The sequence below is a fragment of the Enterobacter sp. GER_MD16_1505_Eko_090 genome, assembly GCF_003331015.1.
In the GTDB taxonomy this organism is placed as follows: domain Bacteria; phylum Pseudomonadota; class Gammaproteobacteria; order Enterobacterales; family Enterobacteriaceae; genus Enterobacter; species Enterobacter roggenkampii.
The window spans coordinates 1-53,318 of sequence record NZ_PUQF01000028.1; the positions used below are offsets into that span (position 1 = coordinate 1).

Here is a 53,318-nt window from a genome sequence, read left to right on the forward strand (position 1 = left end):
GGAAGGTGCGAACAAGTTCCTGATATGAGATCATCATATTCATCCGGAGCGCATCCCAGAGGGACATCATGAGCCATCAACTCACCTTCGCCGATAGTGAATTCAGCACTAAGCGCCGTCAGACCCGAAAATAGATTTTCCTCTCCCGCATGGAGCAGATTCTGCCATGGCAGAATATGACCGCTGTCATCGAGCCGTTTTACCCCAAGGCTGGTAATGGCCGGCGACCTTATCCGCTGGAAACCATGCTACGCATTCACTGCATGCAGCATTGGTACAACCTGAGCGATGGCGCGATGGAAGATGCTCTGTACGAAATCGCCTCCATGCGTCTGTTTGCCCGGTTATCCCTGGATAGCGCCTTGCCGGACCGCACCACCATCATGAATTTCCGCCACCTGCTGGAGCAGCATCAACTGGCCCGCCAATTGTTCAAGACCATCAATCGCTGGCTGGCCGAAGCAGGCGTCATGATGACTCAAGGCACCTTGGTCGATGCCACCATCATTGAGGCACCCAGCTCGACCAAGAACAAAGAGCAGCAACGCGATCCGGAGATGCATCAGACCAAGAAAGGCAATCAGTGGCACTTTGGCATGAAGGCCCACATTGGTGTCGATGCCAAGAGTGGCCTGACCCACAGCCTAGTCACCACCGCGGCCAACGAGCATGACCTCAATCAGCTGGGTAATCTGCTGCATGGAGAGGAGCAATTTGTCTCAGCCGATGCCGGCTACCAAGGGGCGCCACAGCGCGAGGAGCTGGCCGAGGTGGATGTGGACTGGCTGATCGCCGAGCGCCCCGGCAAGGTAAGAACCTTGAAACAGCATCCACGCAAGAACAAAACGGCCATCAACATCGAATACATGAAAGCCAGCATCCGGGCCAAGGTGGAGCACCCATTTCGCATCATCAAGCGACAGTTCGGCTTCGTGAAAGCCAGATACAAGGGGTTGCTGAAAAACGATAACCAACTGGCGATGTTATTCACGCTGGCCAACCTGTTTCGGGCGGACCAAATGATACGTCAGTGGGAGAGATCTCACTAAAAACTGGGGATAACGCCTTAAATGGCGAAGAAACGGTCTAAATAGGCTGATTCAAGGCATTTACGGGAGAAAAAATCGGCTCAAACATGAAGAAATGAAATGACTGAGTCAGCCGAGAAGAATTTCCCCGCTTATTCGCACCTTCCCTAACAGAATGGGTTTTATGAATTATAAACGAACAATAAATAACTCAGTATAGAACCTATTTACATTTCCGCATGATGTGGAGCCTCAATAAAAAAATCAGGGGCCATATGCCCCTGAGACTGATGACAAACTTATTTGCCGATATTGACCGGTGATAATGGAATGGAAGAGTAAAGCGTACGCGCCAAGGATGGCGCGTGTTGAGCGTACACGGACGTACTTGCAGCGTCTTTACGAGCCATCCATTATCGCCGCGCGCTGCACCTTGTCAGCAACCTCAGGGGCAAAATGCCCCTGTTGCAACCATCATCTCACACTAATCGACGTTATGGCGGCAGATTACACAATCGCCTCACCTTCATACGCCTGACGATAGAGTTCGATAACCTGCTCTTTCGTCGCTTTTCGTGGATTCGTCAGTTGGCACACATCTTTCTTCGCATTTTCAGCCATCACAGCAAAGTCTTCCGGTTTAACGCCCAGGCTCTTGAGATCTTTCGGGATCCCGACTTGTTTACCCAAACGCTGGATAGCGCTAATCGCTTTGAGCGCCGCTTCATCTGTCGATAGACCCGCGACATTTTCCCCCATTGCTTCAGCGATATCCCTGAACCGATTTAAGTTGCCAATTAAATTAAATGATTCTACATACGGCAGCAGAATGGCATTACATACGCCATGCGGTAAATTATAAAAGCCGCCTAATTGGTGCGCCATCGCGTGCACATAACCTAACGACGCATTATTGAAGGCAATACCGGCCAGATATTGCGCATAGGCCATATTATCTCTGGCCTTCATATATTCACCGTTAGCAACTGCTTTCGGCAAATATTGCGTGATCATTTTAATGGCTTTTAATGCCGCCGCATCTGTCAACGGATTCGCCATGGTGGAAACATAGGCTTCTATCGCATGGGTTAATGCATCCATACCTGTCGCCGCAGTAAGCGACGGCGGCATACCCACCATCAACTCGGGGTCATTAATGGAGATTTGTGGCGTCACGCGCCAATCAACAATCGCCATTTTCACCTTGCGTTCGGTATCGGTAATAATACAGAAGCGCGTAATTTCAGACGCGGTGCCTGCGGTGGTATTAATGGCCATCAGTGGGATCATGTTGTTGATTGATTTATCAATACCTTCAAAATCACGGATACTCCCTCCGTTGGCAGCGATCAAACCAATCCCTTTCGCACAGTCATGAGAAGAACCACCGCCGAGAGACACAATGGCATTACACTCATTCTCACGATAGGATTTAATCCCCTCTTCCACATTTCTATCGGTTGGGTTAGGTTCTGCGCCGCCAAATATATGTACCCCAATGCCTACCTGCTGATAAATCGCCGCCACTTTATCTGCCATACCACTTTTGGCGAGAAATGCATCCGTCACAATCAGTATTTTTTTGACATTTAATGTTTTCGCAAGAACACCGGCTTCTTGCACACTTCCCTCACCAAAGACATTCCGTGTGGGCAAAAAATAATATGTTGACATCGTTTTCCCCTATTTCGTCATAATGGCTATAAGAATGTCCATTTAGGCTCCTGAATCCTGGTCATGGAAACAGCTTCATCACAGCAAAATAGAATGATGCCATGGCGAAAATAGCAAAAGCGCAGGCTGAACATCTGCTGGCAGTGTAAGGGATACCTCATAAAGAACCGTGATCAACCACACAAAAAGAATGATCTTTTTTAACAATAAGTGACATTGCATTCACAACTAGGCTGCGTTGCATTCGCAATCACGTTGCTTTTGGTGAGTGGAGTACGTGAGTTAAATAAAAAGCTACAACGTATTGAAATGGAGAGGCCGTTACTGCATATGCGCATCGCCAAGGCGGTATGGCATCCTGCCTACAACACCGCCTGTTACGCTACAGATGAGAAAACTGTCTTATCCGTTAACGACCCGGATCACATACCGTTAGTCCCACTCCCACACAAAACAACAGCGATTTTCTCATCGGGGTTTGTGACGAAGCATCTTCTTGTTACGGCCGCAACAGCCGTAGCCGCGCCCAATTCAATTGCCAGCCCTGTCGACGCCCATACTTCCCGTGCTGACGCTTCTACCTGGTCTTCAGGGACGAGGACAATCTCGTCTACATACTGCTCCGTCAATGCAAAATTAATCGCTTCTGTTGAACGTGCCGCAAGGATGGGAACAATCGTTTTTACATTCTCCAGTTTTACGATTTTTTGCTGCTGACGGCTGGTCCACATCATCGGGCATCCCGCTGCTTCAACACCAATGATACGAATGTCAGGTTTAAGCAGCTTGGCTGCCTGTGCCACCCCAGCGATAAGTCCGCCACCGCCGATTGAAACGACCAGTGTGTCAACCTCTGGCCATTGCTCCAGAATTTCCAGCACGATGGTTCCCTGACCAATGACGACATCTCTGTCAGCATAGGGGTGAAGTAATGCGCCCCCCGTTTCCTTTACTCGAACGCCGGCAGCATCCCAGCTTTGATCCCAGAAGTCGCCTTCAACAGTCAGTTTTGCTCCGTAACTTTCAATACGCTTTCGCGTCAGATCCGTGCTGGTATTCATCACAAAGACATCTGCGGGTATGCTGAGTTGCTGCCCTACGTAAGCGACTGCCGCACCGAAATTTCCCCCTGACGCAGTGGCTAACCCCTGCTGACGAACTGAGAGTGGGAGATTGAGGACACGGTTAAATGCACCTCGGGCTTTAAACGAGCCGGTTACCTGACAACATTCAGCTTTCAGTCTGAGCTCAATTCCCGGCACGGGCTGCCAGGGTGCCGTTTCAACAAGCGGCGTTTTGCGCACCCACGGTCGTACTCGATCCAGAGAAGCCTGATAGTCCGACAGGGTGATATCCTGATTCATGAGCGTTCCTTATTCGACAGGTTTTGTACCAAAACCGCAAGACTGTTGCCCTGAGACGTAGCACCAAAAGTGCGCTGAGAATAGACCCGTCCCTTGACCTTAAAATGTATAGCCTGCGGTATGGCTTCTGGTTCTGAGAGGCGGTGAAGCCATCCAGCCAGATCACCTGCTTGTACTTCATCACCGATTTCCACCACGGGTTCAAACCATCCATCGCCGGGCGAAAGAAGATTGCCACCGGCAGGAATGAAGACCTGTAATGAAGGATCGGCAGGCTGTGACGCGGTATTGATTAAGGAAGGTGCGAACAAGTTCCTGATATGAGATCATCATATTCATCCGGAGCGCATCCCAGAGGGACATCATGAGCCATCAACTCACCTTCGCCGATAGTGAATTCAGCACTAAGCGCCGTCAGACCCGAAAATAGATTTTCCTCTCCCGCATGGAGCAGATTCTGCCATGGCAGAATATGACCGCTGTCATCGAGCCGTTTTATCCCAAGGCGGGCAATGGCCGACGGCCCTATCCGCTGGAGACCATGCTGCGTATTCACTGCATGCAGCATTGGTACAACCTGAGCGACGGTGCCATGGAAGATGCCCTGTACGAAATCGCCTCCATGCGCCTGTTTGCCCGATTATCCCTGGATAGCGCCCTGCCGGATCGCACCACCATCATGAATTTCCGCCACCTGCTCGAGCAGCATCAACTGGCCCGTCAATTGTTCAAGACCATCAATCGCTGGCTGGCCGAAGCAGGCGTCATGATGACCCAAGGCACTTTGGTGGATGCCACCATCATTGAGGCACCCAGCTCGACCAAGAACAAAGAGCAGCAACGCGATCCGGAGATGCATCAGACCAAGAAAGGCAATCAGTGGCACTTTGGCATGAAGGCCCACATTGGTGTCGATGCCAAGAGTGGCCTGACCCACAGCCTGGTCACCACCGCGGCCAACGAGCATGACCTCAATCAGCTGGGTAATCTGCTTCATGGAGAGGAGCAATTTGTCTCAGCCGATGCCGGCTACCAAGGAGCGCCACAGCGCGAGGAGCTGGCCGAGGTGGATGTGGACTGGCTGATCGCCGAGCGTCCCGGCAAGGTAAAAACCTTGAAGCAGCATCCGCGCAAGAACAAAACGGCCATCAACATCGAATACATGAAAGCCAGCATCCGTGCCAGGGTGGAGCACCCGTTTCGCATCATCAAGCGGCAGTTCGGCTTCGTGAAAGCCAGATACAAGGGGCTGCTGAAAAACGATAACCAACTGGCGATGTTATTCACCCTGGCCAACCTGTTTCGGGTGGACCAAATGATACGTCAGTGGGAGAGATCTCAGTAAAAACCGGAAATAACGCCAGAAATGGTGGAAAAAATAGCCTAAATAGGCTGATTCGATGTGTTTGCGGGAAAAAAATCGGCCCAGATCCGCGAAATTTTAATCAGCGAGTCAGCTTGGGAAGAAATGACCTGCTTATTCGCACCTTCCCTACGTGAACCTGCGGGAGAAAGATGCTGGCGGCGAAATTGCAAATTGAGTTGAAACAGGTCTTCGATTTTAATTTAAAGATAATAAAACCGTCCTAATGGGCGGTTTTATTATTTGTAGTGCTCATGATATTGGTAGCGGTTAAGAGAGATTATTGTTGAATATTTCTGATTACCTGAGATAAATATGATGCTGCGCATTCCATTTGATGGGCGATAGAGTCTCGATGTTTTAAATCTGAAACTGTCAAGAAGGTTTCGTCTCCATCTAAAGCCCCTGTGTTATAGTGGTTGTAAGCAATTTTTCTAAACTCTTCAAGTGCATAGAAAAATGCCTGACTTACAGGCCATGTTGCGTAAAAATTAATTCTGCTTGCATTGTTAAGATACGCACGTAGCACTTTGGGATTATTAGTTCTCATCGCCACTTCAATCATAGTCCAGTCGAGATAGGCCATGTTGAAAACGTCATAATCCCTGGAATAAATTTTATAACTTCTGAAGTTCCAGGTTTCCAGCCATTTAATGTTTTCTTCACTGAACGTGTTTCTTATTAACCTTTTAAGTTTATCGAGCTTGTCCAGCATCACATCTGGACTGAGTGTAGAGCTGTTGTTGGTGCTTTTTTCGCTCTCAGTATCGAACAATGTTTTGGCTTCAGGGAATAGGTTGTATTTAACTTCTTTAGGTAAAAAATCCACGTTAATTCTATCTGACCAATAGTAAACATCAACATAGAAGAACGATCCACCCTGTCTTGTATGAGAGATTCGCTCATAGCTACTTGCATTCTGGATGGAAGTGCATTTCTCTGCGGTTGTAAGCAGATAGTAGTTAGTAATTGGCCCTGGGTAATTATCTGTCTTGTCCAATTCAGCGTTAAGATCTTTCAGGGTGAATGAGCCCTGGATAAATTTACTTTGGCCAACAATACCGCAGCCAGGTAATACAGGTTTTATATCAACCCCATGTTGTTTTTGCCCCGGCCTGCCATAGGTTTGATAATTTGTATCAACTCTATGGCCCCACCAGGCAATCTCTTTCATCCAGTATATACAAAGTGTTTCCCAGTCTTCCCAGGTTTTGACGCGAAGATTGAACATTCTGAACCCCGTGGTGTATCAATCTATGAATGTTATACCCTAATTACCCCATTTGACATCCTCTCCGCCCTAAAGTGCGGAGATTCCTACCCTGCGCGACCGCACGCCTCACTTCCGGGTAGGGCAGTTCCCCTCCGGTGAGCGGGGGAAGGGGGACGCGCCTCCGGCACTGCCCCTCAGCGCCCCCGGAAGGTTCTTTCTCCATTATCTTCTTCCTGCCACCCCGTCCTGAACAATCTGCTGCTGTATTACTTTCTATCTCTACGGGAAATACTCATGGCATCATTAAATGTCATTATTAAAGTTCAGTCAGGTAATATTAATTTAATCAGCACAGCATTTATTTTGATATACTGATGGTCTGTTTTTCTATTAATCAGTAACGCTGATACTTTCCAATACCAATGACCTTTCTGAAACGGATGATAAAGATGAAAAACACCTCGCGCAAAATCAAAATCACCTATGATGACCTGATGAACATCACAGCAATGAGTATAGAAACCATCACAGGAATTCAGGGCAGGGTCCAGCTCAGCGAAAATGAGCTGGGCATACTCAGGGGAATTATCCTCCACTGGAGAGCACTTGCATCCCAGTTCGGCATATCAACTGAAAACCTGGACAGGGATATGGACTGGCTGTGTGAACTGGCCGGAATACCGGTTAACTGACAGGCAGGGAGGTCAATGTCAGATAACATATAATTACTTATGAAATAAAATTTAACAAAGAACAACGCACCTTAATCTGAATATATTGCGTCTGCTGCCGATAATAATATTATTGTAATGAGGGTGGTATGTACGATTTTCATATTTTAAGTCTTTGTATTCAGAATAAGGATGTGGCAGGCGCCATGCGCGTTCTGCGCGATAAATCAGAGTTTGCCGCGCGTAAGATTCTGGAAAAAATAAAGGTCACGGTGACATCGCTGACGGGCAGGGCGTTCTGGCATGATGTCCAGCGCTGGCTGTTGAATGCGTGCCGCCAGGAGAGTATACCGAATGAATCAGTCCGTTCCCGGCCTTCTTCACCCCCTTCAGACACCCGGCCAGCTCAGTCCGGCCGCCCTGGATATGGTCAAGCTTCTGGCGCTCCTGGCCATGCTGATCGACCACATCAATACGGTGTTTATGACCCCAGCTCAGCCGGTGATGTATGCGCTTGGCCGGATGGCATTCCCCCTGTTCACGCTTATCTGGGCGATGAACGTGCGGCGCGCACCAGAACGTCTTCAGGTGAGAGCAAACCGTCAGTGGATATGGGCCATCATCACCCAGCCCGTCTTCAGCCTGGTCTTTGCCGGCCATCAGCCGTGGTGGGCTCTGAACATTCTCTTCGTGTTCGCCGGCGTCACGCAGCTGCTCGCCCTGCAGTACCGGTTCGGCAGAAAGGGAAGTCTTGCCGGTGCTCTGCTGCTGGCCATCATGATCTGGCCGCTGAGTCCGGCCAGTTACGGTCTGACGGGTGTTGCGCTGGCCATCGGCATGGTAATCACCACCGGCGGACAAAAACCTGGCGTGCAGCTCACGGGAATTATCGTGTCCGTCCTGGCGCTGTGTTGCCTGAACGGATTATCGCACCTGCTGAGTCTGCCGGCAGACACGCTGTTGTTCGCCACTCTTCCCACACTCGTATTTCCCCTGATGGCCCTGTCCCTGAGCATTCATCTGTGTCCGGAAGGCTGCCCGCGCTTCATGCCACGACATTTCTTCTACATTGCCTATATCGGCCATCTTCTGGTGCTCCTCCTCCTGTTGCACCTCTGGTGAGAGAGCCACAGTTTCGGGGCGTCAGCGCACCCCGGGAACCCCTCGCCCCCGCTCCAGTAAATCAATGGCCAGCTGAAGATAAAGGACCTGGTCCGGCTCCCATTTCCCGTTACTTTCGGCCAGCTCATTGCGCAGCACGGTGATGATATTTTTGCTTGTGGAGTCGTGTCCGGCCTCCACGAGCGAAAAAACGATACTGCCCACGACCTGGCACATTTCTTCATGCTGGCGCAGGAACGCTTCTGAATAGTCCATCCTGATTTCTCCACTGCGAATCTGTTCAATATTACGGCGGATGGTCATTATGCCGTGCAGCGGCATGGAGACGCCAGCTGAAGTCACGCGGAACGCAGCCGGTGAGGGGCGTCGTGACCGGCTTCAGCCGTTACGGATTGATAGTTTCTGCCTTGCCCATCCCATTCCCTGCAAAGCCAAATCCCCTGAAAGCCACTCTGGTTGCCGGTTTGCGCCGTCGGAGTGGTCACGACAAGGCGTAGCCGTAGTCGGGGCGTATCTCCGCGTTAGCGGGCCGTGAGGGCCGCTTACGGGCGTGTACTCAAAAGCCTCAGCGACTTACTGACAGCGATTCAGAATTCTAGTTACAACATCCCTCTTAAAGCGAGGGTGTTCCGGCCCTTCGGGCCGGGGCGGCGTCGGTTTAGCAGGGGTCAGGCCAGGAGAGGGGGGCAGGTTTTGGCCTGAACGGGGCCCGTCGTATGCGACGGGAGGTACTTTTGATTTTTTTCTGAGCGCGTGGCCGTGAGGCCGCTGCATGCGAAGGCCTTTTTAATTATCCACAGTGTGGCGGAAGACAAAGATTCACTCTGGAATGAAATGAACAGAGCGATAAAAAGGGGGGTTAGATTAAATTGCGGGTTCTGTTTTTTTCCTTTACGGAAAAGATGACTTATTCGTTTGCGGATTTCTGTGGATAAAAGAAAATGACCGGCGTTCTGAGTCATCAGAACGGTTTTACAGGGTCTGAAACCGTGGGGGACAGGGAGGGAAGGGCAAAAAATGCGCGGATTTTCCGGAAAAAACCAGCACCAGAAGCCCCGGTCAGGGGCATGTGAAAAGAGGGTCAGTGAGTGCGGTACGCCGGTCTATTCCGGCGGTGAAAGTGCCAGGTCCAGCTGGTACAGGTTCTGAATCGCCAGTTGTGTCAGTCGTTCAGGTGTACACCAGTATGCCTCATCATGAGAAAGGGTTTTGAACACCCACTTTTCCATGGCATAAAGACGTTCATCCACCGGCAGCTTTATCAGATTATTGGCACGTTTACGCTCAGCGCCTTTTTTACGACGGTAAATCAGTGCTTCACGGCGCTTACGGGCAGACCAGCATTTACGCGCAGAGTGGGGCTGAACATCATCATGTTCGTTAATTACCCCGTCCCGGATCAGCTGCTCGCGCTCGGCGCTCTGACGGAGCTTCTTATCCTGCTCCTTAAACAGCTTGTCCATATTGACGCCCAGCATCTGGAATCCCAGATGGGTGATATAGACATAGGTCGGCAGCCAGGAGCGGGATTCCCGATCCCAGGTGCGCTCTTCCGCCAGCCCAAGCACACCAAAGCGTACCTGCTCTTCAATCAGGCGGGATAAGCGTGACACTGTCACCTCCGTTTCCGGGATGACATTTCCTTTAGCGTCCTTCGGGCTTAACTCTCTGGCCAGCCTGGAGATACATATGCCGACGGTATGCTTGCCGCCATCACAGAAACTGATGAGCAGGGGCCAGAGGGAGTCGATCAGGCTCCGCCGTTCCGGCCGGAAACCATATCTGCGTCCTGCCTTACGGCGACCCGTGACAAAAAGGGGATGACGGGAAACGTGAACACGCAGTCTGGGGCGGCCGGTCCGCTTGTCGAACATCACGAGACGGTTGTAGGCATGCCCCAGTTCCCCGGAGAGCTTTTTATAATGCTCAGGACGGAACCAGGACGGGTTTTCACATTTGGCTTTTGTGGAGTGTTCACCGCGCTTACGGCGGGTCCGCTTTTTGACCGGCTCAGTAAGAAAATTATCCTGTGTGCCGGCATCGACGTCCTGCCAGAAACGGATTAACTCTTCGGCCGGAAGCTCAGACCAGTGAACAGAAATCTGCTTGTCATTCACGGCGGCCTGTTCTTATGGCGGCCGGGTGTTGTTTTCTATGGTGCATGCGTTATAATCCTTCACAGGCAACGCGCCTGCTTTTGGACCCCCTGATATCTGACGTTCCGCCAAGTTCGTAGCAGATATCGGGGGGTTTGTGCATTCAGGCTCCGGGAAATCCCGTCACCTGCTCCTGAACGTTTTACTGGACACGTCCTGTCCCTGTTTGTTTCCGGAAGTCCGCATTTCTTCCGTAAAACCATCTTCTGCCACCCGCCTGCCTCACCACAAAGCAGTCAAACCGTCAGTTTGAGTTAGGTCACAAAAGTAATCTGAATCAACAATCTGTCCCACCACAAGACGATCGCTGACGATCCGAATACTACCTTCTCGCTGGCAATATTTCCAGATGTCAGGCCAGATTAGCGTTCATTGTTTGCGTGCTAATTGTCCTAAAGGGACTATAACCGGCAGCGCTCGCCGCAGCATCAGGCCGGCAGGCCTGATCGAGGAAGCGCAGGAGAACGGAACGGGAAGATGGCATTTACGCGCGGAACCTGAAAAACAGTCTCTGGCGGGAGACAATCTACAGGACCTGGGTCACTGTGCGCGTGAGGCTTTCAGGATTGCTGCCTGGAGTCTTTCAGCGGTAACGGCTTCCGGGAAAACCGTGATGGTGTCGGGTGTGGCACCACTGACCGGCATCACGATAATCCCGGGTGTTCCGGTGAGGCCCAGCGATTCAGCCAGGCTGCTGTTTTTCTCAAGGGATGCGGTATTTTCGTCCTTCGCTGGCGTTGCCAGTCCGGCTTTTGACGCCGCCGCCCTGATATCGCTCTCTGTGAGGGCGCCCTCGTTGTGCCCAGTGGCGTAAAGGGCGTTATGGTAGGTCACATACGCCTGTGCTCCTTTTTGTTTCCAGACCGACAGACCCTGCTGTGCGGCCTGAAGAGATTCTGGCCAGCGGTTGCCAAAGATAGGCCACTCCTTAAAGACATAGCGGACGTCCGGCTGTGCTTTCATGACTTTTTCCAGCTCCGGCGCGAAGCGACTGCAGAACACGCACTGGTAATCAAAAAACTCGATGACTGCCACTTTCGCCTTTTCCGGGCCGAAGGCCGGGGTGTCAGGATCCTGCAACAGAGCGGTCTGATTATCCATCACGCTGAGTGCAAACATATTTTGCTTACGCGTCTGCTGCTGCTCCAGCAGCTTACTGCTGACCGTGACCAGGATTTCCGGGTGTGCCACCAGGTAGTCTGCGGCAATTTCGCCGATTCGTGCTTCCTGCTCCGGGCTGAATACCGGCTGAGGTGCTGAGGCGTGGGCAGTAAAACCAAAGCCAATGTATGTTGTAACTATTAATGCGGCTATTGTGTTTGCTTTCATTACTGAACTCTCATTTTTAAAGGGGGATTAACGTTCTTTCTGAATGGTTCGGGTGAGGGTGTGTTCGCCATGTTCTGGCATACGCCCACGTTCGCCGGCGTCCGGCTGACGAACAATATCCCGTTCACTGTTGGCAAGCTGATTAACAATCAGTGATGCTGCATGTTGTTCTTTGCCTGAACGGGCAGTTTCAGGCAGCCTCTCGTCACGAAGTTCCCTTCCTGCCTCACTGGCGGCGTTACTGTCACTGGCAGCAATTTGTTTCAATACCCGACTGTCAGGTTTTACGGATTCAGTACCATCACTGTCCGTGAGCATATCAGGCCGAATGTGAATAACATCCGGATCTGTATACATGAATTTCTCCTCCACATCTTTTGTCGCATTCTCCTGTAACAGTGCCTTACTGATAAGAGGCTCCTGTTGCTGGCGTCTTGCTTCTTCCTGAGCCAGGGCAGCTTTAAGATCCACTGTTTCTGATGCGGTTTCATTACGTTCAGCTTTTGCCGAAAGCAGGATGTCACTCTCTTTGGCGTTGATACGCTGAGCAAGTCCTTCCTCCTCGCGCCTGAGACTTCCACCACTGACTTTCAGAAGGTAGGCTGAAGGCGGTTCATCGCTGGTCTGCCAGACCACACCATCCTTTGGATGGTTGCGGACAGCATCGAGCGCGGCAGTCAGGTCGCTGGCCACAATCGTGTTTCCGGACTGACTCCGCTGCAGTACCGCACCACGGGCACGTTCTGTCATGACCATCCGGGTCTCCCCCTGTGTCATCCGCCCTTCCGGGCTGGCAACCAGGGAAACCAGGGCCAGGCCCGCACTCCGGCCGTTGTTGTCATACACTGGCAGCGCCAGCGCCGGTTCGGGAAAGCGCCGGGTGGCCGGAATGATTTTTGCCGTCAGTGACGCGTCCTGCATACCCTGATGGCGCACCCAGGCGCGGCCAATGGCCGTTTTATTCACCGGCTGTCCCATTGCCCAGATGGCTTTCGCCTGTTTACGCTGCGTTTCTGGTGCGAGCGCATCGTGCGCCGTTTTGATATCCCGCTCCGGCGTTTTTACCGCCTTAACCCAGTCCGCCTTCCCGTCGGTGTATATCTGGACGTGCTCTTTCACGCGCGAGGCCGAGATGTAGAAGGCGCGACGGGAGGCAAGTGCCTTACGCCCGCCTTCCGTGCCCTCAAGCGCAATGACATAATCGCTACTGGCCCCCTGAGCACCGTAGCCGGTGACGGCCCAGCCGTAATCAATATGCTGCTGCGCCCTGACGGCCTGAGGATTGATGGTAATGCGGCCGTTTTCCCCCTTCAGACGAATATTGCCCGTTTCGCTGACCGACTCTACCGTATAGCGCTGGCTGGCCATCTGTCCCTGCTCCTTGTCTGTCGCCGTGAACTTCAGCAGATCGCCGGCACGGACTTCCCTCTCGCTGCGGCGAAACAGTTGCACGTCGCCGGTGATGAGTTGCTTCGGGGAATACAGCCCAATTTTGCCTTCCTCATCTCGCACCGTCACCGTACTGCCGTTGCGGTCAACGGCCAGCACGTCTTGGTAGCGATCGCCGCGTTTAACCACCATCCCGGCTTCCCATGCATCGGTTTTATTGAACTCATGACGGGTGTGGGTGATTTTATCGAGCACCGGCACCGTAATGGCCTTCTCCCCCAGCTCTCCCCGGGCAGCCAGCACAGCATGAATGCCGGCATTTACCGCACGACGGTCGGCGTTCAGCTGGGTGATAATGAGGGTACGGGACCGCGCCTCCGGCGTCCGGTCCGTCCAGTCGGCCACGATGTCGCTAACAGGCGTCTCCGTTTCCTGAATAGCACTTTCCGGAAGCGCGGCTGAAGCGCTACGCGCCACACGGTCAGCCGGCTGGGTTTCAATGCGCTGCAGGGCCGCATCGATCCGGTTATCAATGATGTCGTGAACGGCACCGCGCAGCTGCAGGTATTTCTGACGGACGATTTGCTTCATGATGGCCACATCCATCGGGCTGCGCTCCTGCATCAGCTTAAACGGTGCGCCCACGTCGACCGATTCAAACTGGTCGATATCCCCCATCGAGACCGCGCGACCGCCGCCGCTGGCAATGGCCTGGAACAGTGCCGCCGTATCCTGGTTGCCTGCCATTGAGGACTCATCGATAAGAAACACCTGTCCTTTATAGTCGGGCTTACCGCCTGCGGCCGTCGCCTGGTCATGTTCAACGATAAAAGATTTGATGGTCTGCGCCCGGACACCGACGTCGCTCATCTCTTTCACCGCCTGGTGCGTCGGGGCAAGCCCCGTCATCACCGGACGAACGTCCGCCGGTATGGTCTCCAGTGCAGATATCACCGCCTTCAGCTGCGTGGTTTTCCCCACGCCGGCATAGCCCTGAATCCCGATAAACTGATCCGTGGTTCCCAGCACCAGGGTGGTCGCCTTTTTCTGGCCATCGGTGAGTCCGTTCAGCACGGCTTCCGGTACCTGTTCCAGCAACGGCTGCTGTGTGCCTTTCCCTTCCTCCACCACACGCAGAATGGCTTTCTCCATCTCCCAGGTGGACCGGGAAACCAGTACCGGCTCTCCCCCTGCGGATACGGACAACAGCTCGCCATTTTTAATCATCGCGCCAATTTCATTCCCGATAGCTTCAAGGTCGGGATGATATTTCTGCGCTTCCGTCGCCAGCTTCAGTTCGCTGAATACCACAGTGCGCTGGTCATTGATGGCACGCCAGACGGCCAGCCCGGCGTCCGTCCGGACGCTGTCATGCAGTGAATCCACCGCCTGACTGATGTCCTGGTGACCGCTCAGGTTTCTGACCAGCTGCACGGGAGAGGCACTGGTCTTCATGCGCTGCAGCCGGGCTTCAGCCCGGTCCTGTACTTCGGCTGTGAACACTTCCGCCCGGTGGCCACTCTGTGCCAGCGAATTCATGGTCTGGGTCGATATGTCGCGGCTGTTCAGTGCGGCCAGCACCACACCGGTGTCGTTATCCCGGCCGCCCGGCGCGGTCACGTAGGCATGCGACAGGTAGAGCGGCTGGTCTTTTGGCAGCGTCAGGGTCTCTTCCCCCCGTTTCACCTCAATCCCCTTTTCACTTATCCCGGTCACCTCAAGACGGTCTTTTGCCTTCAGGCTGTGCTCACGATCCCCCGCCACGGCCAGCAGTTTTTCGCCGGTGGCCACACTGAGGGTTTCGCGGCTGAAGAGACGCCAGTCAGCGCTGATATCGCCGATTTTCATCCGGGTCAGCACGCCGTCCCCGTCGATGAGCGAGAGGACTCGCGTGTCCTCATGCACCCGGTCAATCACATACGACTTACGCGCTTTTGCGTCCGTGCGATCTTCAAGTACCATCCCGGGACGGTATGAACCGGGCATGCGGCGCGTTTTGCTGTCGAGCCAGACCGGCTGCCGGGCCTCTATCTCCACGCCGTCGCGCCCCAGCTGTCCTGCGTTCTGCAGCGCCTCACGTACCAGGCCCGTCAGCTGTGCCTGTTCACGCCTGCCGACCACAACGGCGGTGACGTTTTCAGTTCCTCCGCTCAGCTCTGCAAACCGGTTGGCCAGCGCCTCGTAACGGTCGCGTTTGTTCGGAATACTGACCACTTCGGCCTCAAGCCCGGACGCCGGCTCCGTGCGGCGGGAGCGGGCAACCCCCGCGGACTCCAGCACGGACATGGCGTTACCGTTCGCCTGACGTCCGGCACTGTCGAGAAAGACCAGCTGTGCATCCTGCGCGCGCGCTTCGCCCAGCAGAACCAGCGTCTCCTTTAACCCCAGACGCTCTGCCCCTTCGATAATCAGCGTGCTCTGGGGTTTCAGGTGGAAATCACCGCTCAGAACATGCTGCCGGCTGATGATCCGTTCCCGCAAATCGTCGGATTTCGCCAGCGAAATGGCGCGCTCGGCAGAGCTGGCCAGCACCTGCACGTCACGACCGTTCGCGCCGGCAATACCGGCCAGCTGCGCGGTCAGGTCACGGATACCCGCCACGCCTGACGGGGCATTCATCAGAACCAGGGCGTCTTTCTCCACCACTTCCAGCGCCGCCGGCGCGTACTGCGCCGGGCGGGTGAAACTGACGACTTTTGTGGATTTGAGATGTTCCTGACTCAGCGCCTGGATCGAGAGTTCATCAAGCAGGTGAATACGGGAGGTAAAGACCCCTTTCTCACTGTCCAGCGGTACAATCATGCCGTCCTTCAGCGCCGCATCGATGGCCACACGAATTTCCTGAATCTCCGGCAGCCGTTCGCTCAGCTCAGCGGTGGTCATCATCAGCTCGCCAAAGGTGAAGCGCGTTTTACTGTCGCTGAGCTGCGAGATGGCCAGCCGGACAGACTCAGTCAGTTCCGGGCGGGGTATTTCAGTGTCCAGCTGCGCTGCAGGAACGCTCCTGGTCGCCGGCGTCTTTTCGGGGCCGGTCTGTACCGTCTGACGCAGTGTGTCAGCCGGCTGTGTTACAGCCTGACGGGACTGGCTCTCCCGTTCTGCGGGTTGAGCAGGTGTATCGACGCTCTTTTCTGCCCTGGACGACGTCTGCAGAGAAGCCAGCTCAGGCCCGGCAGGAACCGGCTTAGCCTGGTGATCTCGCTCCGGCTGAGGCGCGGTCTCACGAAGACCTGCATCACGCGGCACCACGCTCTCCTGATACGCCTTCAGGTCAAATCCCTTCTCCTTCATCTGGCCCAGCCAGCGTTCCATCAGGCGCATCCTCGAAGGGTCGACTTTCGCCCTGCGGGTGTCTTTGGCGGCCACATCCCGGCTGCGCAGCGTGGCTTCAGCCCCCACGGCACCCTGAATTTCCCTGCCCCGGGAGGAATATTCGTCCCTGACGTCTTCCGGAACGCCCTTAATCTCCCACATGCCATGCTTGCCTACTTCTTCCACTTCATGGCCGAGCGCTTCAACCCGCTCACGCAGCGCGCTGCGATAAATTTTCCCAAGCGTGACCTGATGCTTCATGACGGTTTCGATAAAGCCCGCGTTATGGATATAGTCCGTGGCCAGGGCTTTCCATTTGCCCGCATACTCCGTCATGTTGGCAATCAGGAGATGGGTGTGCAGCTGCGGGTCAAGATTACGTGACGTGTCATGCGTGTAAGCAGCTGCCACCATCTTGCCGGTGTGTACAATGGACGTAACGCCGTCTTTCGTGTCGCGGGCCGAGATGAGCTTCTCCACATAGCCGGCCGCCACACGGACCGCGTGGTTATGTGCTTCCACCATTTCTTTATCGTTGCCGATAAGTGCCAGAATGGACACGCTTTTGGGGGCGGAAAAGGTCAGGTCATGGCCGGGACGGTGGACGTGCTGTCCGTTAACCTCCTTGCCAAGCCGTGAGCCGTCCGGCAGGCGGCCCTCGAGGACGGCCGTCAGATCATCGCCACGGACGTTGCCCTCCAGACCCAGCTCTTTTGCCCCCTCTCCCATCCAGAGGCTCTGAAGGCTGCCCAGAAAATAGTAGTTATCGGAATTGCTGTAGTAGCCTGCAGCCTCGCCGGCTGACGCTACTGGGGCGACTGACATCATAGGTCATGCTCTCTGTCGTAATAGTGATGGTCGTTTTCGTCGTAACCCGGATCGTCCGCGTTACGGTGAAGTAAAATGTTCTCTTCTTCCTGCGCCAGCTGCCGGTGAGTACCATGGGCTTCATCCGGGGTTTTCGGTGTCACTGACTTCCCTGCCGTCTTCACACTCAGGCCGCCGTCAGGCAGTGCCGTCACTTTCAAGTCGAGGTTCATGGATTCACCGCCATTTTCCTCTGTCTGCGGATCGCTTTCCGAAGAGGCCGGCCGCTGGCGTGCCCTGTGCAGCATGCTCAGAGGTGAGGCGACAGGTGGTTCCGGTACATGATGTCGGTTTCGCAGGGCCTTGAGGGCATCGGGCATTGTTTGTACAGAGTCAGCGGTACCCGGGTGACCGGTCACTCCGGGAGAGACCGGTAATTTGCCCGGTGCTTCAGTCGGTTTTTTCATTGCGCCAACAGAACGGAGAGAAACAACGTTATCTTTTTTCACTGCAATGACAGGAGGTGTCACCGTGTTGTGTTTTCCGCCCCCCTCTTCCGGTACGACTGTCGCAGAACCGGAGATAACAGGCTCCATGACAGCTACCTGTTTCCGTTCAGGCACTGTGCCCTGAGGAGGCTTCGGCGCTGTCTCTGGTGTTGCTGTCTTTTTTTCGACGGGCGATGATGCCGGCGTACCGGCAGAAGCAACATGAGCCGTACCGTCAGCTGCGGCTGACATTTCGCTTCCCTTCTCCAGCACTTCTTCACCGGTCGGGAACGTCAGACCGGCAGCTGCCGCTGCGCGCTCGTTCTCCTGAATAACCCTCTCAAGCTCCGGACTGAGCGCATCGCGGATATTGCGCTCAATGAGGCCTGCCTGCCGTTTCTTCAGCGCGCGATATTTCAGCTTCAGACGGACGACCGGATACTCCCCCGGGAGGCGCACATAAAAGTTGAGGTTCGGCAGACGCATGATCTGCTCGTAGTCGACAATCGGGTTATTGACCTCGTCCTTACCGAGGGACACACCGTCACGCACCTGGTCCAGACCGTAGCTGTTCTGCTCGCGGATTTTGCGCTTACGCTGGTTGCCCAGCTCCTCTTCCACCACTTTGGCCATCTCCGCACTCGGTGAGCGGCCGTACATACGGGTGTTCATCAGGTCGAAGATACTTTTGGCCAGCTCGCGGCCGTAGACGTGAACCAGCTGGGCCATGTTCTGCATCCCCAGCACGAAACATCCGCCAAACTTACGCGCCTCGGCAAGCGTCTCGGCCAGCTCGGGGATGCGCTGCAGGCTGGGGGCTTCATCGATAATGAACCATACGCGGCGGTCGCTGTTCTCTCCCATGCTCTGCAGCATCAGCGTGGCCAGAGATACCCACAGTGAGATCAGCGGGCGTACACTCTTGCGGTGACGGGCCTGTGTTGAAATAAACAGCCAGCTGCTGTCATAGCGCTCCTGCGTCATCCACTCCCGGATGGTGAACGGCGGCCTGGTGCCGTCATCCAGCCCCTGCAGATAGCGAAGGGCTTTGGCGTAGTTGGTTACCACTGAGCGAATGGAAATGGCCGTTTTCTCGATCTTCTCCTCAACCAGGTTGGCTGAGGGCGTGTTGGCCAGATAGTCACGCAGATTTTTCATGCTGAGGGACAGCAGGGTTTTGAGGAACTTCTCAATGCTCCGTTCCGGGTCCGTTGACATACGAATTGCAAGGTCGGCATAAATGGTTCTCGAGCTGGATACCCAGAACGGATCGGATTCCCCTTCTACCGGAATGAGGCTGGCGGCCAGGTTGTCGTAATCGACCGCGTCAACGCACTCACCCCACATCTGCCAGTTGGCACATCGCTCGTCGTGGGCGTTAAGGATAATATCGGTAGACGGGTTATAGTGGGTTTCTGTGAAGGTACAACCTGAGTCGTAGATGATGGCCCGGTCACCGCGTTTGCGGATGTAGTCGAGTAACCAGCGTATCAGCGTCGACTTCCCCACCCCGATAGTGCCATGCATCAGGAAGTTGAGTACCTCCGCCATCCTGACCATATGCAGATCACCCACGCGCAGGTCAGAGAACTCACCGTTTTTACGCAGGAGCTTGTTCACTTCAGCTGGCTTATCAGTCAGCTGCATCCCGGAAATGTATTCATCTTCACTTTCCTTTCTGCCGATATTGGCGATAAACCAGGTCACGGCGATAAACACCACCATACAGAACAGCCCGCTGCCACCGGCTGCCCACTGCAGCTCACGCAGGCACTGGTCGCCCATCGCCTGCATGTACGGGTCGGTATAAATCTGCGGCAGGGTCATTTTGAGCACCATTGCCGTCGCCGTTGGCGCATACCAGTAGTGGACGTCGTAGATTTTTGGCGTTCCCGATGCCGGCATCAGGTCAATAAAGCTGCTGTTGATACTGGCGAACCACCACAGGGAACCGTTATCCAGGGCTTCCTGAGGGATTCGCCAGAGAAAGATGGCGGTAGTCAGTACGGCGAACAGGATGAAGATCCAGAATCCTATCCAGTTGTTCACCTGAATGAACATGCGCCAGCGGTAGGCGGTCATCTGCCCGCCCTGGGTGAGGTTTTTTCCTGCGAAGCTCATAGCGTGTTGTCCGGCCGTTATCGCATCACCTGCTCGGTGATGTGTGTTATCAGAGAAGAAACGTTGAAAAGGGTGATGAAAAAATGTGGTACCGCGTGGGGGTTAATCGTCAGGTTATTACATCTGACTCAGTTCATACCTGGCCTGCTGACATCCGTCCTCCCAGTCCTGTTTATTAATGTATGCAGCCACAGAACGGACTGACGAGGCCACATCCCTATAAACCGCTGAATGCCACCCCCGGGGCCCCAGATCGTAAAGGGTAAATTCATAGCCAGCCCAGAAAGCAACAATGGTCATACCCTGCCCCTCAGGAAGTGAACCGAATACATTCATCCAGGCCCTTGCTGCCATCAGCTCGCTTTCCAGATGGATAAGTGACCAGAATTCAGCTGAGTAATCTGCACGTTCATTTCTCTGATGCATCATGATGGACGAACTCCTTGAAATTAAGGACGCGACGCTCGCCGCAGGCAGGGCTGCGCCAAGCGCAGTCATGCGAGGAAGCGTAATCACTGGTAACTGACAGAAAGCACTGACGCACCCTGCCCGAAATGAACTCAGTCTGGTGTCAGTTGGAAAGGAGATGTAATAATTACCGCACTGAGATGTGGGATATCTTTTCAGTGCGTTTTTAATGATAACGAGCTATTAGCTCACTATTGTTGCAGGCGGCTCAACCACCAACAGTAAACCCTTTCGCCTGCATGCAGTTGCGCCATGTTGAACCCGGCTTACCGTTATCAAGAGACGTGGACTCAACGTAAGGGAATCCCTTGATAAGATGGGTTTCCTGAGAAGAATCACCAACCCGAACAATCGTAGCTTCATCTTTCATGATTGACGTTAACTTCGTTGTACCCGCTTTATTTTTTGAAGCGGTGAGCACCTGATCAGAGCACTGGCGTGCAGCTGTCATTTCTGGTTCTTCCGGGGTAGATTTTGGGGAGGAACATCCTGTGAGTACAGCCACGACCAGTGATAAACACACAATTCCTGCTTTTTTCATGCTGATTCCTTATTTTGGTAAACGGGCGGTCTTTGACCGCCAATGCAGTTACATAATGCCGGCGATGGATTTGGCCAGCTGTGCTTCCAGAACTGGCTTAGCCTCTTCAAACTTGAGGTTCACCTTGTTGGCGTTGGATACCACGCGGGTCTGGTATTTGGCACGGTTGCCCTGCTCAGTGCTGGTCTGCAGCTTGACGCCTGACGTTCCCTGCTTCAGAGCCGCAATATTGTCGGTCGTGACGGTCGCCTTGCTGCGCTCGGAGATTTGCAGATCGGTCACCATCGTGTAGTTAACGTCTTCCACCATAGCATCAGCAGCCATACCAATCAGCCCTGTGGCCAGACCTACACCCAGCGTTGCGCCAGCAGAAGATGAGTTATACGCCGTAATACCCGCGCCCAGTGCCGCCCCCATTGCCGCACCTTCATACCCGGTCTTGAGGAAGCCCTGTGCATCACGCAGATCCATTTTCTCGGCTTTCAATACGTTTGCCTGAATCCAGTAGTAGGCGGCGTCAGGAGAACTGGTGACGCGGTAGCCTTTGGCGGCCAGTTCATTTGTAATTTGTGCCTGCAGACCAGACATGTCCTTGTCAGAGGTATTACGGATCTGAAGATAAACCGTTTTCTCTGATGATGGCTCCAGCCAGATGGTTTCACTCATCTGAGTTTTGACATCGAGATTACGCTTCTTCACCGCAGTGGACATGGCACCACAACCTGACAGTGCAAGAGTAGAAGCGATCAAACCTACAACGGCTAATTGTTTTAATTTCATGAATTCTTCCTGTGCATAGAAAAACGTCCCCGTTAGCGAGAGATAGCTAACAGAGACGTTATCGGCTGATTTGAAAGGGAATTTAGGTTAAATAGATGGCTTGCTTAGAATACTACAAAAATTAAGGGGGCCATTGCCCACTTACTCTCAGTATCCCCGGTTAGGGTCATACGTATTTGAAGGTTCGTTGAAGTTTGTTCCCCAACTGTTTCCGTGAATATCAAGGCCAGAGATGCCGCCAACCATTGGCATTCCTGACGAAGGATTTATAGCAATCCCTTGATTGATATCCGTATGACTCGGACCGAAATTGATAGGTAGAACAGATGAGTTTGTGTCTAGCCCTGAATATTGGCTCGATGAAAACTCAGCCAATGCTATTCCCTTGCCACACATACTTGTTTGATATCTAACGGCCTCTTCATCTGAGAGTCTATACGCTTTACTCCCGCGTATTTCATAGATATTGCCTGTATCTTTATCCTTCAAGAGGTTTAACCCCTTCCTTCCTGCCCCAAATAACGCGGCGGAAAGAACCATAACTGTGGACATCGACAGATATAGATATATTGCATTTTCCCAAAGGAAATAGAGGCATATTACTTGCGCTAGAATTGAAGTAAGCAAGCGAGGAAAGAGCGAGGCGATTGAAACGCCACTGCCACTCTCATCCGCTTTTTTAAGAAGATAGAGCAATGGTAAGGATATCAATGTACCTAATACGTACATCCCTGCCAATGCAATCCAATCCTCACTGTAATACCTGTTATGGTTAGGCATCACATCATGAATGATTGGAATAGCAGCATATATACTAAATACAGGAATGTACGAAATTCTGCATAGATTAGCCTTTAGCATTTATCCTCCTAGCCGGCCCTTTTCCTCAATTCCAGCAATTGCTCTTCTAACTTCCTTTTTTCAGCACTGTCTATAACTGGAGTTTGCTGGTCAATTTCGGCTTCTTTTCGTTGAATTTTGAAATTACCGGTTGCATTTAAATTCTCTCCTTTCAGGATATCACTGGATGCCTGAACAGTGGATTGTTTTTTGCCAATTTCTCCAGCAGATTCGTTGATTTTATGCTCATTTTCAGATCTTTGTTCCGCCACTCGGCGCTGTAATTCATTCTGAGGACCAAAACCCTGCGAGGAATGTTCATGCAGCTTAGCCTGATTTTCTCTATAGGACTCCTGCATAGCATCACCACGTACTTTTTCACCGCCAACATTAATGCCTGAACGGCTATTAGTAACTTCACTCTCCTGACCATGCATGCTTCCTTGCTCCCTAACAGCTCCTGAGTGATGGAACTCCTGGTGAGATTCTGCAATGTGGCCGGTTCTTTCATCTGCAGTGGTGCGTCCACCGGCAACAACCATGCCGGCCGACGAGGTGATATTACCCGAGCTGCTTCTCTGTCCGGCTGCTTGTCCTTGATGAACAGTTGAATGCTCCATACCCGGCGAAACAGAATCGTCTGTTCTGGCAGAATAATTCCCACCCTGCTGGCCTCCATTTTCAGCGCCCTGAGTCGTTCCGTAAGTCTGGGTACCGCCAACACCTCCCGAGCTATGAGCACCACCATTCTGAGAGCTGTAACTGACTCCAGCATCATGACCAGATGAACCTGATACCTGCTGACTGCCGCCCGCTGGCTGAACAATATGCTCACCACTGAATGCTGCATGCTCCTGGCCGCTGGTAAGATCAGAACGACCCTGCTGATAATCCCCCATAATTTCAGGTTTGAGACGCTCATTTACGAATTCCATCGCTGCTTCTCGCGCCGACGGCGCACTTGTCAGCATGGACTGGGCCTTATCACCGTATTTATTAGCCGCCCAGTCCACAAACTCCTGCGTATAGTTCGTATCGAGGCTTGCGCTCTGATTCTGCGCAACGGTGGCCATCCGACTGAACTCGCTACTCTGTGTAGAACTGGTGGTGTACTGATGGTACTGGCTTTCAGCATCATTGAGTGTTGCGGCCAGCTGCTGAACATTACTGCTTGCTGCATTTTCGGAATGATTCGCGCCATCGGTGATACGGCTGCTTTTAACCATATCCATACCCTGGCGGAAGTCATTAACTGCCTGGCTGTTCTGGTCATGCCGCATATCTTGCGAATGGGAATCTGAATTCTGGATTCCTCTTGAGCTGCCCGTCGAATGCCGCAAATCGCCTGAAACACTTCCTTCAGCACCTAACTTAACAACACCCAGATTAAGCCCCCCTCCGGCCGTTCCTTTAATGCCTGCAGATATAGAACCCTGATTACTGATATCCATCAGTTTGTTATAGGCTTCCTGCGTCGAGATGTTGTTTGCTTTCGCATAACTTTCAGCGGCAGACAACATCATGCCAGCACCGCGCGTTGCATTAGTGGCCTGGCTGTTTTCACTACCGCTGGTCAGGCTGTCGCTGGTACCGGTCTGGTGAGACAGCTGAGAGAGCTGTGACCAGCCACTGGTCACGCTGTGGTTGTAGCCATCGAGGGCGGTCTGCGCCTGGACCTGCGACTGACGGGCGGACTCCTGGAATCCACTGCTGGCCAGCTGGCTGAGCTTCATGTTCACCGGCAGATTCGACATTGCACCCGAGCCGTCGATAACCGTATGGCCACCGGCCGTCTGAGTCTGCGTGGAGCCATTATCCGCCTGCCAGGTTTGCTGACCCTGACGCTGCATCAGGTTGGTATCCATCTTGTTCTGGCTGACATTGTCCATCGACATGTTGTTAAACGACCAGTTTCCGTCCGCCGTGGTCGCGGCCACACCTGCTGACGTGAATGCGCCCGAGCTGAGTACGCTCCCTGCCACCTGAGAGCCCATCGCCGCTGCACCTTTGGTCAGATAGAACGACAGCACCGGAATGGAAAGGGACAGATACCCTGCCAGATTCGCCACGTCCGAATGCTGCAGCGCAACCACATCCTTGTTGGCCAGCACCAGGGGCGTGCCCCCGGACTGGCTCTGCAGCCAGTAGTTGGCGGCATAGTTAAGAATGGCGAACATCACTGGCCACATCTGGAAATAGATAAAACCGGAAACGTATATTTTCAGGGTGTTCAGGCCAAAAAGCGTGTGGTTTGACGCGGCCAGCGCAATCATCAGCGGGAACAGGCAAACCAGGATAAGCATCAGCAGGGACTGTGCAAACGGCAGCGTGCGGGTCGCCAGCTCGTTACCTGCAGCCCAGCTGAGTCGCTGTTTTGTTGCAGCGTTCTCGGTGGCCAGATTAAGCAGGTTAGCCGTATCGGATGAGCGAGCGGCAAAACCCTTGATCCCCTGCCGTACTGCACTGTTCGTGATGTTGTTCTTCATGATCTGCGCAGCAGTCATACCACCGGAATAAAAATATCCGTAGCTTTCCCCCATAGCGTTGGCCAGAAGCGTCGCGCCATTCAGCTTGTTGCCGAAGACCTTTCTCGTCAGCCAGGTAAACGTCGCACTCCCCGGGTTGACGTCAGTATTGGCGAGCTTCTGTATCTCCGTTGCGGCCTGCTGGCAGGTCAGGAACTGGCGTGAGGTGGAGGTCATCTTAAAGATGCCCCGCAGAGGGCTTGGGTTACTGGTTATCAGCGTCAGCGGGTCAGTGGAATTGAGCAGCTGATTGATTGTGTATTTACCATTCAGAAGAATGTCGCCGATCACACAGTTTTCCACGTAATCCGGCAGCATCTGCGCCAGCTCCGGGTTTTGCGTGGCGAAGTCACTGGTTTCTGCCACAATCTGCGAGCCAAACAGCATCCCGGTTTTGCTGTAGGTCACCGAGTCGGGTCTGGCCATCAGCATGTCGTAAACTGACGCCATCTTATACCCGATACTGGTCGTCAGCGACGCGATAGCCGCCAGGCCAACCGGTACGTTATCGGTTACCCAGACCGCACCGGGATCGGACAGGTCAATGACCTGCACTGAGCGTTTCGGTACCAGCAGGATGGAAGTCAGGATCATGAAGACCGCCAGCCACTGAACGAAAACCATCGGGTTACGCTGTTTGATGAAGGTAAGCAGTACGGCCAGCACACCGAAGGTGCCGGCAATACGCAGTAAGGTGTGGAAAGTATTCTGGCCGACAAGGGTGACAACGGCGTCCAGCGCCGTTTTCCACATTCCCCCGCCATAAATGGTATATATCTCAAGCATCAGCGATCACCCCAGTGATAGTTGCTTTGATAGGAGCCTGAAACAATGGTGGATACCTGTTGCTGCAGGTACTGCATGTTGCGGTCGATACCGTCCAGCGCGTTCTGATCGGCTGCTGACTGCAGCTTCATGTCAGCGAGAAGTCCCTGCGCATGAATGATGTTGTCGCGTAGTTTTGCGGCTGCTTCTTCAGGGAAGTTCTTGCCGGCCAGAGACAGGCTTGCCTGTTTCACCAGCTCCTGGAGGTACTGAATCATCAGGTCCTGAGCAATGAAGTCGGAAACCTGCAGAAGGTACGTGGCGCTCATCCCCATACTCTGGGCGTTAGTCAGATACTTCAGCACCGGTACAGAGGTGGTGTTCACAAAGCCTTTTTCCTGATCGGTCAGCGCAGTATCGTCGACCAGCTTGTTCTGCATTGAGAGCATCAGGTTTTTAACCAGCGTGACCAGAGCGTTGGACTCAGAAATCGTCAGACTGGTGACAACAGGTCCCAGACACAGAGTGGATTCGTCGCATCCGTAGACCTTCGCCGTCCCCCCGCGCATCAGGACTTTAATCAGGTCGCGGTTATCAACCAGCGGCGTCAGAATTGTCACATCGCCATCCTTGTTGAAAATGATGGAGCCGACGGTACTCATGACCAGCTCCTTCAGCGCGCGGTCGTTGCCGAGAAGGCCATTCTTACTGAGGGTGTCCCAGATAAGGTTTTTGTTCTTCAGCACCTGATCCTTCTCAGCATCACCGGCTTTAGCCGTGACTTTGTCGCCCTGTCCTCCGACGGTACAACCCTGACGGGAAGCCGCCCAGTCGGAGAACATGTTGGTTTCGCCGGCAATGTCCTGGCAGATTTTCTGCTGGGAGACCTGCGTCACTGGCCACAACCCGCCGATGATGCCCTGAGCAGCCTGGCATGAACTCATGTTCATGGAGTTAACATCACTGGCCAGTTTCTGCAGGAAATCTTTCGCCTGCTTCAGCTCCGGTACCATCGTCTGCAGGGCCAGATCGAAAGCATAACCGGCGGCGTTGCTCATGATTTGTTTTACAAATCGCTGAATTTCTTCCCCGCTGATCATACTGAACGACCCCAGATAGGCATCGATACCGCCGCAGCCGGCGTTCAGGGAGGGCAACTGCATTGAGATGAGCTGCACGTTTTTGACGGGGTTTCGCAGATAGACAGAACCACCCGAGAAGTACCCGGCCGCCTGTCCCTGCCAGGCCTGTGCCTGCGACACATTGCCGCTGTAGCCCAGATTATTGAAGAAACCGTTCAGGTCGCCGTTGACGTCCGCCTTCGCTGGCAGTGCAACCAGCCCAGCCAGAAAGACAGCGCCTGCCGTTATCAGTGCCTTAATCATGGGGCACCTCTGTTCTCTCAGGCTCCAAGCCGCTGTCTTTTCGGATTATCCGGCGGTACAGGGATTCCTCAAGTTTACCCACACAGCACAGAATGCAGTGCAGTACCAGTACTGCAAACAGACCACTCATGATCGCCCACAGGAGATACTGCGGATAATGGATGAGCAGCGAGAGTGTAAACTGTTCAGAACGAACAAGCGGCTCCGGCATGGCAGCCAGCGTGTTGTCAGCCCACCACACATAAATTCTTTCAGCGAAGATAAAGAAAACAAGGCTGTACAGCAGTTTCAGCGTGAATAAATTCGCCCACTGCCGGGACTCTTTGCTCCCCTCAGAGTCCTTCATCTGTTTAATGAAGCGATTGCGGACACAGGTTTTCAGTCTGGTGAATTTCATGCGATCTCCTCACGGGGTTTCCGGGACAGGGTCAGACGGCAGATGTACAACCCGGTGGCAGTGAAAAAGAAGCCGACACTCAGCGAAATGAGCAGCAGCACCGGCACGTCCTGAAGGTAAAGAGTCATTTCCGGGCGAGACAGTGCGCTGACCACGCGATGGGCCAGCGTCCCGTAAAACGCGGCAGATACCAGCAACGTCATGCTGAACAGCAGCCACACGCGCTCGGCACGCGATAATGCATACGATGTTGTATTCATGTTGAAGTCCGGTTGTCTTACTGAGGGGTGACCTGCGCACTTGCCGGCATCGGCGGCAGCGATTTCGGGTCAACATTATCCAGGTCAGCCTGAATCAGGCTGGCCATACGGCTTTCAAGCGTGGGGATTTCCATCACGCCCTGGGTGAGTGGATAGGCTTTCAGGGTGTTGACGTTGACCATAAAGGCCGTCGGTGTCGCAATTGGCAAACCGTTTCCGAAGAAAGTGACAATCTCATCTGCGATGGGAGAGTTAGGGTCCGTCTTACGCGGGATCATCGGGGTCGGGTAAGATACGTCCCCGCCGCCGTCAAGGGTGTACGGGTACACCCTGATGGCATGCTCATCGGCCCAGCCCTTCAGCAGCGGGTCAAACTTCGCGCTGTACTGACAGTGCGCCTGCATAAAGAGCACCACCGCATAATCCTTCATGTTTGCCTGGCGACCGTCCGGCAGCGACATCAGGTTTACCGGCGCGGGAACCGGAATGGTGGAGGCGGTGACGGCTGCAGCGTCAGCAGAGGCCGTTTTTGTCGCTTCAAGCGCCACTAACTCCTCGCGCGCCCCGGCGTTCGCCAGCAGCGGTATGGCCATCAGCAGAGCCGTGAGTCCGGTTTTAATGTTCATGGTCGCCTTCCTTATGCGTTTGCCCTCTTTCGTCACGGAACCAGCGATACACGGCATACACCACCATGCCAGCCGCCCCGGCCCACATACCATTGCAGAGCCATAAAAGCCCCTGCTGCGTATGCTCAACCGACCAGGTCATCAGCTCGCTCAGTACGCGCGCCATCGTGCCCCAGAAAATCAGTCCTGCAACAAGGGATGCATTCATACATGTGTTTCCTTTTGGAAGATATCACGCCCCTCATGCACAGAGGCGCGACGATGAATATACAGATGGGTCAGAAAACCCAGAGTTGCGCCGAAGAGCGCAGCTATCAGCCAGAAGTTGAAAAGCGTGGCATCCATCGGCTTTGTCCAGCGTTCGCTGTCAACCGGTTCACGATGGCAAATCGACATCGGCGGGAGCTGATAAGAAGGAGGACTGGCCTCCTCGCCGGGTTCAGGTAGCCGGGGTCGTGGTGCCGGTTCATAATGCGTAACGCACTGCATTACCTTACCGTCGGGCGCGCCTTCGGTTAGCGTTTGCGCCTCTTTCACAAACTGCCCGGCCAGCGAGCCCTCCAGCGATATGGCTATCACAATACCGTACAGCAACAGCGCCGGGCCGAAGACAAGGGTGAACAGGGCAAAACGCCCTGCATCACGGATGAGGGGTAAAAGCATTTTTGTCATAAGAAACTCTCAGGAATTCGGTTTAAAGCCGGTGGCCACGTTCAGGAATCGCTTAGACAGGTCATCCTGAGTCATGAAGCCGTATGACAGCGCGCGGTAATTCTTGCTCCGGGGGTCAACAAGGTAGAGCGCCGGGAAGTGCGTAATATTCATTGACCGGGACTGCCCCGTATCCGGACGGCTCTGCGGCAGGGAGGCGGCCACCTGACCGTCAACCGATACCGGGATAAGCGAAATCCCGTTGGTTTTCGCAAAGTCCGCCACCACGCCCGCCATCTGCACGTCAATCGGGTCACTGCCCCGGTAGAAGTAGAACAGACCGTACTGTTGCGCCAGCTGCTCCACGGCGCTCTGCCGCGTCTGCTGGTCGCGGGTCTGCATAAACGGCGCCATGCTGTTGTAGTGCGGATACTCCAGGTTGTAGTCGAGATCCGGGTGGCTCAGCTGCGCCGCCGCAAAGGACTGGCTGAACATCGATGCCCGATCGGTCCAGAACTTCTGCCAGCGCAGGAACGTCGCCGTGTTTTCCCGTGAGGGAAACAGGATGGCGCGGTTAAGCGCCTCCTGTGTGTATCCTTTCAGCACCCGGGCCTGCTCCATCGGGGACATTTTGCTGAGATCCGGAATGGCCTGCGGTGCAGGCTGTTGTGGCTTTCTGGACTGCTCCGGCGGCTTTTTCGGTTCGTTGTACCAGGACCAGCCGGTGAACGGCTCTGCCGGCGTCACAATCTCCTCGGCCAGCACCATATGGCTCGCCAGCGCCATGAGCAGGCCACAGAGGACACGCTTCATTTACCACCTCCCTGCTGGTTCACCTGCGCGGCGATGCGATCCTTAATCTGCTTGACCTGCGCGCTGGTATCGGGGATTTTCTGGTTCTTCATCAAATCCTCGTAGAAGTCTGAGAAGTTGATTTTGTCGAAGTCGATACTCTGCAGCTCCGGAACCGTGATCCCCCGGCAGTTCGGACTGTCACCGCTGCCGAACTTAACGCCCAGCTGGTCGCGACGCCCCTGCTCCTGAATGATGCGAGCAAGCTTGCCGTCAAAAACACAGTACACCTGGCTTTTCTGGATACAGGCTCCGAGAACCTGATGGTCACAACGCTCACCCACGCTGACGGTGATTTTCTTGGCCTTTGCCTTTCCAAGAGCCAGTTCGTCGTCATTACAGGCGGCCAGACCCGAGTCCTGACCCCATCCGGAGTCTTTACAGCAGTTAGAGAATCCCGCAAATGCCTTACGGCAGCTCATGGGCTTGCCCGTAAAAGCTTTTACATCGATGGTGCTGCTCTCATCCCTCACGTCCTCAGCTGCTGAAGCCAAACCAGCAAGCTTTGCCACAGCAGTATCGAATCCGTTATCTCCTGCGCCGTTGGTCTCGTCGCAATCACCTGATTTACAGATGTACTCACCGCCGCAGACCAGGCCGGTAGATGAATGTACGGTCTGGCATTGATAGGTGTAGTCTTTATGGGAACAGGTGCCGTCCACATACTCTGAACAGGTTTCGCCGGATTTAGTGCAGGCGGAATTGCCGATCAAAGAAGCGCAGGTACCGGTGGTATTTTCACTGACCAGATAAGTGTCTGTGTACTGCCAGCAATCGCTGTGAACGGTCTGGGTTATTCCCTCAACCACGACCTGTCTGTCTCCGCCAGGAATAGAACAAACTGAGCCGGTCAGTTTCCCCCCGGGGCTGTTTGGGCAAACAGATGGGGTAGTGGTTGACGGTATCCATACCTTGATGGTTGTTGCCAACGTGATCGTTGCGGAGATTTTTGCGAGATTGTCATTTTTTCCATATTTGGCCTGCATTATCGTCTGCATCATCTGCTTAATGTAGTCAGGGATGCTATTGGTTAGCGTCCCCCGAAGTAAGCCATCTGCAGGGACAATCTGCTGTCCGACACCAACAGCAAACGTATTATTCACTTTTTTAAGCTTTACCGATGTTCCGTAGAACGTTAGCGTGGAACTGAAAAAGGGGTTTGAGACACTGTTTTTCTGGGAGGTTGTGATAGTTCCCTCCAGCATCGTTGATCCTGGTTCATTCAGGGGGAGAATAAATTCAAGTGTATTGTCATTAAGTTTATTCAGCTCAAGGGTTTCCGGCAGGATCACCACCGTTTTGGTGGAGGTACGGTCTTCATAGTGACCGTCGATTTGCGTGTCTCGTGTGCAGGTTTTTGACACTGCGACATCGGCGCTGCAGGTGTAGTTTTCAAACGTCGATTTGGACACCGTGGTCTCCTTACACTGCTGGCTGCTGCCATCCATGATCCCGCCTGCCGTACCCTCCGCATTTTTTCCTATGGTAATAAAGGGTGCGTTAGGATCAATTGTCGGGGCTGGGTTTTTAGTACCGGAACTGATCACCGACTGTGCTGCATCATTCCCCTGCAGGGCAGCCTGTCCCTTGCTGGCCAGCCCGCCATCGCCGCCATCCACGCCGCCGTAATACCCTTTCTCCGGTGGGTTAGCGGTATAGCCTGGTATTGCACCTGTAACGGTTCCCGGATTTTTCAGGGCCCCCGTACCGGCGGAGGCATTACCCTTGCCAAAGCTCGCTCCCGCCTCAAAGGCAGGATCGGCTGCGCCAGCCAGAAGCGGGAAAAGCATCAGTACAGTTAAAAATCGTTTTTTCATTTCGCAGCCTCCAGAAGATGGCGCGCCGTTACTGCACAATCACCGCTTTCAGCGACTTTCTCCAGCGCCTGCTGCAGGGGCAGGCTTCCCCTGATGACGTCATAGTGGCCAGGGCAGGTCACCACCAGAGCCGGCACTGTCGTGATGTTGTACTGCGTGAACAACGTCGGATCGATTTGCACGCCGGCGTCTTTGTCCTCCTTACTCAGCTCAAACATGGCCGCCGCGGTCTGTCGCATGTCGTTATTAACCAGGCCGCGCAGCGTTGGCGGAATGTTGTAACGGCGGGCATCCTTCAGCATGGGCAGCAGACCTTCACGTGGAATACCGAGACTCACAAAGTAAATAGCCGGGAACGTATCTTTTTCCCCCATCGTGTTGGTCCGGGCTGCGATATCGCCCTGAAGGTGGTTAATCAGGTCCAGTTGCCGCTGCGGTAAGACGGGTGCGGCCGCCGGATGCCCCTGCAGGTCTTCCTTCATCGCTGCCAGCGCATCCTGCTGACCTTTGATCCAGCTATGGTCGGAGACGGAGATATCGGTCTGGGCGCTCGCCAGGGCCAGCGGCGCGAAAGCAATCATGACGCTGATCGTCAGCGCCCGGAGATAAGCGTTTTTCATTGTCATGTCCTTAAAGGAATACGCAGTTACGTTTGCGCCAGAAGAGGTAACCGAAGTTCTTTTTGGAGGATGGCGAGTTATGCGTCGTGCCCCAGAGCTGCGTGCTGGCCCCGAAGGGATGGCAGTTGCCCGGTTCGGGGTACATGTTCACCATCTGGTATCGCCATCGCTCTTTCGGGATGATCGGGGATGGATACTGGTTACATACGGCGACGTCCGCGCCCACAGAGTTCCAGACCAGCCCCTCACGATGCATCTTGAAGGCCATTCGCTCTCCGACCAGCAGAGAGGCCTCGAGCGGAGAAAACTCACCGCTGGTAAAGCCTGTTAGCGGGTAGATAGACCCCTGACTTCCCGCGCACCAGAACAGCGGCGACAGAGGAAGACCCGCAGATGATGCAACTGCGTCAGCAGCACAGGCCCCCTGAGCGATCAGGTTGCCGAACAGCGCAGCCTCGGGGTTAATCAGCATCGAAAGCGTGCTGTCATTCCAGAGAGGATCAACTTCGGAGAGATAGGCAATATCCATGTCGCCGGTCTGCAGACACCCCAGACTGGTGATGATGTTCAGCCAGAAAATCAGCGGGTATTTGTACCAGTGAACATGGTAGAACGTGCCGGCAGCGGGCCGGTCACTCTGCCCGGCGGTTCCCGTTCCCGTTCGTCCGAGATCGATTTTAAAGCCGCCCATGTTGACCATGACGCCAGGCTCACGGGTTACGTCCACCATCGCCATTGGCTCCCAGAACCCGATGGCCAGACCGATACGATAAAACACACCATATGAGCAAATCTGGATCGGCGAAGCCGGGTTGTTGGTATCCTTTTGTGGACCGGCGGCCAGCTGAATATTCCCGAGCGTCATCGGAAACAGACACTTCCAGCAGACATCGCTTATCGGGTTAACCCAGCGGCCATCACCCGCGTTGCTGGCTGCGGCCGTTGCCTGAGCTGGCATCCAGGACAGCAGGACCAGCATCACGCCGGCAAGCCATGAAAAACGCTTCATTTCACCTCCCGCAGCCATACACAGACCGGGCCGTCCTCAGTGTCATGAATGGAGCCAATGAACCAGCCCTCCCCCTCTGGCGCGGAAGGAAGCCAGTCACTGATGTTTTGTTTTCCCTTTTCCCAGTCGGCGATCACCTGGGGAGGCGCGTCGTTTTCCATCCAGCGGGTGGCACAGATCAGATTGTGCTGGCGCATCCAGTCGCCAAACTCAGTCTGTGTGGCCTCTTCACTGGCAGGTGCAAAATAATGAGGGTGCGTCCAGAAGCCGTTGCGGTCACGGGTAACCGTCACCGGCCTGACAGATTCAGGGTGAGTCATGGGGTATCTCCGGGAGTGCCGCAGCCACCGGACGGCGGGAGGGCTTAAAACAGGATTAATGGTTTTTGGTTTTGTCGGCCGCCTTCATGATGAATGCCAGCCGCTGGTCTTTGGACATATCCTCAAGAGCCAGTAAGCCAGCTCTTAACACTATTGAGGGATAATAAAGGGGATTTTCTGCAAGAATGGCCTTAAGCCGTAAAGCCGATTTTTCATCATGACGAACGGCTGTAACATTCTGGCCCTTTTCAGTATCAGGGTCTTTTTTCATGGCATTACCTGGTCGGGGGTTAATCGGAAACCGTGAGGCCATTCAGGCTGAGGCGGAGCGCAACGCAGTGAGCACCGAACATCCTGAAGGGCAGCGCGGTTGAATCAGTGGGGTCTTCTGGTCCGCAGGACGATAAAGGCATACCCGTTGTCATCATCGTAATCAGCCGCATATTCCTCTCCTGCCGCAATACGGTCGCCGACGGTTCTGATGAATCGGGCCAGGACGTCTTTCGCAGGTGCTGACGTTATCTGCGCAAAGACGACAATACGCTTCTCACCGTACTTTAGCTCAGGCATCTGACTGAACAATTCATCCGGTACACTGCTGCCGCTTTCATCCGGGAAAAATCCCGGCGGGGTGCTGCAGAGCTGGCGCATCAGTGTCACCTGAAATCCACAGATGTTCACAGGCACAGCGCTGAGGTCTGGTTCATCAGCCATGTCGGGGAACGCCATGTTGCTTACAGCGTCGGCCGCTGCGTTCAGCCCCTGAACGAAATCACGGGTAATGACGAGGCTGTCTGACTTCAGGGTGATCATCACCTGCCTGAGCGGCCAGAGACATTTTTGCCTGTCGCTCAGTACCGCTCCTGCCGCCTCTGCGGTTCGGGTGATATACCACCCTTCCCGCTCACTGCCCTGGATAAGCAGATTCAGCCATTCATCTGCGGAACCATTTTTCATGGCATCATCAATGCTGTCATTCAGCATCTGTTCTGAGATGAGCGGGGTCATATAGCGGTGGCGCACACGAGTCACTTTCCGGCTGATGTCACGTCTGTCTGTATTTGCCAGCCGTGTGCTGCGCGATGCATCCCGCGTCAATTCATAGCCTGCCGAAAACAGCGCTTTTTCCATCTCGGCCAGCATCGCCTGGTAATAATTCCGGTTTGCAAAGTCATGCACAGCAGTTGCATGACAGGCATTACCAAATTGTGGGAGAGGGAGGGGTTTTCCCGGTCTGCTCTCCCACATCCGGCGTTCACGCCGTGCACATGCCACGTACTGAACAACAATCCAGGCAGCGAGCAGCGCAACGACGACCAGAATACCGGTCATGCCCTCGGTATCGCGCAAACAGGTGAGCACTCCCTGCAGCCCCTGCTGCCCCTGAGGGCCGGTGAAGCAGCCGATTAACGCCATGCGTTCATCTCCTCCATTCTGTTGCGGATAAGCCTGACGAGGTACAGGGGAAACGCCTCATCCCGTTCCTCCGGCGCTATAGGCTGACGCTGGTTATTCGCGCACCACTGATGCCAGGCACCGGCGATCAGCGCCGGTTGCCATGAAGCGATCTCAGGGTACAGCTGACAGAGTTGATTCACGGTTTCGTCGCCGCCTTTGGTATCAGCATTGTGGCCTGTCATGTGCTGAGACGCAGGGGGCACAGTGTTATTGTGTATCAGTGACATTCAGCGTTCTCCTGCCCTTCGCCTGCAAACAACCTGTCGAGACGCTCGGAAAGTGACAGCGTCGTGCCCTTTTTACGTTTCGCGCTGTCCTCGGCCCGCATGTTCTCCAGTAAGAGGTGAATGATGTAGTCCGGGAAACGTTCATCACGCCTGGACGGCTCCCGGCTGTCCTGCTGGTTCTGCTCACACCAGTGGAGCCAGGCTTTGGTCACCAGTACCGGATGCCAGGAGTCAATTTCGGGGTACAGCGTCTTCAGTCGTTCTGCTGTTCCCATGCGCGGCGTTATCTCAGCGGGTTTGCGCGGTTTTCTGGCGTAACGTCGAGGGGATGTAACCGCCTGACGCATTTCGGGAAACAGGTCACCTAACGTTGTTGCAGTCATTTTGAGTACCTTTAATGTATTTTACCGTGCATCATCAGAATTCTTGGACTGGCTAAAACACGGGAACGGAAAGAATGGGGAAAATGATGTACAGACTCAGGCGTATACAGCCAACTGATAATCAACTTGAAGCAACCCGAAATCTGGTGAGGGATTTAATTGCCTCCGGCACCTTATTTGCTCTTCTCAGTACTGGAGCGAGGTCGTGCATTCCAGCGACATCTTTTGCTGATTATGTCTTTCTGACTTTATTTTTTATCTGCTTCATGTTTGTTCTGACCTGGTCATCCTTAATTGCTGATTTAAACCTGCGGCAGATAACAGGTAGCGATGCCTCGAATTACCGCGTGCCGTATTTCATTCTGGCGATATGTTTCACTGTCGTATTTTTTGGACTGACTTTTTTACTTCTCAAAAGCTTCTGGTAAGCAGCTGGTATTATCTCATCTCAAAACCATCCAGATGGGAAACCAGCTGGCACCGATCAGCACCAGGCACAGGATGTACATCAGCAGATAACCGGGCACTGAAGGTATCCTGAAATGCACTCTCAATTTCCTTGTCTCTTTAGCGATAAGGGGGGCGAACCACTGGGAAAGCATCAGTCCTGCAGCAATCAAAAGTCCGCTACCGTCCGTGTCGAGTGGTATGACCTTAAGAATGCAGCCCTGAATAATCAGGGTAAATACCGCGCACTGGACTCCCTGCCAGCGCAGGTTCGCCGGTAACCATGCTGTTGTAATCGCACAACCTGCGATACCCGTTATAACGGACAGAACAAGCAGAAATATCATTTACCGTCTCCCTTAACAGGTATTTCTTCCACTTTCATCACGCGGCCGTCGCGCGATATCCGCGCGGGGATGTGTTCAAAACCGAATTTACGGGTCAGTACGCCAGACTGGTCGAAGTAGATACGTTCATTCAGCGCATCACTGGTTTCTTTGATGTTGCCGTTCACCAGGATGACCTTCACGCTGGTCTGGCCGGCGAGCTGCTGTCGTGCCCAGTTCACCTGCTCCTTGTCATCGCCGTCGATAAAAAAGAGCACCTGGCTGAAGGGCACCTTATCCAGAGGATTGACCGTGTCACCCTTGCGGGCGATCACGTTGCCCTGCATGTCTGTGATCGTTTCCTTCACGGTAAATGTCGGGTCCCAGGCAAAGCTGCGGTATTCCTTCGCTTTTGTGAGCCCTTCCACCGGCGTCGGACGTACCGCATGCTCCTTCACTCTTTCCGTTGCCTCTTTGCGAAGGCGGTCCAGCTCGCCCGTCTGCTCCATTCCCTTCAGGCGATTCTGGATAAACGCCAGCATGTCCTGCTCTGCAGGCTCGAAGACGTTGCCCCAGGTACCGAGATCTTTCGCCCCGCTGCCGGCGGAGAGCATCAGCAGCATCATGGCCGTCAGCTGCAGTCGTTTTTTCACTGGCCCCCCTGGGTGCGTCGTGCGATATCAACACGGATTTCATTCGTGATATCGCGCTGCGGGCTTATCACCGCCGGTTTCACCAGGATGATGGCGTTGTGTGAGGCCTGCCACTCCGTGAGACTATCCGTCAGCGCTGCGTTGAACTGCACTGTCATCGCTTTTGCCCGACCTTCATCGAGCGGCAGCTGCGCGGACTGCTGCTTAAAGAGGTCCACCGTTCCCTTCATGTCGAAGACCACCACCTCCGGGGTGACGGCTTTCGCCGTCACATATGCCACGCCTGTCATAACCAGAAGTCCCGCCAGCCCCTGCATGCCGGCTTTAACCCAGCGGGATGTTTTGCTGGCGATCGTTACACCGTCGCGGACGGTGTCGCCGTCATACGGCTTGTCCTGTTGTTCACTCATGCTGCTTTCACCCACTCTTCAAGTTCGCGAAGTTCACTGCCGTATTTTTTCTCCGCCAGCATATACGCCGCTTCCTCCGCAGTTGCCCCCGCTTCTTTCTGCGCTTTCTGCATGAAAGCAAAGTCCTCGCCGCGCGAGCTGAACATGGCACGCGTCACGGGATCGACGAACAGTCGATGGAAGGAGCTGTATTCACCGGCGTTTATCAGCAGGGAGCTGTAGCCGGTCTGCAGGGCTGGCTGGAAGCCACGGATAACTTCTTTTTCCATGTCCGAGAACTGATCCGGGTTATCGGCAAGGTACTGTTTAAACGCCTTCGCATCCTGCAGGAGGGTGATTTTGGTGGAGCTGTTGTTCCAGGCGGCTTCCGCTTCCTTACTGGCGCTGAAGTCCTTAATGCCCTGGGTGATGGTGATAAACGCGCCACGGTGACGACGCACAGTACGGTAGCCGGTTTCGATGAACCTTGCCGCGTGTGGGTTGGAGCCACCCAGCAGGCGCCAGGCCTCGTCGATGATGCAGACTTTTTTAAGGTCGCGCGGGCTGTGGTACATCTTTTCCTGTATCGCCAGAATGAGCGAGAACAGGATGGACGAGAGCAGCTTCGGCTTGTCTTCCAGGCTCAGCAGCTCCAGCACCGCGAAGCGGGTTTCACCATCGAGCGTCGGGGTGTCGGCGTTGAAGTATTCTCCGTCGGGTCCCCAGGTGCAGTAGGTCTCAAGCAGCATGGCCAGCTCAGCAAGGCGCGCGATGATGGTCGGCTTATCTGCGGACGCCTGATTCACGTCCTCATTGGTCAGATAATTATGAACGTCGTCGATACGGGCTTTGTTTGCCTTCTTCTCCCACGCATCCATTACCGCTTTCTGCAGGATTGCTTCACAGACGCCATCCAGCGGCTGCGTCGGACTGGCGAGTACCGTCAGCAGGCGCACAATCCCTTCCGCAGAATGATTAATGTCCTTAACGTTGGCGAACGGGTTAAAGCGCAGTTTAGAGCCATCGAGATAAACCCCGCCGGCCTGGTGACAGTAGTTCTTGTAGCTGTCCCCCATGTCGATAACCCAGGCGTATCCCCCGGCATTCAGTACGTCACGAAGAATGCCCTGCGTCAGGAAGGATTTACCGGCCCCGGACGTGCCGGTGACGGCGATGTTAAAGTTGGTACTGCCGTTCTCTTCACCAAACATGTCGTAGAATGCCACCTGGTTGCGGTAGGTCGGCAGTGGCATACCCACGTTGGACAGCTGGCGTTCGGCGACGACCGGCATCAGGCTCACCGCGTTCCATGACTTGGAGCGTAGCGTTGCCCCCGTCATCTTCAGGTCTTCCCACATCCCTTCCTGCATGACGAACGGGAAGCTGGCCAGCCAGTTGCGCATCTGCTGGTACTGTATCGTCACCATTTCCAGCTCGTTCTTACGGAACACGTTGACGGCGGCCAGTTCACACTTCTGTGCCTCGGTATTGTTATCCGGGGCGAACAGGGTCAGGTTGAAGTAGGTATTGCAGAGCGCGATTTCATTGCTGTGAAGCTGCTCCCGGGTACGCCGCCATTCCTCTGCAGCCTTTTTGGTGTTGGGGAACAGTGCAGCGTAGGCTGAGTTGGCCTTTTTAGACAGGTCCTGGTCTTTACGGAAAGCCTCGCTCTGACTTTTGGTCTGTTCTTCCAGTGCCGTCGTCCAGGTCAGCATAAAGGGGCAGGGTATCCCGAGGTCGGGAAAACGCAGGTTCTGCAGATTGTCAGCCCCCTGCCAGAGCGCGAATCGACGCGGATTTTTAGCAAGCTGCATGTTGATGATGCGACATGCCGATGCCGGCAGGCGTGTCCCGCGCGCGTCAATGGTTTCAGGCAGCTCCATCCGGATATGCGATGGATGCACCTTCAGGTCAATCCCGGGATCAACCACCTGGCGGTTGAGCTTCTCATCCTCGTTGTAGTCCCCGGAGGACGTCAGCACCTGTTCCTGACGGTAGTTCATCTGCTCGCGTACCGCAGACAGGAATGCGTGCACATCGGTGTTCATGCTGTCGATGCGCGCGGCTCCCAGTGAGACGCGGATAGTGTTACGTATCTGAATCAGGTCATCCATCACCCGCTGCACCTGGGAAGCGCGCTTAATGGGCTGACCATAGACAATAAAGATACGGTAGTTACGCAGGTAGAGCGGGTATTCCCGTTCGTTGGCCAGGCCGTGCAGCGCGGAACGCTGCCAGAACGCGCGGGTAATTTTATTGAGATGTTCGGCCATCCCCCCTTTCCACATGTCGTTACTCACGCCGCGATCGATGCGTTCCCCGACACACTTGCTGGCAAGCATAATCACGGTCACAGGGGTCTGGCGGGGAAGCTTCTTACGCAGCATGTCATCGAGCGCGGCCATCACCTGCTCGTTCGCACCAGGAAGCGGGGCGGCTTCCATAATGAAACCCGCAGAGCCGGCGTTGACGAAAATTTCATTCCTGTCGTCGTAATACCGGTACGGCAGCGCAGCGACCAGGGACGGATAGTCCCAGGTCTGGGAAAGGTTGTTGCGGGCCGTTGCTGCACCGTCTTCCTCTTTCCCGTTTTTCAGCATATCCATCAGGCTGTCAACAAAACTCATTTTCGGCCCTCCGCAGCGGCCCGGATTAACTCCAGGCGACGCAGCTTCTCTTCGTTCATCTGGCCGGTGTGCGGTGCATCACCGGTGGTCTTAATCTGCCAGTTACAGCTCACGCTCAGAACGGCCAGCGTTTCATCATCGGTATCGACTGACTGTGTGGCGGTGATTTGCGCCGTCCCTTTCCGTGAATGGACTAACGATTTCGCCAGATGATCTATGCCGTTCTTGCCGGTAACGTAATGGCTGCTCATTCCCCGCCCTCCCCGATAACGCGGTAGCTCTCATCCCAGTGGGATTTGTTTTTCACGAACTCGACCACAGCCGGCTGATGAAAGTTGTCGTCCGTGTCCACCCAGGGTGCAATCCACAGGCGCTGCGTGGCGTCAGGAATACGCTGAACCGGAACGCGGCCCGCAGTGTTAACCGGCACAGGGGCTGCATGACTGGACGTGGTCAGCGGCGTGACCAGCGAGCCAGACGATTTCGCCGGCGCAGTGGTCAGAGGGCGCGGTGCAGCAGGCTTAGCGGCAGTGGTTCCGGTTGCTGCGGCGGAGACAGGACGGAAGGGATTCACGACCGGTGCTGAATTGCGCAGTGCCGGCAGGGTTTCACCCGCAGGCTTTTTTGCTGTTTTTTCTGCCGTCAGGTCATCCAGACTTTTACCCTGAGCGGCCAGCTTGTTGGCCTCACCGGTGGTCAGGCACTGGTCGGTCGCGGTCTTGTTGCAGTCGAAATCAGAATTGAGACCGGCGCAGCCGGTCAGTGCGCTGCACAGCAGTGCAGCACCCAGTAGTTTTTTCATGGGGTAACTCCGGTTTTGATTTAAGGGGTATTCAGGGAGGGGTAATACTCAGTTTCGATTATTTGCAGTTGCACTGAAGCACAGTAAAAACCAGCTGCACAGCAAGGCTGCCAAACACGCCGGCATAAAACATGTCCAGCGACAGAAAGTTCAGGTTCATCTGGATGAAGCCATAAACAATGGCCGCGATCAGCATTCCTCCCCACGGAACGACTGAACCATACATAAGAAACCCACCATCGAGTTTGTTAAAGGCTGAGTCGCTAAAGCATACGAGGAACACGCTAAAGAGCAGGCACACTCGCCAGGAGACCCAGCCCATATCACCCACGCCTTTAAGATTGAGCGCTGCCCACACTGTCAGTTCGGTAGTGAATACCAGTGCTGGAATCAGGATATAGCGATAGTTGTGCAGGATTTTGAGTAATGGGTAGCTTGCCATGCTGGCAGACATAAACACTCCAGTGAAATGAATTACAGGAAGAAGGTGATGACACGATACAGAACTCCGATGGTCATCAGGGTTGCAACCCAAATGAGTGCGCCGGCATCGTAGTAAACAGAAGCACCGGTAGCTCCAACAATTATTACCAGCAGTGCAATTGATGCATTACGCTTCATTTCTCTCCGCTTTCCTTGTTACTGTCAGTGGCTTTATGGAGGAACTTCAGGTCAGGTTTCTTTTCTGGCCAGACGGACCTGGCTTCCTCACGATGCCAGTTGCTGACAATTCTGGCCGTCAGCCCTTCTGTTTCAGCCTGGTGCTTCAGGTGTTCCCAGGCAGAAAGGTTCAGGGGTTCATAATCAGAAAGTAACCTGTCGAATACCTCATCCCAGCTTTCGTTGTAACGCGGGATAATTCGCTTAAATATCTTCTGACTCAGAAAAAACCAGGCAATCAGGAAACACAGTGCAAACAATGACGGGCGGAACACTGAAACCGTAGCTACCAGTACAACGATGAAGGTTGCAAGCCAAAGGAAAATGTACTTATTTCCTTGCGGAGTGGGCCGGCCAGCCTCCCATTCAGCAATATGCATCCGCATTTTCCTGAGCAGTGAGTTATTACGCTCTTCATCACGCATTACGGCTTCCCCCACGAAGAGCAGCATCAGAAATGGCGCTGAACTCCGCGTCCAGCCACTGTCTGAGTTCTTCCCGTGTCAGCTTATCCTTGTGAAAAACAGAAACGGCCAGGGTGCGCATGGCATCAATATCAAGCGGCTCATATGCCCGAATTTTCCGCTGTATTTTTTCTTCCCATGTTTCACATGCCTGTAACAATCCGGCGAGAAGAAAAGCTATTCCAACAGCAATGGAAGCCACGGTAAGCCTCTGATTGTGTGACCAGAAGCTAAAAATCAACATCCCTGTAGCGGTTAATCCCCCTACCAAAAATAGCCAGTGGGGTTTTGTGTTTTTTCCTGCGGACCAGTCTTCCCAGTCCCGTTCAATACCCCTCAGAAAGCTAATGCGGTCATCTATGCGTGCTCCCTTCATTTGCTCTCCTTTTCTTCAGGTGTTACGTCTGAAGGTGATGAGTGCAGCTCACGCCATATCCAGCCACCCGGCATGGTTTCAATCAGGAAGTAACCACCTGCAAAGCAGATGAGAAGTCCTGTGAGCTTTACCCATATACTGAAGTGCAGCGCGAACCATAAAATGAATACTGTTACTGTGAATAACAGTATTGGGATCAATCCGGTTGCCGCCCGAAACATTATATTCCGTGCTTTCATCTTCATTCTCTCATCAGTTGATGGTGTCACCGAGGCGCAGCTGGCTGGCCTGGCGGAGAACGTCATCCGGGTTGATGTTGCCGACTGAGGTGGTGCTTGATGCGGTGGTCTGGTTCGCCGGTTGAGGAGTCACGGCGTTCTGCGCGGCGTTGCCGGCTTTCTGCAGTTCCTCTTTCGCTTTCGCGTCCTCGGCGTCCTCGATGGTTTCAAGGCGGAAGCCCTTCTGGAATACAACGGTCACCTGATTGCCGGCACCGATATCAATTACCGGGTGGTACTGCTCAGCGCGTTTAATCCAGTACTGGCTCAGCGTGTCGGCCGCCTTGCTGGCCCCGCCGCCTATGCCCTGCTTAAACACGTCGCCGGCACCGACATCCGCTGTGGCGCCGAGGCCGACGGATGGTGTAGCGGCAGATTTGATACCTTCACCAAAACCTGACAGGAGGCCTGCTGCACCGGCGTAGCCGACAATCATGCCGTTTCGCATGACTGGCTTGCCGCGAATGCCGCCTTTACCCTGGAAGCTGACATGCCCCTGAAACTCCATGTCCACGTGCTTGCCGTTTTTCAGGATGCAGCTGATGGACTGGGTGCGGACGTTTCCGCGTTCGCTGGAGATATCGCCCCACATCTCACCCACAATAAAGCAGCCGTCAGCGTTGAACTCCTTGTTGTTGGGCATCTGAATGTTGCCCTGCAGGCGGATGGTTACAGGACTGGTATTCTGCTGACCGGTGACGCTGGCGTTCGCGTCAGCCCCCTCAATCAGAACAGCATCAGAGAATGAGCCGGAAGGAATCCAGGGTAATTTAGTTGGCTTTTTCTTCAGGCTGTCGTAGCTGAACTTTGTTGTCGACAGGCCACCTGTCATTCTCTGGCCAGAGCCGCCCGGGTAGAACGCTGCGCCCTGCCCCATATTCACACCAGTGGCGGCCGGTGTGCCTGAAGGGGTTACGGTGTATTCGGGTGGCCGGGCCTGACCGCCAGCAACGGGACCGGGGAGTGGTGTTCCGTTCTGGCCAACAGGTGGTGTCTGCTGGCCAGTGGTCTGGTTGCTGCCGGGGGCTTTCGTTAGCTGGTCATTCAAGCGCTGTATTTCAGCGTCCTTCTCGGCCAGCTTCTGCTCGGTTGTGAGCTTGTTCTGCGCGAACTGCTGAGCAAGCGTGGCAAGGTTTTGCTCAAGAGCGGAGGTCTTTGCCTGCTGCTGTGTCAGCGCGGCATCGTTGACCTGTTCGTTAAACGTCGCGGTCACAACGCCGGTCAGGTTTGGTGTTGCAACCGGTGCGGGTTGCTTTTGTTTTTGCTGGTATTGCCCGTACCACATTACGCCGCCTGCTGCAGCTGCGCCGCCAATGATGACGGCGGCCAGGATGGCCAGTTGCTTGCGGCGGGTTTTCAGGTTTTCATTCAGGCTGATGGTCATGAGCGGGCGTCTCCGTCATCTGAAAACACAATCCAGGCATAGCCCTCACCGCCAGCGTAGAGCTGATTCTGCGACAGCATTACGGCCCGGACGCCCTTGCGCCAGAAATCGCGCTCGCGGAGGCTGCGGGTGATGCTGCCCGGGTTGCTCATCCGGAAGCGAACAACCCGCAGGTGGTTGCCCACAAACTGGCGTTCAGGCGTCAGGCGTACATCACTGGCGGGTGTGTAAGCCGGCATGCGGCTGACCGGGTATTCCCGGTAGTCGTCCGGCACCTGGCCATTGACTGCGGCGCGGGATAGCGCAACCAGCGTTTTTTCATAGGTCTGCCCTTCTTCCCATGCCTTCGCATCGTCGTTCTTGCGAAGTGGTGGTGACATCGGGGTGAAGCGCAGTGTTTTGCCGTTACCCGGCTGCGGCCTGACGTTCAGGCTCAGCGATGAACCGTGGTCAGTCTGGATAAACAGGGTGAAGTTCTGGCCGACAAGCGGAGACAGGATAAGCGCTCCGTCCTCGGTCTGGCTCTGGTCATACGCACCGGTTGGTCCGCTGATGCTGGTAATGAGTTCTCCGTCTACAACAACCTTGCTCGGGTTGGTGTTGCTGAGGGTGACGTTAAAGGCGGCGTCGTTCTCAAACGGAATGGCTGCGGGTGCGGAAGCGGCCCTGAGGCCGCTGGTAAATAATCCCGCTGCCAGAAACACAGCAGCAGCTGCCGGTGAAATGCGAAATTTCATGGGCAGTCCTGTCAGTTAGTGGACGATACCGGCTTGAGTTCTTCAAAGTTGTGGAGGTTAATCACACCGTTGTCATAACTCAGTTTCAGTCGGTAGGTTTTTTCCTGGTCTTTCAGTGGCGTGATGATTGCGCCGTTTGTGGTGGAGGATTTCAGTACCCCGCTGTACTGCACGGAGCCATCATCCATGACGCGAATTTCTTTCGTGTCGAACTGGGTGGTGATGCCCGCTTTCTGGATGCGCTCAGTTTCTATGTCCAGGGCTTTCTTGAGTACGTCCCGTTCGGCGGAGGGGACAAATCCAAGAATCATTTTCTGGTTATGTTCGATGTTTTCCGGGGTAACGTTGAGTCGCCAGTAAATAAAGGAAGCGGCGAACTGTGTCAGACCGGTCGCATCGACACTTTTAGAATCTGATGCAAATGGGCGGTTAAACGTTAACGGCGTGGTGATGGTTTTCTGGGTTGTGGCGAAATACCATGCCAGTGACCCTGTCAGTACATTCCCTGCGCTCATGAGTAAAGTTAAAGCTGAAAGACCAATAAACGCATAGCGGAGTTGTTTATCGCGCTCTCCTTTAATATTCAGTTTCATGAAAAACTATGCCCTCCAGTGCCGGAAACTTGAGTCAGGTATCTGGCGAAAGGTTACTTTGAATAAAAGTGATGGCAGGTGCCAGTAGCAGAAATTAAGCAACCAGTACGACCCCTGCCCTTTTTTCAGATATCTGACGATGAACCAGAGGATTCCCGCGATTACACCAAGTTCGAGTGACAGGTTGTTAAGCACCCCCAAAACTAAAAGGGGTGCGGTAACAATCAATTCGTCAATCGGTAAGCCTAAATAGCGGTTCTGCTGGTTCATTGTTTCCGGGAAGTTATATTTATCTCCTTCCCCGTTCATCATTTAGCTCGCGATACCGAAGGCGACACGGGTAAAGATGATTGCCATAACGATACCGACGAATACCAGTGGTGAGCGGGCCTTAATGTAAATAAACAGGCCCATGATGATTTCGGCGATGTAGAACCATTTAACCAGTGATGAGCCGGAGCCGAAGGTGGAATTAACCGTGGCGTTCTGCGAGGAAAGAAGGTCGGTACCAGACGCGAATGCCGGGTGAGTGACCATAAGTGCAATTAAAAAAGCGCCTGCTGACTTTAAGTAAAATTTAGCCTGGCGATTTTCGCGTGCTTTGCGGAATAAAGACGCTACCGCCCATCCCTTACCGACGTTAAGGGCACTGCCTTTGGTTAACGTGTTTGTTTTCTCCGAAGTAAACAAAAGTGAATCGCGTAAGTGCTTGTTTACGCGGGCGCAATTGTCCCATGACCCTAAAAAAAAAAAACTGTGACGCATATCACACTTTTTGTAACCATTCAGATTTATCCGAATATGTAAGTGGGTAGGCTTTGTTGACCAGTAAGTTCGGAAATGGCCTACGGGATCTATAGCTATGAAAGTAAAAGAAAAAATGTGGGATGGTCGCGGCCGTCCACGCAAGTTCCAGCCAGGTGAGGCGGTGGAGTGGCGATTGCGTGCACCGGATAATCTGCTTATGGAGCTGAGAATATGTGCCAGAGCTGGCAACAGAAGTGTGAATGAGGAAATTATTGCCAGGCTTTTGTTGTCGCTGAATTATCAGCCCGGCAAGCCTGTCATTAAAACTGCGGAGGGTGAACGGCTCATTGCTCTGGCGGTGAGATTTGAAGAGTGGCTAGGGCAATTACTTGATGGTGAATCTCTTGATGATGCTGGAGAAATTAAATCCTCGCCCAAGCAGGAGCAATTGTGGATGTGGCGTGAGGGTGAAAGAGTTTTGCTTCCGGGGAAAACAACCGGATATAGCATGCGAATTCCTGAAAACCTTGCAGATGAAATCAGGGCAATGGCGAAGGTGCATAACCGTAGTCTGAATGACGAAATGCTCACCAGGTTAATGAATACGCTTGGATATTTTACTGAGAGATTGCTTGACCAGAATGAGGATGCGCAGGCGCTGAAAGTGTTGTGTATGGAATTTGAAGTTTTTTTAAAAGAAAAAATCACGGAGGTGGAAAAGGAAGACCTTCCGTGGGATGAGGGTGAGCCTCAGTGATCGACAGGGCCGGAAAAGTCCGGCCTGAAACCAATAATTAATCCGTCAGGAAGTGGTCTTTTTCAGCCTTATCTTCTGCATCGTTAATCGAGCTGATGTTGGCATTTATCAGTTCTTCAAGCTTCACTCCAGAGTCTGGCCCCTTCATCGTGACAAAGATATCAGAGACAAGTGCGGTGAGAATCATAATACCTTCACGTGAGCCAGAGACTTTCTTAATGAGGTCGCGTCGGAAACCATCGAGATCGAAAGTTGAGCCCTCTTCCTTTGATTTGTATACCATCAGTCCGAGTCGAACTAATTCGTTGACTATTGAAGAATAGTTCATGTCAGACGTTGTTGCGCCCTTTTGTAACTCAATCTCAAGAATATCATTTATTTCTCTGTCAATTTTATCTTTAAAGTAGATGTTCTTTCTTGGCATGATATTTTCTCAAAAATTTCATGCAGTGCCTGATGCGGCACTGCAATGCTACTTATATGTCAGTTTCCGGAGTTACGTTGTTCTGTAACTTACTGAGGATTTGCGTGAATCTGGCTTTTGGATGTGTGCTAATCCGGCACTGTCATGTGTGTGCATCAGGCACCACCATGTGTGTGCATCAGGCACTGTGATGTGTGTTCATCAGGCACTACCCATTTTTAAGTTACTCTATTTATTGAATACACACAATCCCCACACTCAGCAGTGCTGGATTAGCACACACTACAGTGCTTGATTAGGCACTGTAGTGTGTGGGGTTCAGGCACTGCAATGTGTGCTGATGCACACACCTTTATCGTTCACACAGCATAATTCCGCATAATAAGCACAGGTATACATCTGAATTAAAAGAAAAAATCTGCAAGACGAAGTCTTGCGTGGGGTGTGATGTTTTAAAGGGTTAGTAAAGAGCGGCATGTTAATACCGGCTACTGCTCTGACATGTTTATTTCGGGCAGGTGTTAAATCCCCGCAGGAAAGCGCTCACGCGCGTTTGTAGTGAATTTACTTGATTACGACGATCCGCCGGGGTATTTTTTAAAGCGCCTCTCCAGGGCCCGTTTATTTCGCTAAAAGGCCAAACCATGAAAATATCGTTACTACCTGCTGCTTTGCTGACTCTTTCACTATCTGCTGGCGCAGCTCCGCAGATGTGCTTTGATCAGGCCGGGAAAGATTATCAAATTGATCCGCTTCTGCTTATGTCAATTTCGATTAAAGAGAGCCATCTGGTACCAGATGCGATAAATGGATCAAACAGGAATGGGACAGAAGATGTCTGTGGGATGCAGGTGAACAGCTCTCATTACGGTAAACTTAAAAACTTCAATATTACCCGTGAGCGCCTGTTAAATGATCCATGTATCTGCGTTTATACGGGTGCATGGATACTGGCGCACAACTTCAGGTCATACGGAAAAAACTGGGACAGCGTGGGGATGTATAATACGGGGCCGAGTAAAAAGCTCATTACGCAGCGCAAGGCCTATGCACAGGATATCAAAAATATATATCGCGTATTACTGGCCAGAAAAAAGTTACTTTCTGAACGTCTCGCGCCTGCTGCGGGTAAGGAGCATGAGATAAAAACTACAGAAACAGCATCGCTTAACGGCGGGCAGTAAAAAGCCGCTCTGTTGAGCGGCTTAATTTTCAGGCCTTCAGTTTTGCAAACTCCTCCGCCATTTTCCAGAGCACCTGATTTAATTTGATGTCACCATCTATTCCGGTGACTTCCCGCGTTCTGGTCATCTTCCCTTTTTCCGTTCTGCCACGAATTCCCCCACGGATCACATTTTCCTGCACCACGTTAAACGTGGTCCATAAATCCTGGCCTCTGTCGAGCACACGGCGAGGGTTAATAATTTGCTCCGGTGTAATCGGCGCTGGTTTTCCATCGTATTTAAGTTCCAGGGCGGTCGCACCAAAAAGGCGCTGCTCAGGCAAAGTGAGCTGAATGCTTTTCATGAGGTCAATATTTTCATCAACCGCGTCGAATGTTTTCAGCACCGTGTAAGCGCCTTCAATAACCTGCCCGACAATATCCCCTTTGTGGGGCACACGGATTTCACCAAAATCCTTCCATGCAACCAGACCATTACTGCAAACCTGACGGAACATACCGGGGATCATTTTATAGCTGCTTGAACCATCATGGCTATTCAGCAGAATAATTTCCGGTACTTCTTTTCCGTTAATCTGGTCATGACGGCGCAGGCGAAGCATATGCTTTGTGAAGTCGCGTTTATCCTGGTCACGTGTACGTGACTGAGTTGCATAATATGGCTGAAAACCTTCATCACGTAAGCGATCAAGAATGTTAATGGTCGGGATATACGTATAACGTTCAGAGCGTGAATCGTGTTTATCCGATGAGAACGCGCTCGGAACGATGAGCTGTAATTCATCATTCGTCAGCGGACGGTCTTTGCGGATCGAGGTAGGCATACGATAGCGGCTTGCGAAACTGACCATTTTTATTTACTCCTGATTATTTAGTTAAAGATGAAGAAATAACGCGGTAAAAATTATCCAGCGGCATTGCAGCTGCCACAGGGCGACCATCTACAACCCAGACAGAGATATAATCCGGGCATTCGTCATTTATTAACGTCAGCTCAGTGGCATTCTCTGGCGGCGTAAAAATTACCGGTTGTGGCTCCCCTTCCGATGCGGCCAGGACCCAGCAAAACAGATCCGTAAACTGGGACGTGGTGAGGTTTGAATCACATCTTCCGGTAGATTCTTGAGCGGCGGTTTTGACGTTGACGTTTCGTGTGTGCATCCTGGTTTTCTCCTGTGGTGATGGCAGTCCATCTCCCTGGTGAGTTCTCTCGCGGCAAAGGGCAAAGGAGCAACGGCGAAGGGCGGAAGGAAAGGGGCGGAGACAAAAGTTTTTGCGGCACGCAAAAAGTTTTGGCGGAGTGCATTTCACCCCTTGGATGACGACCCGACGGTGCTACAAGCAGCCCTCCGCGTGAGGACACACGGGGGATGGCTTCACCGGGTGAACAGGATGCACGCACCCGACACGTCGGAACGGCGTGGCGGCCTTAAAGCGACGGCATCAGCCGGCGCGGTGAAGGCGTTCCGGACGGCACGGCCGGAGAAGCCGCAGCCTTTGACCTTCGCCATCAGACCCTAGCCGTATGGCCCGAAACCCGAAGGGGTTCGGCGGAGCCTGGCGGGTGCGCAGCGGCCGCCCTGGCGGAGTGGGGCTCGACGACCGGGCAGCAGCGCTGGCCGGGAGCCGAAGGGGGCCATCACCCTGCCCTGTTTTCAGGTTATGGCCACTGAGCTGCAGCAGAGAAAGTTAACCAGCAGGATGCTGGCTATGCTCGCAGGTAAGGAGTGAAGCACAGCAACGGGGAACGGCAGGAGCGCCGGAGGCGCTTTCGCCCTCCCCGTTTCCCCGAAGGGGATGCGTTTTTTTGCGGTTGCCCTGATGGTATCCATCAGGGCACAGACTCCCGATCAAACAGGTTCTTCGCTGTCCCCTCCGTTTTCCTGCTCATAGTGCATCATGGCCATATTCAGCAGGGCATTAAATCCCTCGATGCCAGCCCCGTCCGGCTCGCACTGTTCGCACAGGTGCAGCAGATTGGCCAGAAAATCCGTGATGACAGTTTGCACGCTTTCGCTTTCCCTGTTCAGCCCGGTTTTACGGGTAAATTTCCAGAGCACATCTGCAGCCAGCGCGGCGTGATCGTCGTTGCTGCGGATTTTTATCGGTTCAGCCTGGCCTTGCAGGCGTTCTGCCATCGTCTCCAGCACGGTGGCCGGAACAGCGTTCAGTGTGTTGCTTGTCATTTTCTCTCTCCCTGCGGCAGGTCTGCCCTGCCGCTCTGTCAGTCAGGCGGCCACGGTGGCCAGAAATTTTTTCATTGCATCCAGACGACTGCGAAATGCCAGACGGCCCTGCCAGTCATTGAAGTAATAAACAGGGGTGTAACGCACTCGGTTCGCTTTCAGGGTCAGCGTATTACCGGTCACGACTTTCGCGGGTATACCCAGCAGTGCCAGCTGGATAAAGGCCATATCTGCCACCATTGGATCGATGTCAGTGCAGGTGGCATACAGCTGTTGTGAAGGGTTATATCCCGCTTCAGCCATCCAGTATGCAAAGGCAATGACCATTCCGGCGCTACCACAGGCAGGCTCATCGAGCGTCATCCACCCCTCACGCTTTATCGTCTCCTGAGCGCCGGGCATGAGTAGTCCGGCCATCAGGCGGGAGATGCAGGACGGGGAGAAATACTGCCCCATTTCGTCCGCGCCCAGCTCCTGCTCCATATACAGAGCGCCGAGGAAATCATGAATGTCACCCGCCAGCCCCTCCACCAACAGGCAGAACAGCTGCTTCATGGCGTCCAGATCGTCCGGCTGATACCGTTCGCAGATGCGACGGCTGTTTTCGATGTTCTCCGGCGAGCGAATACGGGCCATATCCAGCTCGCTGGCTGCGAGGGTGATGAAGTCGCGGAACACTTCGGAACGGCGCATATTTTTCGCCATCTGACGGAAGACACTGGCGAATTCTTTACGCGCCTCAGCTGGCGACAGCATCCGGGCCGGTGCGGAAGCCCGCGGCTGCGGATCAGCCTGGTCGGCCAGGAACAGGGATTCAAAACTCAGTTGTGACATGGTTTCTCCTTACCGGCCGCCCGCAGGCGGCCGTCTCCTGTTAAGCCAGTCCAAGCGCCGGGTAGACGCTGACAGCCAGACCACAGTCAGCATCGGTGGCGTAGCCCGTTTCGGCATTTACCACGGACAGGAACGGCTGCCACTGTGAGAAGCGCAGCGCGGGTACGCGAGCGCGTTTTCCGGCGCGGAGGGCATTTACAAATGCCTTCGCCTGTGCGACAGTTTGCGGGTCAAATTTCACGATCAATCTCCTTACTTTGGTTGTGATTGCCGTATCTCGTTTTGGTCGGCCAGATACGGCGTTGAGAAAGCAGGGGCAACCCTGCTTTTTTAATGCGCGGAATTCAGCGGCGCATCGAGACAGAAACGGGCGATCACGTCGCCAATCAGCTCCCGGTGATGGCGGGTGTGCAGGTCGTGGCACTCAAAGAAGCGCTCGCCGTACCAGACAAAAATCGCGGTCACATCCCCACCTGTAAACTCCATCGACTTGAACGACTCCCCGCCATACCCTCTGCACCAGTCCACTGGCGGCAGTGTTTCCAGCTGGTCGATGTAGCGGGCTTCGGTGATTTCCGCCCAGGGACGGCGATAGCCGTCATTCTGCTTTTCCTGTACCAGAGTCGCGGGGATCAGCTCCGCATCCGGATAGAGACGGCGCAGGGATTCCAGCGTTTTCGCTTCACGCTGAGTCACCCACTGCCCGTCCAGCTGTGTTGCGCGGTCATAAACGGCGTTATGAGACGGAACGAAAAAGGCCATTGGTGCAGCGGTCGGAGGATTAACGTTCATCTTTCAGGCTCCTGTTTGATTTAGTTCCGGGCGGTAACTGCTATACAGCACCGCATCGGGTCGAAGGAAAATCCGGGTTACTGAACGCCCAGACGGCGGAACATATCGGCGATAATGTTTCTGCGGGTATAAGAAGCACCTGCAGCTTTCAGATCCTCCAGAACGTTCCATGAATAGCTCGCCTCATTGCCATAAATCGCAATGAGAGAGGCTGTTTTAGGCTCCGGGCCTGACATATGCCCATTTCCGGAACAGGCCTTTGCGGTCGGGGTGTTAACGCTCATGTTTCTGGCTCCTGTCTGATGAGGTTCCGTGCGGCGGGTGCCGCACGGGGTGAACCGGATTTAAATGTCGATACCTGCGCGCTCGATCAGGCGCACAAACTGTTTGAAGTGGTCTGCTTCAGCCACATGGATATGGCGGAACTGTTTATCGACGCCGCTGCTGAGGGCGTAGAAATAGGTGCAGCGCATCGTTTCGGGGCAGTTTCTGCGCAGTTTCTTCAGCTCTGCAAGGCTGCTGAACTCCAGAACGTCCGATTCCTCCTCAGAGTTTTTTTTCGTCTCAGCGACGAGGATCGTGTACGACACGGTTTTTCCCCCCATCTTTCTGGAAGATTCTTGAGCGGCGGTTTTGACGTTGACGTTTCGTGTGTGCATCCTGGTTTTCTCCTGTGGTGATGGCTGGCCATCTCCCTG

61 protein-coding genes are annotated in these 53,318 nt (G+C 53.8%); 7 read left to right on the forward strand and 54 right to left on the reverse strand.

The genetic code is table 11. The annotated features are described in order from the left end of the window. Positions 1 to 149 precede the first annotated feature (149 nt). Positions 150 to 1,049 carry an IS5 family transposase gene (locus tag C6A40_RS22960; protein WP_446717787.1) on the forward strand — a complete coding sequence of 300 codons (900 nt, stop codon included), beginning with the start codon at positions 150 to 152 and terminating at the stop codon, positions 1,047 to 1,049. Positions 1,050 to 1,535: 486 nt separating this feature from the next. Here C6A40_RS22960 and C6A40_RS22970 read toward each other — a convergent pair whose 3' ends face one another. The 3 genes from C6A40_RS22970 to C6A40_RS22980 form a co-directional block, all read right to left on the reverse strand. After that, the gene (locus C6A40_RS22970; RefSeq protein WP_024223630.1) at positions 1,536 to 2,702 is read right to left on the reverse strand and encodes an iron-containing alcohol dehydrogenase; all 1,167 of its coding nucleotides are present in this window, start codon (positions 2,700 to 2,702) and stop codon (positions 1,536 to 1,538) included. A 422-nt stretch (positions 2,703 to 3,124) separates the two neighbouring features. Next, complete coding sequence (locus tag C6A40_RS22975; protein WP_044351353.1) at positions 3,125 to 4,066, reverse strand: threonine ammonia-lyase; 942 nt, start codon at positions 4,064 to 4,066, stop codon at positions 3,125 to 3,127. Next, positions 4,063 to 4,377, reverse strand: coding sequence for a succinylglutamate desuccinylase/aspartoacylase family protein (locus tag C6A40_RS22980; RefSeq protein ID WP_044351355.1), 315 nt, complete (start codon positions 4,375 to 4,377; stop codon positions 4,063 to 4,065). The genes C6A40_RS22975 and C6A40_RS22980 overlap by 4 nt, the downstream gene beginning before the upstream one ends. A 134-nt stretch (positions 4,378 to 4,511) precedes the next feature. Here C6A40_RS22980 and C6A40_RS22985 point away from each other — a divergent pair, with 134 nt between their 5' ends. After that, a complete protein-coding gene (locus C6A40_RS22985; RefSeq protein ID WP_016240559.1) occupies positions 4,512 to 5,411 on the forward strand; it encodes an IS5 family transposase in 900 nt (299 codons plus the stop codon). A gap of 298 nt (positions 5,412 to 5,709) precedes the next feature. On the opposite strand, the gene C6A40_RS22995 is transcribed toward C6A40_RS22985, so the two are convergent. After that, entirely contained in the window at positions 5,710 to 6,660 is a 951-nt protein-coding gene (locus C6A40_RS22995) for a hypothetical protein (RefSeq protein WP_114191420.1), read from the reverse strand. 431 nt (positions 6,661 to 7,091) lie between these two features. Between C6A40_RS22995 and C6A40_RS23000 the strand changes: the two genes are divergently transcribed. Both C6A40_RS23000 and C6A40_RS23010 read left to right on the forward strand, forming a co-directional pair. Beyond that, on the forward strand, positions 7,092 to 7,334 hold the full coding sequence (locus C6A40_RS23000) for a hypothetical protein (RefSeq protein WP_008502222.1): 243 nt from the start codon (positions 7,092 to 7,094) through the stop codon (positions 7,332 to 7,334). 333 nt (positions 7,335 to 7,667) lie between these two features. Continuing rightward, positions 7,668 to 8,435, forward strand: a complete 768-nt coding sequence (locus tag C6A40_RS23010) for a TraX family protein (protein ID WP_008502221.1) — start codon at positions 7,668 to 7,670, stop codon at positions 8,433 to 8,435. 21 nt (positions 8,436 to 8,456) lie between these two features. On the opposite strand, the gene C6A40_RS23015 is transcribed toward C6A40_RS23010, so the two are convergent. From C6A40_RS23015 to C6A40_RS23135, 25 genes are all read right to left on the reverse strand, one after another. Further along, entirely contained in the window at positions 8,457 to 8,756 is a 300-nt protein-coding gene (locus tag C6A40_RS23015) for a DUF2767 family protein (protein WP_226840878.1), read from the reverse strand. Positions 8,757 to 9,538: 782 nt separating this feature from the next. After that, positions 9,539 to 10,552, reverse strand: a complete 1,014-nt coding sequence (gene repA, locus C6A40_RS23025) for a plasmid replication initiator RepA (protein ID WP_008502219.1) — start codon at positions 10,550 to 10,552, stop codon at positions 9,539 to 9,541. 579 nt (positions 10,553 to 11,131) lie between these two features. Next, positions 11,132 to 11,920: a DsbA family protein gene (locus C6A40_RS23030; protein ID WP_008502218.1), complete on the reverse strand. Its 789-nt coding sequence runs from the start codon at positions 11,918 to 11,920 to the stop codon at positions 11,132 to 11,134. Positions 11,921 to 11,947: 27 nt separating this feature from the next. Then, positions 11,948 to 17,449, reverse strand: coding sequence for a conjugative transfer relaxase/helicase TraI (traI, locus tag C6A40_RS23035; protein ID WP_114191421.1), 5,502 nt, complete (start codon positions 17,447 to 17,449; stop codon positions 11,948 to 11,950). Beyond that, positions 17,446 to 20,037 (reverse strand): type IV conjugative transfer system coupling protein TraD, encoded by a 2,592-nt coding sequence (gene traD, locus C6A40_RS23040; protein WP_114191422.1) that lies wholly within the window; start codon positions 20,035 to 20,037, stop codon positions 17,446 to 17,448. The genes traI and traD overlap by 4 nt, the downstream gene beginning before the upstream one ends. 117 nt (positions 20,038 to 20,154) lie before the next feature. Further along, entirely contained in the window at positions 20,155 to 20,466 is a 312-nt protein-coding gene (locus C6A40_RS23045) for a hypothetical protein (protein ID WP_114191423.1), read from the reverse strand. A gap of 247 nt (positions 20,467 to 20,713) precedes the next feature. Beyond that, positions 20,714 to 21,046, reverse strand: coding sequence for a hypothetical protein (locus tag C6A40_RS24940; RefSeq protein ID WP_045325096.1), 333 nt, complete (start codon positions 21,044 to 21,046; stop codon positions 20,714 to 20,716). Positions 21,047 to 21,094: 48 nt separating this feature from the next. Beyond that, positions 21,095 to 21,826: a conjugal transfer complement resistance protein TraT gene (traT, locus tag C6A40_RS23050; RefSeq protein WP_114191424.1), complete on the reverse strand. Its 732-nt coding sequence runs from the start codon at positions 21,824 to 21,826 to the stop codon at positions 21,095 to 21,097. A 147-nt stretch (positions 21,827 to 21,973) separates the two neighbouring features. After that, the gene (locus tag C6A40_RS23055) at positions 21,974 to 22,687 is read right to left on the reverse strand and encodes a hypothetical protein (protein WP_114191425.1); all 714 of its coding nucleotides are present in this window, start codon (positions 22,685 to 22,687) and stop codon (positions 21,974 to 21,976) included. Between the two features lie 8 nt (positions 22,688 to 22,695). Continuing rightward, positions 22,696 to 25,977, reverse strand: a complete 3,282-nt coding sequence (traG, locus tag C6A40_RS23060; RefSeq protein WP_114191426.1) for a conjugal transfer mating-pair stabilization protein TraG — start codon at positions 25,975 to 25,977, stop codon at positions 22,696 to 22,698. After that, on the reverse strand, positions 25,977 to 27,341 hold the full coding sequence (gene traH, locus C6A40_RS23065; RefSeq protein ID WP_039265172.1) for a conjugal transfer pilus assembly protein TraH: 1,365 nt from the start codon (positions 27,339 to 27,341) through the stop codon (positions 25,977 to 25,979). Before traH ends, traG begins: the two co-directional genes overlap by 1 nt. Next, entirely contained in the window at positions 27,334 to 27,738 is a 405-nt protein-coding gene (locus tag C6A40_RS23070; RefSeq protein WP_114191427.1) for a hypothetical protein, read from the reverse strand. Before C6A40_RS23070 ends, traH begins: the two co-directional genes overlap by 8 nt. Next, positions 27,735 to 27,998, reverse strand: a complete 264-nt coding sequence (locus C6A40_RS23075) for a hypothetical protein (protein ID WP_032656071.1) — start codon at positions 27,996 to 27,998, stop codon at positions 27,735 to 27,737. Before C6A40_RS23075 ends, C6A40_RS23070 begins: the two co-directional genes overlap by 4 nt. Positions 27,999 to 28,015: 17 nt before the next feature. Further along, positions 28,016 to 28,624, reverse strand: coding sequence for a type-F conjugative transfer system pilin assembly thiol-disulfide isomerase TrbB (locus tag C6A40_RS23080; protein WP_032656074.1), 609 nt, complete (start codon positions 28,622 to 28,624; stop codon positions 28,016 to 28,018). After that, a complete protein-coding gene (locus C6A40_RS23085; RefSeq protein ID WP_032656077.1) occupies positions 28,614 to 28,832 on the reverse strand; it encodes a hypothetical protein in 219 nt (72 codons plus the stop codon). The genes C6A40_RS23080 and C6A40_RS23085 overlap by 11 nt, the downstream gene beginning before the upstream one ends. Then, entirely contained in the window at positions 28,829 to 29,296 is a 468-nt protein-coding gene (locus C6A40_RS23090) for a hypothetical protein (RefSeq protein ID WP_052232701.1), read from the reverse strand. The genes C6A40_RS23085 and C6A40_RS23090 overlap by 4 nt, the downstream gene beginning before the upstream one ends. A gap of 9 nt (positions 29,297 to 29,305) precedes the next feature. Continuing rightward, complete coding sequence (gene traF, locus C6A40_RS23095) at positions 29,306 to 30,088, reverse strand: type-F conjugative transfer system pilin assembly protein TraF (RefSeq protein WP_114191428.1); 783 nt, start codon at positions 30,086 to 30,088, stop codon at positions 29,306 to 29,308. Next, positions 30,085 to 31,944, reverse strand: a complete 1,860-nt coding sequence (gene traN, locus C6A40_RS23100; protein WP_114191429.1) for a type-F conjugative transfer system mating-pair stabilization protein TraN — start codon at positions 31,942 to 31,944, stop codon at positions 30,085 to 30,087. The genes traF and traN overlap by 4 nt, the downstream gene beginning before the upstream one ends. Next, positions 31,941 to 32,564 (reverse strand): type-F conjugative transfer system pilin assembly protein TrbC, encoded by a 624-nt coding sequence (gene trbC, locus C6A40_RS23105; protein ID WP_059310852.1) that lies wholly within the window; start codon positions 32,562 to 32,564, stop codon positions 31,941 to 31,943. The genes traN and trbC overlap by 4 nt, the downstream gene beginning before the upstream one ends. Before the next feature lie 10 nt (positions 32,565 to 32,574). Next, a complete protein-coding gene (traU, locus tag C6A40_RS23110) occupies positions 32,575 to 33,573 on the reverse strand; it encodes a conjugal transfer pilus assembly protein TraU (RefSeq protein WP_048209999.1) in 999 nt (332 codons plus the stop codon). Continuing rightward, a complete protein-coding gene (locus tag C6A40_RS23115) occupies positions 33,570 to 33,893 on the reverse strand; it encodes a hypothetical protein (protein ID WP_114191430.1) in 324 nt (107 codons plus the stop codon). Before C6A40_RS23115 ends, traU begins: the two co-directional genes overlap by 4 nt. Positions 33,894 to 33,948: 55 nt before the next feature. Next, entirely contained in the window at positions 33,949 to 34,164 is a 216-nt protein-coding gene (locus tag C6A40_RS23120) for a hypothetical protein (RefSeq protein WP_039265180.1), read from the reverse strand. 104 nt (positions 34,165 to 34,268) lie between these two features. Further along, a complete protein-coding gene (locus C6A40_RS23125; protein WP_114191431.1) occupies positions 34,269 to 35,309 on the reverse strand; it encodes a hypothetical protein in 1,041 nt (346 codons plus the stop codon). After that, positions 35,300 to 35,578, reverse strand: a complete 279-nt coding sequence (locus tag C6A40_RS23130; protein ID WP_039265183.1) for a hypothetical protein — start codon at positions 35,576 to 35,578, stop codon at positions 35,300 to 35,302. The genes C6A40_RS23125 and C6A40_RS23130 overlap by 10 nt, the downstream gene beginning before the upstream one ends. Then, positions 35,569 to 35,961 carry a hypothetical protein gene (locus C6A40_RS23135; RefSeq protein ID WP_048209997.1) on the reverse strand — a complete coding sequence of 131 codons (393 nt, stop codon included), beginning with the start codon at positions 35,959 to 35,961 and terminating at the stop codon, positions 35,569 to 35,571. Before C6A40_RS23135 ends, C6A40_RS23130 begins: the two co-directional genes overlap by 10 nt. A gap of 83 nt (positions 35,962 to 36,044) precedes the next feature. Between C6A40_RS23135 and C6A40_RS23140 the strand changes: the two genes are divergently transcribed. Continuing rightward, positions 36,045 to 36,389 (forward strand): hypothetical protein, encoded by a 345-nt coding sequence (locus C6A40_RS23140; RefSeq protein ID WP_232764366.1) that lies wholly within the window; start codon positions 36,045 to 36,047, stop codon positions 36,387 to 36,389. Positions 36,390 to 36,404: 15 nt separating this feature from the next. Here C6A40_RS23140 and C6A40_RS23145 read toward each other — a convergent pair whose 3' ends face one another. Genes C6A40_RS23145 through C6A40_RS23215 form a run of 16 tightly spaced genes read right to left on the reverse strand, consistent with a single transcriptional unit; the run spans position 36,405 to position 46,387 of the window. Then, complete coding sequence (locus tag C6A40_RS23145; protein ID WP_045354560.1) at positions 36,405 to 36,755, reverse strand: hypothetical protein; 351 nt, start codon at positions 36,753 to 36,755, stop codon at positions 36,405 to 36,407. Further along, positions 36,752 to 37,387, reverse strand: coding sequence for a type-F conjugative transfer system protein TraW (gene traW, locus C6A40_RS23150; RefSeq protein WP_039265187.1), 636 nt, complete (start codon positions 37,385 to 37,387; stop codon positions 36,752 to 36,754). The genes C6A40_RS23145 and traW overlap by 4 nt, the downstream gene beginning before the upstream one ends. Beyond that, entirely contained in the window at positions 37,384 to 37,797 is a 414-nt protein-coding gene (trbI, locus tag C6A40_RS23155; protein WP_045354563.1) for a type-F conjugative transfer system protein TrbI, read from the reverse strand. Before trbI ends, traW begins: the two co-directional genes overlap by 4 nt. Then, the gene (gene traC / locus C6A40_RS23160; protein ID WP_114191432.1) at positions 37,794 to 40,403 is read right to left on the reverse strand and encodes a type IV secretion system protein TraC; all 2,610 of its coding nucleotides are present in this window, start codon (positions 40,401 to 40,403) and stop codon (positions 37,794 to 37,796) included. The genes trbI and traC overlap by 4 nt, the downstream gene beginning before the upstream one ends. Then, positions 40,400 to 40,654: a hypothetical protein gene (locus C6A40_RS23165; protein ID WP_039265190.1), complete on the reverse strand. Its 255-nt coding sequence runs from the start codon at positions 40,652 to 40,654 to the stop codon at positions 40,400 to 40,402. The genes traC and C6A40_RS23165 overlap by 4 nt, the downstream gene beginning before the upstream one ends. Further along, a complete protein-coding gene (gene traV / locus C6A40_RS23170) occupies positions 40,651 to 41,205 on the reverse strand; it encodes a type IV conjugative transfer system lipoprotein TraV (protein WP_039265191.1) in 555 nt (184 codons plus the stop codon). Before traV ends, C6A40_RS23165 begins: the two co-directional genes overlap by 4 nt. Positions 41,206 to 41,263: 58 nt before the next feature. Beyond that, positions 41,264 to 41,659 carry a hypothetical protein gene (locus C6A40_RS23175; protein ID WP_114191433.1) on the reverse strand — a complete coding sequence of 132 codons (396 nt, stop codon included), beginning with the start codon at positions 41,657 to 41,659 and terminating at the stop codon, positions 41,264 to 41,266. Between the two features lie 20 nt (positions 41,660 to 41,679). Further along, positions 41,680 to 41,826: a hypothetical protein gene (locus C6A40_RS25050; RefSeq protein WP_161958640.1), complete on the reverse strand. Its 147-nt coding sequence runs from the start codon at positions 41,824 to 41,826 to the stop codon at positions 41,680 to 41,682. Further along, positions 41,823 to 42,290 (reverse strand): hypothetical protein, encoded by a 468-nt coding sequence (locus tag C6A40_RS23180; RefSeq protein ID WP_126297368.1) that lies wholly within the window; start codon positions 42,288 to 42,290, stop codon positions 41,823 to 41,825. The genes C6A40_RS25050 and C6A40_RS23180 overlap by 4 nt, the downstream gene beginning before the upstream one ends. Next, positions 42,283 to 42,705, reverse strand: a complete 423-nt coding sequence (locus C6A40_RS23185; RefSeq protein ID WP_039265196.1) for a hypothetical protein — start codon at positions 42,703 to 42,705, stop codon at positions 42,283 to 42,285. Before C6A40_RS23185 ends, C6A40_RS23180 begins: the two co-directional genes overlap by 8 nt. Then, positions 42,702 to 42,950 (reverse strand): hypothetical protein, encoded by a 249-nt coding sequence (locus tag C6A40_RS23190; protein WP_236118718.1) that lies wholly within the window; start codon positions 42,948 to 42,950, stop codon positions 42,702 to 42,704. Before C6A40_RS23190 ends, C6A40_RS23185 begins: the two co-directional genes overlap by 4 nt. Positions 42,951 to 42,957: 7 nt before the next feature. Next, on the reverse strand, positions 42,958 to 44,361 hold the full coding sequence (gene traB, locus C6A40_RS23195; RefSeq protein WP_114191441.1) for an F-type conjugal transfer pilus assembly protein TraB: 1,404 nt from the start codon (positions 44,359 to 44,361) through the stop codon (positions 42,958 to 42,960). A gap of 2 nt (positions 44,362 to 44,363) precedes the next feature. Next, on the reverse strand, positions 44,364 to 45,104 hold the full coding sequence (gene traK / locus C6A40_RS23200; RefSeq protein ID WP_114191434.1) for a type-F conjugative transfer system secretin TraK: 741 nt from the start codon (positions 45,102 to 45,104) through the stop codon (positions 44,364 to 44,366). Positions 45,105 to 45,115: 11 nt separating this feature from the next. Then, on the reverse strand, positions 45,116 to 45,697 hold the full coding sequence (locus C6A40_RS23205; protein WP_114191435.1) for a TraE/TraK family type IV conjugative transfer system protein: 582 nt from the start codon (positions 45,695 to 45,697) through the stop codon (positions 45,116 to 45,118). 6 nt (positions 45,698 to 45,703) lie between these two features. Continuing rightward, positions 45,704 to 46,006 carry a type IV conjugative transfer system protein TraL gene (traL, locus tag C6A40_RS23210; RefSeq protein ID WP_023327727.1) on the reverse strand — a complete coding sequence of 101 codons (303 nt, stop codon included), beginning with the start codon at positions 46,004 to 46,006 and terminating at the stop codon, positions 45,704 to 45,706. Positions 46,007 to 46,009: 3 nt separating this feature from the next. Further along, positions 46,010 to 46,387, reverse strand: a complete 378-nt coding sequence (locus C6A40_RS23215; RefSeq protein WP_114191436.1) for a type IV conjugative transfer system pilin TraA — start codon at positions 46,385 to 46,387, stop codon at positions 46,010 to 46,012. Between the two features lie 172 nt (positions 46,388 to 46,559). Between C6A40_RS23215 and C6A40_RS23220 the strand changes: the two genes are divergently transcribed. Further along, positions 46,560 to 47,201 carry an Arc family DNA-binding protein gene (locus tag C6A40_RS23220; protein ID WP_048209991.1) on the forward strand — a complete coding sequence of 214 codons (642 nt, stop codon included), beginning with the start codon at positions 46,560 to 46,562 and terminating at the stop codon, positions 47,199 to 47,201. A gap of 37 nt (positions 47,202 to 47,238) precedes the next feature. Here C6A40_RS23220 and C6A40_RS23225 read toward each other — a convergent pair whose 3' ends face one another. Next, positions 47,239 to 47,625: a relaxosome protein TraM gene (locus C6A40_RS23225; protein WP_045620741.1), complete on the reverse strand. Its 387-nt coding sequence runs from the start codon at positions 47,623 to 47,625 to the stop codon at positions 47,239 to 47,241. Positions 47,626 to 48,269: 644 nt separating this feature from the next. On the opposite strand from C6A40_RS23225, the gene C6A40_RS23230 reads away from it, so the two are divergent. Continuing rightward, entirely contained in the window at positions 48,270 to 48,809 is a 540-nt protein-coding gene (locus C6A40_RS23230; protein WP_045354834.1) for a lytic transglycosylase domain-containing protein, read from the forward strand. A gap of 28 nt (positions 48,810 to 48,837) precedes the next feature. Here C6A40_RS23230 and C6A40_RS23235 read toward each other — a convergent pair whose 3' ends face one another. The 8 genes from C6A40_RS23235 to C6A40_RS23275 form a co-directional block, all read right to left on the reverse strand. Continuing rightward, complete coding sequence (locus C6A40_RS23235; RefSeq protein ID WP_045354836.1) at positions 48,838 to 49,659, reverse strand: DUF932 domain-containing protein; 822 nt, start codon at positions 49,657 to 49,659, stop codon at positions 48,838 to 48,840. A gap of 16 nt (positions 49,660 to 49,675) precedes the next feature. After that, the gene (locus C6A40_RS23240) at positions 49,676 to 49,969 is read right to left on the reverse strand and encodes a hypothetical protein (protein WP_048209990.1); all 294 of its coding nucleotides are present in this window, start codon (positions 49,967 to 49,969) and stop codon (positions 49,676 to 49,678) included. A gap of 689 nt (positions 49,970 to 50,658) precedes the next feature. After that, entirely contained in the window at positions 50,659 to 50,994 is a 336-nt protein-coding gene (locus C6A40_RS23250; RefSeq protein ID WP_114191437.1) for a hypothetical protein, read from the reverse strand. A gap of 42 nt (positions 50,995 to 51,036) precedes the next feature. Next, positions 51,037 to 51,828 carry an N-6 DNA methylase gene (locus C6A40_RS23255; protein ID WP_114191438.1) on the reverse strand — a complete coding sequence of 264 codons (792 nt, stop codon included), beginning with the start codon at positions 51,826 to 51,828 and terminating at the stop codon, positions 51,037 to 51,039. 40 nt (positions 51,829 to 51,868) lie between these two features. Further along, positions 51,869 to 52,069, reverse strand: a complete 201-nt coding sequence (locus tag C6A40_RS23260) for a hypothetical protein (RefSeq protein WP_013087182.1) — start codon at positions 52,067 to 52,069, stop codon at positions 51,869 to 51,871. 89 nt (positions 52,070 to 52,158) lie between these two features. Continuing rightward, the gene (locus C6A40_RS23265; protein WP_114191439.1) at positions 52,159 to 52,620 is read right to left on the reverse strand and encodes a hypothetical protein; all 462 of its coding nucleotides are present in this window, start codon (positions 52,618 to 52,620) and stop codon (positions 52,159 to 52,161) included. A 77-nt stretch (positions 52,621 to 52,697) separates the two neighbouring features. Then, positions 52,698 to 52,856: a hypothetical protein gene (locus C6A40_RS23270; RefSeq protein ID WP_226878501.1), complete on the reverse strand. Its 159-nt coding sequence runs from the start codon at positions 52,854 to 52,856 to the stop codon at positions 52,698 to 52,700. Between the two features lie 108 nt (positions 52,857 to 52,964). Continuing rightward, positions 52,965 to 53,279, reverse strand: coding sequence for a hypothetical protein (locus C6A40_RS23275; RefSeq protein ID WP_112020745.1), 315 nt, complete (start codon positions 53,277 to 53,279; stop codon positions 52,965 to 52,967). Positions 53,280 to 53,318 lie beyond the last annotated feature (39 nt).

Coding starts and splice junctions, on each gene's coding strand:
- C6A40_RS22960 (WP_446717787.1), top strand. CDS start 150: ATGGAGCAGATTCTGCCATGGCAGAATATGACCGCTGTCATCGAGCCG.
- C6A40_RS22970 (WP_024223630.1), bottom strand. CDS start 2,702: ATGTCAACATATTATTTTTTGCCCACACGGAATGTCTTTGGTGAGGGA.
- C6A40_RS22975 (WP_044351353.1), bottom strand. CDS start 4,066: ATGAATCAGGATATCACCCTGTCGGACTATCAGGCTTCTCTGGATCGA.
- C6A40_RS22985 (WP_016240559.1), top strand. CDS start 4,512: ATGGAGCAGATTCTGCCATGGCAGAATATGACCGCTGTCATCGAGCCG.
- C6A40_RS22995 (WP_114191420.1), bottom strand. CDS start 6,660: ATGTTCAATCTTCGCGTCAAAACCTGGGAAGACTGGGAAACACTTTGT.
- C6A40_RS23000 (WP_008502222.1), top strand. CDS start 7,092: ATGAAAAACACCTCGCGCAAAATCAAAATCACCTATGATGACCTGATG.
- C6A40_RS23010 (WP_008502221.1), top strand. CDS start 7,668: ATGAATCAGTCCGTTCCCGGCCTTCTTCACCCCCTTCAGACACCCGGC.
- C6A40_RS23015 (WP_226840878.1), bottom strand. CDS start 8,756: ATGCCGCTGCACGGCATAATGACCATCCGCCGTAATATTGAACAGATT.
- C6A40_RS23030 (WP_008502218.1), bottom strand. CDS start 11,920: ATGAAAGCAAACACAATAGCCGCATTAATAGTTACAACATACATTGGC.
- traI (WP_114191421.1), bottom strand. CDS start 17,449: ATGATGTCAGTCGCCCCAGTAGCGTCAGCCGGCGAGGCTGCAGGCTAC.
- traD (WP_114191422.1), bottom strand. CDS start 20,037: ATGAGCTTCGCAGGAAAAAACCTCACCCAGGGCGGGCAGATGACCGCC.
- C6A40_RS23045 (WP_114191423.1), bottom strand. CDS start 20,466: ATGATGCATCAGAGAAATGAACGTGCAGATTACTCAGCTGAATTCTGG.
- C6A40_RS24940 (WP_045325096.1), bottom strand. CDS start 21,046: ATGAAAAAAGCAGGAATTGTGTGTTTATCACTGGTCGTGGCTGTACTC.
- traT (WP_114191424.1), bottom strand. CDS start 21,826: ATGAAATTAAAACAATTAGCCGTTGTAGGTTTGATCGCTTCTACTCTT.
- C6A40_RS23055 (WP_114191425.1), bottom strand. CDS start 22,687: ATGCTAAAGGCTAATCTATGCAGAATTTCGTACATTCCTGTATTTAGT.
- traG (WP_114191426.1), bottom strand. CDS start 25,977: ATGCTTGAGATATATACCATTTATGGCGGGGGAATGTGGAAAACGGCG.
- traH (WP_039265172.1), bottom strand. CDS start 27,341: ATGATTAAGGCACTGATAACGGCAGGCGCTGTCTTTCTGGCTGGGCTG.
- C6A40_RS23070 (WP_114191427.1), bottom strand. CDS start 27,738: ATGAAATTCACCAGACTGAAAACCTGTGTCCGCAATCGCTTCATTAAA.
- C6A40_RS23075 (WP_032656071.1), bottom strand. CDS start 27,998: ATGAATACAACATCGTATGCATTATCGCGTGCCGAGCGCGTGTGGCTG.
- C6A40_RS23080 (WP_032656074.1), bottom strand. CDS start 28,624: ATGAACATTAAAACCGGACTCACGGCTCTGCTGATGGCCATACCGCTG.
- C6A40_RS23085 (WP_032656077.1), bottom strand. CDS start 28,832: ATGAATGCATCCCTTGTTGCAGGACTGATTTTCTGGGGCACGATGGCG.
- C6A40_RS23090 (WP_052232701.1), bottom strand. CDS start 29,296: ATGACAAAAATGCTTTTACCCCTCATCCGTGATGCAGGGCGTTTTGCC.
- traF (WP_114191428.1), bottom strand. CDS start 30,088: ATGAAGCGTGTCCTCTGTGGCCTGCTCATGGCGCTGGCGAGCCATATG.
- traN (WP_114191429.1), bottom strand. CDS start 31,944: ATGAAAAAACGATTTTTAACTGTACTGATGCTTTTCCCGCTTCTGGCT.
- trbC (WP_059310852.1), bottom strand. CDS start 32,564: ATGAAAAACGCTTATCTCCGGGCGCTGACGATCAGCGTCATGATTGCT.
- traU (WP_048209999.1), bottom strand. CDS start 33,573: ATGAAGCGTTTTTCATGGCTTGCCGGCGTGATGCTGGTCCTGCTGTCC.
- C6A40_RS23115 (WP_114191430.1), bottom strand. CDS start 33,893: ATGACTCACCCTGAATCTGTCAGGCCGGTGACGGTTACCCGTGACCGC.
- C6A40_RS23120 (WP_039265180.1), bottom strand. CDS start 34,164: ATGAAAAAAGACCCTGATACTGAAAAGGGCCAGAATGTTACAGCCGTT.
- C6A40_RS23125 (WP_114191431.1), bottom strand. CDS start 35,309: ATGGCGTTAATCGGCTGCTTCACCGGCCCTCAGGGGCAGCAGGGGCTG.
- C6A40_RS23130 (WP_039265183.1), bottom strand. CDS start 35,578: ATGTCACTGATACACAATAACACTGTGCCCCCTGCGTCTCAGCACATG.
- C6A40_RS23135 (WP_048209997.1), bottom strand. CDS start 35,961: ATGACTGCAACAACGTTAGGTGACCTGTTTCCCGAAATGCGTCAGGCG.
- C6A40_RS23140 (WP_232764366.1), top strand. CDS start 36,045: ATGATGTACAGACTCAGGCGTATACAGCCAACTGATAATCAACTTGAA.
- C6A40_RS23145 (WP_045354560.1), bottom strand. CDS start 36,755: ATGATATTTCTGCTTGTTCTGTCCGTTATAACGGGTATCGCAGGTTGT.
- trbI (WP_045354563.1), bottom strand. CDS start 37,797: ATGAGTGAACAACAGGACAAGCCGTATGACGGCGACACCGTCCGCGAC.
- traC (WP_114191432.1), bottom strand. CDS start 40,403: ATGAGTTTTGTTGACAGCCTGATGGATATGCTGAAAAACGGGAAAGAG.
- C6A40_RS23165 (WP_039265190.1), bottom strand. CDS start 40,654: ATGAGCAGCCATTACGTTACCGGCAAGAACGGCATAGATCATCTGGCG.
- traV (WP_039265191.1), bottom strand. CDS start 41,205: ATGAAAAAACTACTGGGTGCTGCACTGCTGTGCAGCGCACTGACCGGC.
- C6A40_RS23175 (WP_114191433.1), bottom strand. CDS start 41,659: ATGTCTGCCAGCATGGCAAGCTACCCATTACTCAAAATCCTGCACAAC.
- C6A40_RS25050 (WP_161958640.1), bottom strand. CDS start 41,826: ATGAAGCGTAATGCATCAATTGCACTGCTGGTAATAATTGTTGGAGCT.
- C6A40_RS23180 (WP_126297368.1), bottom strand. CDS start 42,290: ATGCGTGATGAAGAGCGTAATAACTCACTGCTCAGGAAAATGCGGATG.
- C6A40_RS23185 (WP_039265196.1), bottom strand. CDS start 42,705: ATGAAGGGAGCACGCATAGATGACCGCATTAGCTTTCTGAGGGGTATT.
- C6A40_RS23190 (WP_236118718.1), bottom strand. CDS start 42,950: ATGAAGATGAAAGCACGGAATATAATGTTTCGGGCGGCAACCGGATTG.
- traK (WP_114191434.1), bottom strand. CDS start 45,104: ATGAAATTTCGCATTTCACCGGCAGCTGCTGCTGTGTTTCTGGCAGCG.
- C6A40_RS23205 (WP_114191435.1), bottom strand. CDS start 45,697: ATGAAACTGAATATTAAAGGAGAGCGCGATAAACAACTCCGCTATGCG.
- traL (WP_023327727.1), bottom strand. CDS start 46,006: ATGAACGGGGAAGGAGATAAATATAACTTCCCGGAAACAATGAACCAG.
- C6A40_RS23220 (WP_048209991.1), top strand. CDS start 46,560: ATGAAAGTAAAAGAAAAAATGTGGGATGGTCGCGGCCGTCCACGCAAG.
- C6A40_RS23225 (WP_045620741.1), bottom strand. CDS start 47,625: ATGCCAAGAAAGAACATCTACTTTAAAGATAAAATTGACAGAGAAATA.
- C6A40_RS23230 (WP_045354834.1), top strand. CDS start 48,270: ATGAAAATATCGTTACTACCTGCTGCTTTGCTGACTCTTTCACTATCT.
- C6A40_RS23235 (WP_045354836.1), bottom strand. CDS start 49,659: ATGGTCAGTTTCGCAAGCCGCTATCGTATGCCTACCTCGATCCGCAAA.
- C6A40_RS23240 (WP_048209990.1), bottom strand. CDS start 49,969: ATGCACACACGAAACGTCAACGTCAAAACCGCCGCTCAAGAATCTACC.
- C6A40_RS23250 (WP_114191437.1), bottom strand. CDS start 50,994: ATGACAAGCAACACACTGAACGCTGTTCCGGCCACCGTGCTGGAGACG.
- C6A40_RS23255 (WP_114191438.1), bottom strand. CDS start 51,828: ATGTCACAACTGAGTTTTGAATCCCTGTTCCTGGCCGACCAGGCTGAT.
- C6A40_RS23265 (WP_114191439.1), bottom strand. CDS start 52,620: ATGAACGTTAATCCTCCGACCGCTGCACCAATGGCCTTTTTCGTTCCG.
- C6A40_RS23270 (WP_226878501.1), bottom strand. CDS start 52,856: ATGTCAGGCCCGGAGCCTAAAACAGCCTCTCTCATTGCGATTTATGGC.
- C6A40_RS23275 (WP_112020745.1), bottom strand. CDS start 53,279: ATGCACACACGAAACGTCAACGTCAAAACCGCCGCTCAAGAATCTTCC.